Below are 55,226 nucleotides of genomic sequence, written 5' to 3'. Positions count from 1 at the left end.
CGGTGGCCGATGTGCGCCGCTACTTGAATCAATTTCTGATGGATCCGTACGTCATCGACTTGCCATGGCCGGTGCGGCGCCTGCTGGTGTCGCTGATCCTGATCAAGCGGCCTGCGCAATCGGCCCATGCCTATGCCTCGATCTGGTGGGACGAGGGCTCGCCGCTGGTGGTGCTCAGCCGTCGGCTGCAACAGGCCATGACCGCGCAATGGACCCAGGGCCCGGTGGAGCTGGCCATGCGTTATGGCGAGCCGTCCATTGAATCGACATTGGTGCGCCTGGCGAGCCAGGGTCACAAGAACATCACGCTGGCGCCGCTGTATCCGCAGTTTGCCGACAGCACCGTGACCACCGTGATCGAGGAAGCCAGGCGGGTGGTGCGTGCCAGGAAACTCAATGTGCAGCTCTCGATTCTCCAGCCGTTCTACGATCAGCCGGAATACCTCGACGCCCTGGTCGCCAGCGCCAAGCCTTATCTGATGCAGGATTACGATCATCTGCTGCTGAGTTTCCACGGCTTGCCGGAACGGCACCTGACCAAGCTCGACCCGACCGGTTTTCATTGCTTCAAGGATGCCGATTGCTGCAAGAACGCGCCGCCAGAAGTCATGGCCACGTGTTACCGCGCGCAATGCATTCGCACCGCTGAACTGTTCGCCCAGCGCATGGGCCTCAAGGATGGCCAGTGGTCGGTGTCGTTCCAATCGCGACTGGGTCGGGCCAAGTGGATCGAACCCTACACCGAGGCGCGCCTGGATGAATTGGCCAAAAGTGGTGTGAAGAAAGTGCTGGTGATGTGCCCGGCCTTCGTCGCCGACTGCATCGAAACCCTGGAGGAAATCGGTGATCGCGGGCGCGAACAGTTCCGCGAGGCAGGTGGGGAGGAGTTGGTGCTGGTGCCGTGTCTCAATGACCAGCCGCAGTGGGCCAAGGCGTTGAGCACGCTGTGTGGGCGGGCGCCGATCGCGTTGTAGCTGATCGTTCCCACGCTCCGCGTGGGAACGATCAAGTTCCAATCAAATCAGCGGCTCATCCGCCTTCTTGTGCTTCCAACTGTCATTACCCGGCAGCAGCAGATTCAGCGCGATCGCCACCACCGCGCACAGCGCGATGCCCTTGAGGCCGAAGTCGTCCGGGCCCGTGCCGGTACCCACCAGCACGCCGCCGATGCCGAACACCAGCGTCACCGAGACGATCACCAGGTTGCGTGCTTCGCCCAGGTCGATCTTGTGGCGGATCAGGGTGTTCATGCCCACCGCGGCAATCGAACCGAACAACAGGCACAGAATGCCGCCCATCACCGGTACCGGGATGCTTTGCAACAGCGCACCGAACTTGCCGATGAACGCCAGGCTGATGGCGAAGATCGCCGCCCAGGTCATGATTTTCGGGTTGTAGTTCTTGGTCAGCATCACCGCGCCAGTCACCTCGGCGTAGGTGGTGTTGGGCGGGCCGCCAAACAGGCCGGCGGCGGTGGTGGCGATGCCGTCACCGAACAGGGTGCGGTGCAGGCCGGGTTTCTTCAGGTAATCGCGACCGGTCACGCTGCCCACGGCAATCACGCCGCCGATGTGCTCGATGGCCGGCGCCAACGCCACCGGCACGATGAACAGGATCGCCTGCCAGTTGAATTCCGGTGCGGTGAAGTTAGGCAGGGCGAACCACGGTGCGGCGGCGATTTTCGCGGTGTCCACGACCCCGAAGAAAAACGCCATGGCAAAGCCCACCAGCACGCCGGAAATGATCGGCACCAGGCGGAAGATGCCTTTGCCGAACACCGCGACGATCAAGGTGGTGAGCAACGCCGGCATCGAAATCAGCATCGCGGTTTGATAAGGGATCAGCTCGGTACCGTCGCCAGCCTTGCCCATGGCCATGTTCGCGGCAATCGGCGCCATCGCCAGGCCGATGGAAATGATCACCGGGCCGATGACCACCGGCGGCAGCAACCGATCAATAAACCCGGTGCCCTTGATCTTCACCGCCAGGCCCAGGAAGGTGTAGACGAAACCGGCCGCCATCACGCCGCCCATGGTCGCCGCCAGGCCGAACTGGCCCTTGGCGAGGATGATCGGGGTGATGAAGGCAAAGCTCGAGGCCAGGAATACCGGCACCTGGCGCCCGGTGACGATCTGGAACAGGATCGTTCCCAGGCCGGCGGTGAATAGCGCTACGTTCGGGTCCAACCCAGTGATCAGCGGCATCAATACCAATGCGCCGAAGGCGACGAACAACATCTGTGCGCCGGACAGCACCTGGCGCCAGAGCGGATCGTTGAACTCGTCCGGCATGCTCACGCGTCCTTCTGCTTGGTGCCGAAGATCTTGTCGCCGGCGTCGCCCAGGCCCGGGATGATGTAGCCGTGCTCGTTGAGTTTCTGGTCGATGGACGCGGTATAGATGGTCACATCAGGGTGAGCGTCGTGCACCGCCTTGATGCCTTCGGGAGCGGCGACCAGCACCATGGCGCGGATGTCCCGGCAGCCGGCCTTTTTCAACAGGTCGATGGTCGCGACCATGGAGCCGCCGGTGGCGAGCATCGGGTCGATGATCATGGCCAGGCGCTCGTCGATTTCCGGCACCAGTTTTTCCAGGTAAGTGTGAGCCTGCAGGGTCTGCTCGTTGCGGGCCACGCCCACGGCGCTGACCTTGGCGCCCGGGATCAGGCTCAGCACGCCTTCGAGCATGCCGATGCCGGCGCGCAGGATCGGCACCACGGTGATCTTCTTGCCGGCGATTTTTTCCACCTGGACCGTACCGGCCCAACCGTCGATCTCGTAGGACTCCAGCGGCAGGTCCTTGGTGGCTTCGTAGGTGAGCAGTGCACCGACTTCCTGGGCGAGTTCGCGGAAGTTCTTCGTGCTAATGTCGGCGCGGCGCATCAGGCCGAGTTTGTGTCTGATCAGCGGATGGCGGATCTCGAGGATGGGCATGGGAAAGGCTCCGGCGGCGGGCAAAAAAACCGGCCTAGATTAATCTATCCGAGGGTGTTGTCCTATAGACAATACAGAACGTTAGTCCACAAACGCTTGATCTGGCCGGGCGGGATGCGTACCTTTGCCCGTTTTTCCGAACCCGTCCCTCCCCTCAACCTCCCCTGGAGAGCGCCATGTCCGCTGATCTCGAGCATATCCGTCAAATCATGCGAGAGGCTGACTGCCTGTACACCGAAGCCGAAGTCGAAGCGGCGATCGCCCGTGTCGGTGCCCAAATCAACGAGCAACTGGCCGATTCCAACCCGGTGGTGTTCTGCGTCATGAACGGCGGGCTGATCTTCTCTGGCAAGCTGCTGACCTATCTGGACTTCCCACTGGAGGCGTCCTACCTGCACGCCACCCGTTATCGCAACGAAACCAGCGGCGGTGACCTGTTCTGGAAAGCCAAGCCGGAAGTCTCGTTCATCGACCGCGACGTGCTGATCATCGACGACATCCTTGACGAAGGGCACACCCTGGGCGCCATCATCGATTTCTGCAAACACGCCGGTGCCCGCGCCGTGCACACCGCCGTGCTGATCGACAAGGACCACGACCGCAAGGCTCGTCCTGACCTCAAGGCCGACTTCGTTGGCCTGCCGTGCATCGACCGCTACATCTTTGGCTACGGCATGGACTACAAAGGTTACTGGCGCAACGCCAATGGGATTTTCGCCGTCAAGGGAATGTAATGGATGACGCGGCCGGGCTTTCTGGATCAAGCGCTGTTCGATGAGTTGGCCGACAAAGCCGCGGCCAACCCTCGCGGGCGGCAGCACCACAATTTTCATCAGATGGACGAACCTTGCCACCGCATGGCGGTGGGCTTGCAACCTTCGACCTACATCCCGCCTCATCGCCATCTGAGTGCTGACAAGGCTGAAACCTTGCTGGTGCTCAGGGGCCGGCTCGGTGTGTTGCTCTTCGCATTTCAATTGGTCGATGTGCGCGACGTCGACGAGCATCAGCAAGGTTCGCTGGGCGGCAGTCTGATTCCGCTCAAAGACATCATCAAGCGCCAGGAAGAACTCGATACCACCCGCCGTATCGTTTTCTATTGCAAATCCGGCCTCAGGAGCAAGGCGGCCCTGCTGGCAGTTCGCAGCTTCAGCCAGGAAGCGGAACTCTATAGCCTTGAGGGTGGAATCGAGCGATATCTGGCGATTTATCCTGATGAGCGCCGCCCCGTAGTTTCTTGAACGCCCCTGATTGCACGGTCACCCTATTCGGATCAAAGGTAAGTCAATGAGTGCAAGTTCTTCAGGCATAACGTGGGGCTTTCCCGGCATCGACCGGCGTCTGCTGAAAGTGCAATTCAGCTTTTTACTGATGGTTCTGGGTGGACGGTGCAATCAACTAGCGGTGGCTTGGTGGGCCTTGCAAGAAACAGGCTCTGCGTTCTATTTCGCCAACATGATTGCCTGTTCCATCGCGGCGGAAGTGTTAGCCAAACCTCTGCTGGGATGGCTGGGGGACAAGTACAACAAAATTCTGATCATCAAGCTGGCGTCATGGATCAGCCTGCTGACAGCGCTGTTAATGGTGGTGCTGTCTGCCACGGGGGCGTTCAACCCCTGGACGGTGGGCGCGCTGATGATGATCAGCAGTGCGATCGTCGGCGTACGCGATCCTCTCCAGGCCTCGATCATTCCTTTGTTTGCAGACGACGATAAAGTCTCCTTGGCCTTTCGGACCAAAAGCGTGATGTCGTCCTTCTCCATTCTGCTAGGGCCGGTACTGGCCAGCGGGTTGATTTACGGGTTCGGTATCACGTTCGCCTTTGCCGCCGATTTTTTTGCGATTCTCATCGCTGGGGCGTTGATCGCCACCATCCCGTGCCAAATCGGCGCCACTGGCCAAGGCGAAAAAACCCAGTGTGCCAGCGGCGTCAGCATGATCTATTCCGGCTTCAAAGTGGTTTACGGAGTGAAAGTCGAGTTTTACCTAGCCATCATTTCAATGCTGATCAACTTTGCCTTGTTTCCGTTCTTCACCATCCTGATCCCACTGTACGTAAAGGACGTCATCCAGTATCCGGTCACCTACATAGGTCTTCTGGATTCGTGCTTCGGGCTGGGCATTCTGGCGGGCAGTTACAAGATCATCGGCTGGCTATCCGACCGGGTTCCCCGTGACATATGTGTGTCCGCAGGTTTTGCACTACTGGGGGGCAACCTAGTGGTGGTCGGGATCGTTTCATCGTCGCTCATCGTGCCCGCGGCCTTTTTCTGCGGCGGCGTCGGCCTGATGTTGATTAACATCCCCACCTCCGCTGTGAGGTTGCTGGCAACGCCAAAGCTCCATCGCAACCGGATTTTTGCCACGGTTTCATTTCTGTCTGCGGCGGCCAGCCCCTTGGGCAGTTTCGCGATGAACACCCTGATCGCCTATCTGGGGGTCGCACTGACAATTACGCTGCTGGGCGTCATGGTGCTGTTGTTGTCTCTGCTGGTCTTCCTGGTACCCGACTTCAAAACTTTCATGCGTTCCCAGGATACGCAGCTCACTGATGCCTATCTGGACAAATATCCTAAAGCGTTTGCGCATTGACGTGCCACGCCGTACCCACCTCTTATAACCGGAGTTGCCTTTCATCATGCCGGACATCAAGGATCGACCTGAATCTGCTCGACATGAACAGATCTTCTGCGGCCAATATTATGACGACATGGGCTGTACCGGTTTTCTGGGGCATCCGTCCAAGGATCAAATCTCGGTTCTGATGCTGGGGCTTTCGGATGGTGTGGCGCTGGCGCCGATCGCAGCCAGCACCAGAGTGGCCAGTTTGTTGGCCGTTGATCTGGACGAGACCTCACTCGTGCGCAGCCTCGACAACCGGAACCGACTTGCAGCGCATATCGATTTTGACACCGTGGTAGCCGATGCCACGCATTTCCTGGACGTCACTCCCGACCGGTACGACGTGATTATTGTCGACCTCTACACCCAGACCGCTTATGCCCCGATCATGTTTGATCACGGATTCCACCAACTATTGAAGAGCCGCCTCAATCCCCTCGGTCACGTGGTGTTCAACGGTTTTGGCGTTCCCATGAACCTGGACCCGTTCAACGGCCCTACACCCCAGGCTTGGCTCGCCCACTGCCTGAACGACAGCTGGGGCGACATTCACCACCTGCCCCATCGACGCAATGCGACGTTCATTATCGGCCCACCGCCATCAGCCATAAAGGGCACCGCGCCTAGCGTGGAGTTTTTATACGCCAGTGACCGGCTCTTTATGGACATCATGAGCCTTCGCCTGCGCTACCTGACACCCACGGTTACCCGTCACGCTCCGATTGTGCCCCCTGCGCTGGACTTCGTCGGGATTGATCTGGAGGCGCAAAAACGCTGGATGGACTCGTTACCGGCCTTGTCTGCGCTGCTTCCGACCTCGCTGAAGCTGAGCAAGCCCAACGATCTTCGTGTGTTACTGGATGACCCGGACGCTTGCCAAGCGCTGCAAGAGCGACTATTGAAGGACAAGTCGTCGCTGCGCACCACCCTGGCGTTGCTGATCTCAGGCGAAGTCAATTTCTCGGACCGCGATATGTCATGGCTCCCCGACTGGGTCGTAGCTACACTGGAGAACAGCGTCGAGATCCACCCACAAGACTGGCTGGAGGGTTTATTCCCTTACGCCTATGACGTCATTACCCACAGAACCCGGGGAGATATGTCCAAAGTGGAAGGTTTTCGACGAGCGCTAGCCCGATTGTCACCGAGTGTTTCCCTTGGACGTAGAAATTCAGACTTGATCTGACAATTACCTAGGGGGCTCTCTGAATTAACTTTCTCACCTAAGCTATGTTTCTGTGGTCAGGCGATGCTTGGAGTGATCACCTGAACTTTCAGGTAAAGGGCTTCGCGCTTACCAGGTTATTGCAGGGATACGCGATCGGCGGGCTGACGCAGCCTGATCTTTTGGCGGTTTCGGATATGCCGAAGAGCAAGATCAAAAGACCACAGCCTGCGGCAGCTCAGCAGGAGATCTGTGTACATCCGCAAGAGACAGGTCGACTGTCAGGGCGCCATCGCGAGCAAGCTCGGCTCCCAAATGGATGGGGTACGCACCCAAGCGGGAGCAAGCTCCCTCGCCACAGTTCAAGCCAGTCTTGGATGAGCCGTGCTGCCGCTGGCCAGCCATTGCTCACTCTTGACCCGCGCCTGCTCCAGGGTTTGTACATACGCCAATTGCCGCTGCTCGCGATGAATCCCGGCGCGGCGCAATTTCAGGCGCACCCGTGGCGCGGTTGCCACCAGAATCAAGCCGATGCCCTGCTTGCGGTAGTCCTTCAGGATGTTCTCAAAAGCCGCCAGCGCGGTCATGTCCAGCATCGGCACGGCGCTCATTTCCACCACCACCACCCGAACGCCCGGATCGAATTTGCGCAGCACATCCAGGGCCTTTTCTGCCGCGCCGAAAAACAGCGGCCCGCGAATCCCGTAGCAACGGACATGTTCAGGCATGTCCAGCAAGGCTTGATGGAAGTGGCGCGGCAGTTCGGCGCTGTCTGTCAGCTCACTCATGCGCTTGATGAACAGTCCGGCGGCCAGTAACAGGCCGACGGCGACGGCCATGACCATGTCGAACAAGACCGTCAGGCTGAGACAGGTCAGCAGCACCAGCACGTCGCTGCGCGGGGCGATGCGCAAGGTGTGCAGCACGTGCCCGGCTTCGCTCATGTTCCAGGCCACCATCACCAGCAGCGCTGCCAGCGCGGCCATGGGCAGGTAGCTGAACAATGGCGCCAACAGCAACATGGCCAGCAGCACCACGAGGCTGTGGATGATGGCCGCCATCGGCGAAAACGCCCCGCTGCGTACATTGGTGGCGCTACGGGCAATCGCCGCAGTGGCGGTGATGCCGCCGAACAGCGGCGCGACCAGATTGCCCAGGCCCTGGCCAATCAGCTCGGCGTTGGGATCATGCTTACTGCCGGTCATGCCATCGGCCACGACGGCGCACAACAGCGATTCGATCGCCCCAAGCATGGCAATGGCGAAGGCGGGTGCCAGCAGTTGGCGGATCAGGTCGTAGGAAAGATTCAGTCGTTGGCCATTGCCGTCCGCCAGATTCCACGGCCAGTCGAAGGTGGGGAGAAATGGCGGGATACCGGGATGGCTGATGCCGTCGACTACATAGCTGAAGCGTTCGCCTAGCGTCGCAATGGGCCAGCCACTGAGCTCCAGCACCAGTCCCAAGAGCGCGCCGATGAGCAGGGCGACCAAATGGCCCGGAACGCGCGGGACCCAGCGCGGCCAGATCACCAGCACTGCCAGGCAGGTGATGCCGACGATGCCGTCGCCCAGTCGAGCGCTGGGCAGCGCTACGATCAGCGCGCCCAACTGTTCGATGTAGTGCTGGGCCTGGCCGACAGTGGTCAAGCCCAGTAGATCCTTCAATTGCAACGTGGCGATGACCACGCCGATACCGGCGGTAAAGCCAAGGATGACTGGATAGGGAATGTATTGGATCAGTCGCCCGGCCCGCATCAGTCCCAGGGCGATCAGGATCAGGCCGGCGAGCATCGTGCACAGCAGCAGGCCGCCCAGGCCGTATTGTTGGGTGATGGGCAGCAGGATCACGACGAAGGCCGCTGTCGGCCCGCTGACGTTGAAGCGCGAGCCGCCGGTGAGGGCAATCAGCGGCGCGGCCACCAGCACCGTGTACAAGCCATGTTGCGGAGGAACCCCAACGGCAATGGCCAGGGCCATCGCAAGGGGGATAGCAATAATGCCAACGGTCAGCCCGGCCACGAGATCGCCACGCAGGCGCTCAAGGGTATAACCGGCGCGCCAGGCTTGGCGCCAGGCGGCGAATAGCGGTGGGGCGGAGAAAGACATGGGCACTCCACTAAATGAATGGGACGATACCGAATGACCGGCAAACACCCAACCTGTGGCGAGGGGATTTATCCCCGTTGGGCTGCGAAGCGGCCCCCATCGGGTTGGGGTGTTCTGTCTGATTCATCGAGTATCCGGTTTAGGTCTGCTTCGCAGCTCAGCGGGGATAAATCCCCTCGCCACAAGGAGGGGCATCATCTGATGCCAGGGCTGATGGCTCTTTGAGTATGCCGCGCCCGGCCTCCGGAAGTATTGACCTGGATCGTTTATTTCCAACGTTCTTGCTCATGCTAGAGTGCCGGTCCAAGACCCTGGAGCCTGTCATGAGTGTATTGATCCGCCGTTGCGCCGCTCTGTTGCTGATGTCCAGCCTGCCCCTGGCCGCCGTGGCCGCGCCGATGCACAGCCAGTTCCTGCCGCCCGATGACCTGATGGTGCGGCAGGAGCAGCCGCAACAACAGCAATTGCTGCAAGTTACCGAGTACTCGGTGGTGCTGGGTAATCAGCGCCAGTCCAACCAACAACCGATTCCCGTGACTTCGCCGCTGCTGGTGCGCCTCAAGGGCAAGCCCATGAATAAAGGCGCCACCCTCAACCAGGTGATCCTTAACTTTGATGGCGAGAGCAAGAGCCTGAAAAAACCGGTGTTTGACGAAGCGAGCAAGACCCTGACCCTGTCTTATCCACAGGCTCAGTACCGGGTCGTCATCGATCTGCTGCGCAACGACACGGTGTATGTGCAATTTCTCAGCTACGCCAACGGCCATATCTGGGCCGACCTGCACACCGGCGCCGAACGCCCGCGTTGAGCCTCGGGGCCTGCCGGGGGTAAACTGCCCGCCCCGTGAACTTTGCGAGCTGGAGCCGGCAATGCGTAAAGACAAGAAACAAGTGATTGGTGACGAGATTGGCGATGAACAGATCAAGCTGTTCCTCAATTTCGAGCCGGTCGATGCCACTTCGCCGTCGTTGCACAAACTGATCAAGGCCTACCGTGGCTTGCGGGTCGACGACTTCGAGCGCTTCCTGACGTTTTTTGTCGAGGCCGGTTACGACCTTAATGGCAAGGATGAGCAGGGCCACGATTTCGTGACGCTGATCCAGGACCAGCGTAACGCCGAGGATTACATTGAGTTGATCAATAAGGCGCGCGGCTGAGCGCGTTAAAGCTATATCAACGCCCTTCGGGGCGTTTGAATGCTCTTATCCATATTCCAGTTAATTATTTAAAAGTGCCTGAAAGGTTATGTCACTATTCGGGCTATTTTGTTTTGTCTCGGTTTCCATTACTTTTGCGTTGAAGCCAAGTGGTTTCAGTCCAATCGTTTAAATGGAGTTGTATTTATCATGGAAGATAAAAACAAATGTATCGCCGGGGTTTTATTGGCCCTGATCGGCTGTCTGGCAAGTTCGGTTTCCAATGCGTTCGATGAGATCGTCAATGTGGAAATATTCAACGCAACGTCAGCGGTCATCGTTCCGGGCAGCGATTTCACCTGGTCTCTGGCCCCGGAAAATGCAGGCCACAGCTTTTCGGTAAACCCCGGTGAAAGCCAGGAATTAACCTACTATCTGCCCCAGTCGCGCGCCGAGCGGGAGTCATTTACCTACACGCAAGGAGCTCGCACCTGTCATTTCAGTTTCGGGCATATCGCTAAAGCGTCGGTGAGTGATGAACAGGCAATGCCTTATCGTCGCTGGGTTGAAGCGAAACCAGCAGGTGCCTGTGTCGCGGAGTTGCTGGAAGTTGAAGATGACGATGATTACGTTCGTCATGGCGGAACACGCATCAAGTTCAGCATGAACTAATAACGCGGACAATAAAAAAACCTCCCGTGTGTGCGGGAGGTTTTTTTATAAGCGCAGTGTCAGGCGTAACTTTGAGCCTTGTTGTCTTCAACCAGTTCCAGGGCGATGTTGTTCTGTGCATTTATCTTGCGATACAGCGCCGCGTCGGTCTCCAACACTTTTTCCCGGGCCGGGAAGATTTGCGCGAGCTTGGCCGCCCACTCTCCCTTGGCCTTATCCGGGAAGCAGCGTTCGATCAGTTCAAGCATGATCGATACAGTCACCGAAGCACCCGGCGATGCGCCGAGCAGGGCGGCGAGGCTGCCGTCCTTGGCCGCCACCAGTTCGGTGCCGAACTGCAGGACGCCACCTTTCTTCGGGTCTTTCTTGATGATCTGCACCCGTTGGCCAGCCACTTCCAGGCGCCAGTCCTCGGCTTTCGCTTCGGGATAGAAGCGGCGCAGGGATTCCAGGCGCTGCTCCATGGACTGCATCACTTCGCTGATCAGGTACTTGGTCAGGTCCATGTTGTCCCGGGCCACGGCCAGCATCGGGCCGATGTTGCCGGCGCGTACCGACAGCGGCAGGTCCATGATCGAACCGTGCTTGAGGAACTTGGTGGTGAAACCGGCGTAAGGTCCGAATAGCAGGGATTTCTTGCCATCGACCACGCGGGTGTCCAGGTGCGGCACCGACATTGGCGGCGAGCCCACGGCGGCCTGGCTGTAGACCTTGGCCTGGTGGTGCTTGACCACTTCCGGATTGTCGCACCGCAGCCACTGGCCACTGACCGGGAAACCGCCGAAGCCCTTGCTCTCTTCGATGCCCGAGGCTTGCAGCAGCGGCAAGGCCGCGCCGCCGGCACCGAGGAACACAAACTTGGCGTCGACTTCGCGAGTGCTGCCGGAATTGACGTCCTTGATGCTCACGGTCCAGCCACTGCCATTGCGCTTGAGGCCTGTGACGCGCTTGCAGTATTTGACCTGGGTGTCCGGGGCGCTGGTCAGGTGCTTGAGCAACTGATTGGTCAGGGCCCCGAAGTTGACGTCGGTACCGTTCATGACTCGGGTGGCGGCAATGACTTCATCAGCCGGGCGGCCTGGCATCATCAACGGCATCCACTCGGCCATCTTGGCCTTGTCCTCGGTGTATTCCATGTCGGCGAAGGCGTGGTGCTGGCGCATCAGTTCGAAGCGCTTCTTCAGGAATTCCACGCCTTTCTCGCCCTGCACGAAACTCAGGTGTGGCACTGGAGCAATGAACGATTTGGAGGAGCCGAACGTGCCTTTTTGAGTCAGGTACGTCCAGAACTGCTTCGACACCTCGAACTGGGTGTTGATGTGCACGGCTTTCTTGATGTCGACACTGCCATCGGCTGCCTGGGGCGTGTAATTGAGCTCACACAGCCCGGCGTGGCCGGTACCGGCGTTGTTCCACGGATTGGAACTCTCCGCGGCACCGGAATCCATCAGCTCGACGACTTCCAGCGAGATCGCGGGGTCGAGCTCCTTGAGCAGCACGGCCAAGGTGGCACTCATGATGCCGGCCCCTACCAGTACTACATCGACTGCTTCGTTATGCGCCATTTAACGCGTCTCCAAAATCTGCAGCACCAAATTGTCGGCATAGCGGCCAGGATTGGCGGGGCAGGTCAGTTGCGCCCCAGGTATCCATGGCCAGGATCGCCATGTCCGAATCTTCGCAATTTTTCGCACCTACTGCGGATGCATGCAGCCTGGCCTCAGGAGTCACATGAACTCATTTAAGCGCCGGGCAGGCAATTCGACTTATGGCCGAGACATCCGTTCGTGCAACCAAATCCGTAGCGGACAGGCTTCAGGCGCCGGTTCTTGAGCGATATCCGGTCCTGTGTCGTTGGGCTGTTTCAGACGCTAATGGTGCTTGTTCAGACGCAAAACTCTTCATTTGCTCGCCACACTCTCGTGAAGTTGTGAAAACCCGTTTTTTCACGCTCTTTTGAAGACGTGAACCTCAAAAAAGGGCTGTCCCAGCCTGGCACCGCGCCCGGATTGGTTGCCTCCATGTAATACATGACAGGCAAAACGGGCAGACAGCTCAGTGACCGAGCGTAATGACAGCTCTGCAGATTCGCGAAAAGTGGGGGATTTGCCTGAAGAACAGCAAGCGCGCCAGCTTCACTCGATCTGTGTGGGCGGCTCTCTGTGGGCGTTGCGGGGTGCCAATACCAGCGCATCAGCGGTGTTGCGAGGCCCGATCAGGAGACGTCCTTATAATCGGGGGGAGATTGTATCGAAGAAACGCAGGGAAATGGTCGTGTTTAATGACTTTTATTAGCCGTCCGGTCAGATGACCAACAGTTGCCGGTTACGTGCCTGGGCACGAAGCGGTTGCACACGGGCACTGGCGGGCAATGGCTGGTGCAGCCAGTTGAGCCGGATCTCTTCGATTTCCACCCAGCCTTCGCCCATGGGCTGCAGGCTGCACTGCTTGAAGGCCTGGCAGCAGCCGTTGCGATCCAGCAGGGCGAAACTGCGGTGATGCGGGCGCGGGGTGAACAGGGAAATAAGAAAGCGCATGGTCGGATACCGGTTCGGGGAGCTTGTGAGAAGCCTGACAGCGAGCCATGACAGGCCAGTGTAAGGACCGTGACAATGGGGTGACAGGAACCGGCAATCACGCCCCGTGTCAGACATTTCAGTATTCATCGTAAGGCGCTAGTTCACTGCGATGGCGCACCGCTATACTGCCGGCCTGTTTGTGCCCGATTCTGGAGAGAAGAGCATGTTGCAACGCCTGTTGTTCGGTTTGATCGCCGTGACCAGTCTGACCCTCGTCGGCTGCGCCCACAGCCCGCAACAACTTAACCCGGAGCCCACGCTCAATGCCCAGCTGGCGCCTGTAGGTCGCGGCCAGCCGGTGGTGGTGCGGGTTGTGGATGGTCGCCCGTCGCCGACGCTCGGCACCCGTGGCGGGCTGTATCCGGAAACCAGCGTGATCACGGTGCAGGGCGCGCAGATCCTGCCCAAGTTGCAGGCCCAGGCTGAAGCCGCGGTGCGTTTGCTGGGCTTCACTCCCACCGCCAACGCCATGAATGCCCCGCAACTGACGGTGACCCTGGCCGAGCTCAAGTACCAGTCGCCCAAGGAAGGCATGTATGTGACTGAAGCTACCATTGGCGCGACTTTCCGCTCCGATGTGCAGAATGCCAACCGTCGCTACAGTGGTCGTTACGGTGCTTCGCTGGATCAGCGCTTTGGTATGGCGCCCAATCAGGACACCAATACCAAGTTGGTTAGCGATGTGTTGAGCGATGCGTTGACCCGGTTGTTCAAGGACCCGACCATTGGGCAGGTTCTGGCTGAGTAACGTTTCGGTTTGTATGTAGAGATTGTGATTCAAGGAAAACGGTGCTTCTTCTGGGATGAGGAAGCGCCGTTTTTTTTTGCTCGGCTTTTTGGGATTTTAGTTCGTGTGTATATCCGTTGCTGCGGTAACGGCTACTTATGGTTCCGCTCTTACAGCGGGTCACTTTCGAAAAGCGCGAAAGTAACCAAAGCGCTTTTGCCCCACCACTCGGTGCCTCGCCTAGGCTCGGCATGCCCGAACGCAGGCATTGTTCCGTGGGCCCGCCGCGAAGGGCCATCCATGGCCCAGCGCGGCTATCCCGGCATCCATGCCGGGATGCCCACTCCACAATGCCTGCGTTCGGCCAGCGTGGTTAATGGGGCGCCCCAGATCAAAATCAAAAGCTAAAGCGAGGCGGCCTTATAGCCGACCTGGTTTGGGATGAACGCGTTCCTCCTGTGGGAGCGGGCTTGCTCGCGAAGGCGATGTCATTGTCGATGAGGATGTTGCGTTTGCTGGCCTCATCGCGAGCAAGCTCGCTCCCACAGTTTTTTTGTGTTTGTTTGCAGATGCCATGAACGCCCACAACCCCATGTGGGAGCGAGCTTGCTCGCGATAGCGGTGGTCCAGTCACATAGATGCTGGATATACCCCCCGCTCTTGCTCTGCTTTAGATCTTGATCTTGATCTTGATCTGGACGCCCCATTAACCACGCTGGCCGAACGTAGGCATTGCGCAGTGGGCACCTCGGCATGGATGCCGAGGTAGCCGCGCTGGGCCATGGATGGCCCTTCGCGGCGGCCCACGGAGCGATGCCTGCGTTCGGGCATGCCGAGCCTAGGCGAGGCACCGAGTGGTGGGGCTGTACGGAACAACCACATGGGTTACAAAAAAGTGCATTCACATAGGTGACACTTTGATTGAAACGTAGCCGTTCTTGGCATTTCTCGCATTAACATGACCCAGGATCACCGGCCCGAAGATCACATTCCATATCCCATCACCAATCATCTCCATGCCGATGGTCTGATAACAGAGCAAATTACCTACATAAACCCTCATACCGCCTCGATTGATGATCCCATTACTATCGGCCAGGTAACTTTCGATATGGCTCGCATAAGTCATTTCAGGCAGCGTTTCGGGATACATTCGAGTTGAAGGCGTATAACAGGCAGCAGGCGTTTTCTGTCCCAGCGACTCGTGCCCACGCTCGTAATTGTAGTGCTGTCTGAAACGATCAAAATGACGTTGCTGGGCCTCCCAAGCAATAGCCGCAGGTTGAGGCAACGTACTTTTCAGCGTCCGATGCATGCGCTCGTGACGCCCATTTTGATCCGGGCGGCCCGGCTCGATCCGCTCAGGGATGATCCCGAGTCTCATCCACCAGATCGACAGCTGTGACAGCCCCGCACGACTCGTACTGGCAAACGGTACGCCATTGTCGGTACGAATCCGTTCCGGCAGCCCATACTCACGAAAAACCCGCTCGAAGGTTTCCTGGGTTTCCTTGAAGTTGGTGCTGCCCATGCTCTGGCAAGCCAGTAGAAAGCGACTGGCATGATCCATGATTGTCAGTGGATAGCACCAAACACCTGCCCCGGTCAGATACTGACCTTTGTAATCAGCGCTGAAGAGCTGGTTGGGATTCTCTGCCTTGTGCAAAGGCTTGGGATAAACAGCCACACGCCTGCGCAAAGGCCGAGGCGTGATCAAATCAGCTGCCTTGAGTACATTATAAATGGTCGTTTTCGACGGCGGATCCTGATCAGGAAAACGCTGCACGAGGCAGTTTTGAATTTTCTTCGGGCCGGGAATCGTCTCGCCAATGGAGCGAAGCTCAATGATCGCCTGTTTCACGACCAGGGGCACAACATAGGTTTGGTTGTGCCGGCGGCGGCTACGCTCATCAAGCCCACCGGGGCCCTCTGTTTCGTATCGTTTAACCCATTTGTACGCAGTCTTTCGGCTGATCTCATAGTCCCGGCACAGCTGACTTAAGCTGTGCTCTTTGGACAGATAATCCGCGATGAACATCACTTTCAGGTCCATAGGTTTCAGCTCTCTCCAGGGCATGGTCAGATCCTCGCGAAATCGACCCTGCCAGTTAAAAACTGTTACCTATGTGCGTGAACTGATTTGTAACCCATGTGGGTGAGTCATACCGGGCAAAGCGCTTTGGTTACTTTCGCGCTTTTCGAAAGTGACCCGCCGTAAGGGCGGAACCATAAGTAGCCGTTACCGCAGCAACGGATATACACACAAACCAAGAAACCCCAACCGCAAAGAGATATCCAGTCCAGGAGCGGGAAGATCAACTCCCCGCTGGCATCCGTAAGCGCGGACTTCATGCCGCCTGGGAATACAGCTCCAAAACACTAATCCCAGTCAGCAGATCAGTCTCCGGCAAGTCAGCATGTTGATGACCACCGAGGGCGCAATACACCAGCCAATGTCGATCCTGCACATTAAAGGACAGACTGCCAACAAGGTTCTGTTGTTCTTCGCTCGGGCTGATGAGATAGAGACGATCCTGGTTCTCGGCGTGAAGCATGACGGATTCCGTGCAGGTTTGAAGGGCGACAGAGTGGCCTAATCAGATGACGAAACCGTGACGGACGAAATTAACCCAAGGCGCAATCCCCTCGTCACAAAAGAACCAAACGCTGCGGCGGGATCGTTACTGGTCGGAAAAAACGGCGCAGGATGGAAGGCTTTCGGTAGAATCCGCGCCCTGCTCGTAGGTCCCGGGCGCGTCCTGTTCGTTTTTCGCTTGAGGTTTGTGATGTCGCTGCATGTGCTTTCGTTGTTCGCTGCCCACCCCGCCAAACTGATCAACCTGCTGGCGTTGCTGCTTGCCTGCCCGGGCGGCTGGGTACTGCACGCTACGCGCCGCCGCGAACAACGGGCGCGGGCTTGCCTGGAAGCACGTAATCGCGCAGGCAACGAGCGATTCGAAGCGCTGCTGGACCTGGCCACTCAGCGCATGAACCGGTTTTTCTATCGTTTCGGTTTTGCCTGCCTGGCGCTGGCGCTGCTGATGTCTTGGATCAGCACGCAGTTCTGATGAAAGCCCGTGGCGAGGGAGCTTGTTCCCGCTGGGCTGCGAAGCAGCCCCTCTTGAAAAGGCCAATCCAACCCCAGATTTAAGCGCAAACCTGTTTTTTGCGATTGCTGCGCAATCGAGCGGGGATAAATCCCCTCGCCACAGCCTTACAGCGCCAGCCCCGCCTTGACCCGATACTGATTACGCACTGGCGTCGCATACTGCTGCACCAGGAACGGCCGGTGTTCTTCCGGACAAGCCTCCAGTCGGCGTTGCCATTCTTCCTCGGCCTTGGCCAGTTCTTCGGCACCAAACACCTCGGCCGCCTCAGGCACCTGCAACTGCGGGTCGGCGTCGGCCCATTGGGCGTAGGCCAGGTAATGCACCGGGAACAGCCGATAGCCACCGAGAATCTGCCGGTCCATCTCCAAGGCCAATTGCTTGGTGTCCTCGAACAGTTCGGTGATCGGCGCGGCGAAGTTCACGTGGACCCGGCCCTTGTAGCCGGTGATGCCCTTGGCGATGCTCACGTCGTCCTCGCCCGGGACCTTGGTGTAGGTGCCTGTGGTGGCGCGGATGTACAGCTCGCGGGCCTTGGCCTGGTCGCACGGGTCGTATTCGTAGCTGATGGACACTGGCGTGAGGTTCAGTGACTGGATCACTTCGCCGAACGGCTCGTCCTTGCGGCTCATGTGGAACATCTTGAGGATTGCCGATTCGGTACGGTCGTCGCCGTCCTTGGCCCGACCCTCGGCCTGGGCGATCCAGATGGAAGCACAATCGTTGCGAATCGAGTGGTTGATGTACGCCGACAGCAATTGGTACGCCGCCATTTTCTCCCGCCGTCCGGTGATGGAGCGGTGCACGATGAAACTCTTGTTCAAGCGCATCAGGTCGCTGACGAATGGCTTTTGCAGCAGGTTATCGCCAATGGCGATGCGCGGGGTCGGCAGACCGGCGTGGTACACGGCATAGTTGACGAAGGCCGGGTCCATGACGATGTCGCGGTGGTTGGCGATGAACAGGTACGCACTGCCGGACTTGAATTGCTCCACCCCGGTGTAGGTCACGCCATCGGTGGCCCGCTCGATGGTGTGGTCGACATAGAACTCCACTTTATCCTGCAAAGTGGCGACCGATGTCACGCCAGCGAACTCACGACGCAATCTTTGCGCTATAAGAGGTTTGAGCATCCAGCCGAAGGCGCCGGCCAGGCGTGGGAAGCGGAAGTGGGTGAGGATATCTAGAAACGCCTTGTCGCCGAGCAGCCGTGCCAGCACCGCTGGGACTTCGCTGTCGTCGTAAGGTCGGATGGCATCGAATTCGCCCATCATGCTCTCTTGTTGGAAACGGCTAGGGTAAGTAAAAGTGTGTTCGAAAAACCGACAGGGCAGGGGCTGAAACATCAGCCGGACACTAATAGCCCTGCAAATAGACCGGCGATTATACGCACAAGTCACCTGGGAGACCGCGATGCTGGAAACCGCGCATTATGAATGTCCGTATTGTGGCGAAGGGGTTGAGACTCTCGCGGATCTGTCCGGCGGCGACCAGACCTATATTGAGGACTGTCAGGTTTGTTGCAAGCCAATCACCTTTGTCCTGCAGGTGCATGGTGAAGAGTGGCATCTCGAGGTCTTGAGCGAAAACGAGTGATGGGGGCGTCCATGCAGCGAATCTACGAACTGGAGAACCTGATGGAAGGCGAATTGCTCCAAGGCATGCTCGCCAGCGAAGGCATCACGGCGCACCTGGTGGGCCGCGATCTGATGGGCGGTGCGGGGGAATTGCCGATGCAGGGCTTGTTGGGGCTGGCGGTGGAGGACGACAGGGCGCAATCCGCCCGGGAGTTGATCGCAGCCTACAATGCCGCGCTGCCACTGCTCGGCGATGAACCGGACAGTTACCCCGGCACGCTGGTCTGCTAGGCTGGCGGCCGGTTGATCAAGAGTCGTGTTGCCCCATGTGTGGACGTTATGCCCTGTTTCGCTGGAACCCCACCTTCGCGGCCTTGCCCGGCTTTCCTGCCGATCAGAAGGCCCAGTGGAATATCTCGCCCAATGATTCGGTGCTGATGCTGCGTGTCGGCGCCGAAGGGCAGCGCGAACTGGCCCGGGCGCGCTGGGGCCTGACGCCGCCGTGGCTGACCGACCTGTCCCGCACGCCCGCCCACGCCCGGGCCGAAACCGTGGCCGAGCAACCGATGTTCCGTGAAGCCTTGCGCCAGCGTCGCTGTCTTTTGCCGGCCAACGGCTTCTACGAATGGCGCGGCGGTACGCGCAAGCGTCCTTACTGGCTGACGCCGGGAGAGGGTTCGTCGTTGTTCTTTGCTGCGATCTGGGAGGCGTATCCGGTGCAGGAGCAGGTATGGCTGAGTACGGCGGTCATTACCCAGCCGGCGGCGGGCCAGCGTCGGCCGTTGATCCTGGACGAAGAGGGCCAGCGCCTGTGGCTCGACCCCGAGACGCCGCTGCACGCGCTGCAGGGGTTGCTGGCCAGCGAGCCGGCGCAATTGCGCGAGCGGGTGTTGGCCAACATGGTCAATGATCCGAAGCTCAATGGGCCGGAGTGCCTGACTCCGGCTTGAGTTGGGTGAAGCCTGTGCTGGCCTCATCGCGAGCAAGCTCGCTCCCACAGTGGGCTGCGGGTGTTTACAGCAACTGTGTTCACCGCCAATCCCTGTGGGAGCGAGCTTGCTCGCGAAAGCGGTACACCCGACACCGGTGCATCGCCTGACACACCACCTTCGCGAGCAAGCCCCTCTCACAGGATTTGTGGATAACCGCAATCCCTTGTGGGAGCGAGCTTGTTCGCGATGAGGCCTCTGGATCAAACCCTGAATTGGTTGATCAAGCGCCGCTGCTGCTCCGCCAGTTTGGTCAACCCGGCACTGGCGGCGCTGGACTCGTCGGCGCCGCTGGCCACTTCGTTCGCCACTTGCCCGATGTTGATCACGTTGCGGTTGATGTCATCGGCCACGGCGCTCTGTTCCTCGGCGGCGCTGGCGATCTGGGTGTTCATGTCGTTGATCACCGACACGGCCTGAGTGATCGTTTCCAGGGCCAGGGCCGCTTTTGCCGCGTGCTGCACACTTTCATCGGTGCGCTGCTGGCTGTCCTCCATCACCCGCACCACGTCCCGGGTGCCTTGTTGCAGCTGCTGGATCATCGTCTGGATTTCTCCCGTGGCATGCTGGGTCTTCTGCGCCAGGTTGCGCACTTCATCGGCCACCACCGCGAAACCACGACCTTGCTCACCGGCCCGGGCGGCCTCGATGGCGGCGTTGAGGGCCAGCAGGTTGGTCTGTTCGGCGATCCCGCGAATCGCGGTCAGGATCGCGTTGATGTTCTCGCTGTCCTTGGCCAGGGTTTGCACCACGCCAACAGCCCTGCCGATCTCAACGGCGAGGGCGCCGATGGAAGTGGAGGTGTCCCGCACGATCTGCATGCCCTGGCTGGCGGCCTGGTCGGCGTGACTGGCGGCTTGGGCGGCCTGGGTCGCGTTGCGCGCCACGTCCTGGGCGGTGGCGGTCATTTCGTGCACGGCGGTGGCGACCTGATCGATCTCCGACATTTGCTTGTGCACGCCCTGGTTGGTGCGGATCGCGATGTCGGCGGTATGCTCCGACGAATCGCTGACACTCTGCACCGAGGTCACCACCTGGGTGATCATCCCTTGCAACTTGCTCAGGAAGGTATTGAAGCCCCTGGCAATCGCCCCGAGTTCATCGGCGCGATCGCTGACCAGGCGACGGGTCAAGTCACCTTCGCCCTGGGCGATGTCATCGAGCATTGCCACCATTTGCTTGAGCGGTCGGGCAATGCCGTGGCCCACCAGCCAGATCACCAGCAGGCCAATACCGGCAATCACCAGGCCCACCATCGCCATGCCGAAAATGTCGGCCTGGCGCTGGTGGTCGAGATCTTTCTGCAAGGCTTGCAGGTCAGCCATGACCGCATTCAGCGGCAATTGCAGCATCAGGGTCCAACGGGCGTTGGTTTCGCCGATGCCGAACGGCATGTACACCTCGATATGCCCGTGTTCTTCGTCGATGTCGTAGCGCACCTCGCCGACGCCCAGCTTGGCCAGGTTGTCCAATTCGCTGGCATCCAGCAGGTCGCTGGCTTTTTCCCCGAGTTTGCTCGGGTCCTTGGTGAAGGCCACCAGCCGGTTGTTACTCGAGAGCAAGGCCATTTCCCCGGCGCCGTCGTACAGCTTGCCGTCGGCGGCCACGAGCATGTCCTGGATGAAGTTCACCGACAGGTCGGCGCCGACAATGCCCTGGAACTTGCCGTCGATCAGGATCGGTTCGATGAACGAGGCGAGCATGGTCATCGTGCTGCCGACGCGATAGGGCGCCGGGTCGATCACGCAGGCTTTCTTGCTGTCCTGGGAGCACAGGTAATACTCACTGGCGCGAATGCCGGTGGAAAGCAGTTTCTGGTCGGTCACGTCGGCGAGTTTTTCCAGCCCGAGGGTACCGTCCTGATTGCGGAACCACCACGGCAGGAAACGTCCATTGGCTTCCATGCCCACCACCGGGCTGTTCACATAATTGGCGTCGTCGTGGTCGATGGCGTTCGGCTCCCAGGCGATGTAGGCGCCGAGAATTTTCGGGTTGCGCACCACGGTTTCCCGCAGCAGGCTGATCAGTTGCTCGCGCGGTACCTTCAGTTGCGGGTTGCCGTCCGCGCCGTTCATGCCCATCAAGGCGTTGCTGGTGGCCAGGCCACGGGCGAGCAACAGCGGCGCTTCCAGTTCCCGCTGGATCAGGCTGGCCTGGGTGCGGGCCAGGGCGCTGAGGCGTTGTTCGATGAGTTGCTCGAACTGTGCCTTGGTCCGCTGTTGCACCATCTCCTGGGTGCGAGCGCCGGCAAACAACGCGTACAGCACCAGGGCGCCGACCACGCTGAGCACGATGGCACCGGCCAGGGCGGCCACGGAAAACTGGATCGATTTGAACTTCATAAAGGCTCCGGACGCGAAGATGACGCTGGAGCCTGTATCGGCATTTCTGTGCAACGGCATGAGGCGCTGTTCGTCGAGTGACTGTTTTGGCTTCGTGGTTGTCGCAAATGGACAGGATGGGACTTGTCTGAAAAAACGCCAAACCTGCGCGGTGTATCTGGCGCCGATACAAATCAACGCCTACGATACGCCCACGTTTCCAGGGAGCTTCTTAAGTATGAACAAGACATTGATGGTGAGTGCTCTGAGCGCGGCTTTGCTGCTCGCCGGTTGTCAGTCGGTCAACACCACCAGCGGCGGTGCTGTGGGCGTGGAGCGCAAGCAGTACATGTTCAGCATGCTGTCGACCGATGAGGTCAACCAGATGTACGCCCAGTCCTATCAAAAGACCATGGGCGAGGCGAGCGCCCAGGGGGTACTGGACAAGACCAGCAGCGATGCCAAGCGCGTCCAGGCCATTTCCAGCCGGCTGATCAACCAGGCTCCGGTGTTCCGTCCGGATTCGGCGCAATGGAACTGGGAAGTGAACCTGATCAAGAGCGATGAACTCAACGCCAGCTGCGGTCCCGGCGGGAAAATCATTTTCTACACGGGTTTGATCAACAAGCTGAAGCTCACCGACGATGAAATCGCCGCGATCATCGGCCACGAAATCGCCCACGCTCTGCGCGAGCACGGGCGTGAAGCGATGTCCAAGGCCTATGGCATCGAGATGGCTAAGCAGGGCGCCGGTGCCATATTCGGCCTGGGCCAGGACAGCCTGGCATTGGCCGATACCGTGGCCAACTATGGCATGACCCTGCCCAACAGCCGCGGCAACGAAAACGAAGCCGACCTGATCGGCCTCGAACTGGCCGCCCGCGCCGGCTACAACCCGAATGCGGCGATTACCTTGTGGAACAAAATGGCCAAGGCATCGGAAGGGGCACCGCCGGAGTTCATGAGCACCCACCCGTCATCGGACAGCCGGATCGCTTCCCTGCAGGCGGCGATTCCGAAGGTGATGCCGCTGTATCAGCAGGCCAAGAAGTAACCGCACTGATCATTCCCACGCTCTGCGTGGGAATGCCGCCCGGGACGCTCCGCGTCCCCCATCAGTCGAGAAGTATCAAACCCACCCACTGCTCTGCATCGCCTTGTACACCGCCACGATCGCCAGGACGAAAAATGCCGAGGCGGCCAGGCGGCGGATCAGCGTCAGGGGCAGTTTCTCGGCGGCGAAATTGCCCGCCACTACCACTGGCACGTTGGCAATCAGCATGCCCACGGTGGTGCCGATGATCACCAGCCACAGTTCCGGGTACTGCGCGGCGAGCATCACCGTGGCGATCTGCGTCTTGTCACCGATTTCCGCCAGGAAAAACGCAATCAGTGTGGTCAGGAACGGTCCGAATTTGCGGGCCGTGTTGGCTTCTTCGTCGTCCAACTTGTCCGGGACCAGGGTCCACAGCGCCGTGGCCGCGAAGCTCGCAGCCAGGATCCAGTGCAAGACCGCATCCGAGAATATGCTCCCGACCCAGGCCCCCACCGCACCGGCCGCCGCATGGTTGGCGAGCGTCGCCGCAACGATGCCGGCGATGATCGGCCAGGGTTTGCGAAAGCGAGCCGCAAGAATGAGTGCGAGCAATTGCGTCTTGTCGCCGATTTCGGCCAGCGCAACGATAGCGGTAGGTACGAGGAGAGAGTCCAGCATCAGGTGATTCCTAGAGGGGCGGGTCGACACGGCTATGACACGTACAGCCTTCCCGCCCCGGGTAAGGTGTGCGTGTCATAGGTCTTGTCAAACCCAGCGACCATCTGCGTGGACGCTTGGGCCGCATACGCCATGGTCTGCTGACCAAGTATGTTGACGTATGCCGGGCGAGCATGGCGCTCGCGGGAGACTACTCCCCTAGGACGGAGCGGATTCTGCCTAGGCAAATCCGATTGGGCAAGTGCTGTTTTTTAAAAAGGCTTCAGCCGCGCTTGGCCCGGTAGATGCGAAAACCCTGGCCCTCGGCCTTGATCGCACACACGCCCAAATGCTCTTCGATCAGCGGCTGGTACTTGAGGAAACTGTTCGCGACCAAGCGCAGTTCGCCGCCGTTTTTCAGATGTTTGGCCGCTTTTCGCAGCAGGTTTTCCGTGGCGTGGTAATCGGTGTGCACGCCGACATGGAACGGCGGGTTGCTCAGGATCGCGCTCAAACCCATCGGCGCGGCGTCGATCCCGTCACCGGTCAGCACCTCGGCTTCCAGGCCGTTGGCGGCCAGGGTCAGGCGACTGCTGGCGGCGGCGAACGCATCCACGTCCAGCAGCGTGACCGTGTTGTGCGGATAGCGCCGCTTGACCGCCGCCCCCAGTACACCGGCCCCGCAGCCGAAGTCCAGCAAATGGCCGCTGGGCAGTTTGTCCAGGTGTTCCAACAGCAGCGCACTGCCGCGATCCAGGCGACCATGGCTGAACACCCCCGGCAGGCTGATGACCTTCAGCGGGCCTTCGTCCAGGGGCAACTCGTAGGTCTGGGCCAGGCTTTCCAGGGGCTTGGCCTCGGGCGCGTTGGCGACGGTGACCTGCCACAGTTGGCAATGCCGTGCGCTATCGAGCTTGCGCGGCTTGCCGAACGGGTTGAGCTGCTTGGACGCGCCTTCGATGCCGCTGCGCTTTTCCCCCACCAGGTACACCTCGCGACCGGCCAGGCGTGCCGCCACGGCATTGAGGATGTAATCGGTCAGGTCCTTGGCCTTGGGCAGGAACACCACGGCGGTGTCGAACGCACGCTCGGGCACGTTTACACCAAAGTGGCTGCGCTCGGGGAAACGGGCATCCAGCGCGGCCTGATCGCCGGCATGCCAGCACCAGCCATGGGCTTCGGGCAAACGGCCGAGCAGATCGTCGGCGGGCAGCCCGGCGAGCAGGACCGAGCCCTGGAATAACTCGGGCTGACGAAGCAGTACTTCACTGCGCGGATCCATGGTCTGCTCCTTGATAAAGCGGGTAAAAAAAAGTGCGGCAGTTTATCAACTGACGACCCGCTGTGCTGCACCGCTGAAAAAGCCTTGGGCGTTTTCGGTCATTTGACCGACGATCCGTTGCCGCGCCTCGCGGCTGCCCCAGGCGTTGTGGGGCGTGACGATCAGCCGGGGAATGTCGCCGGCCAGCAGTGGGTTGCCTTGGGTCGGCGGCTCGACGCTGAGCACGTCGGTGGCGGCCCCGCCCAGGTGGCCGTTGCGCAGTGCCTCGGCCAGGGCCTGTTCGTCGATCAGGCCACCGCGGGCGGTGTTGATCACGAAGGCTCCCGGCTTGAGCAGCGCCAGTTCCCGGGCGCCGATGAAGTGTCGGGTGTGCTCGTTGAGCGGGCAGTGCAAGGTCAGGGCATCGACTTGCGGCAGCAGTTGATCCAGCGGCAAGCGGTCGGGGCGGGCAGGGCGCCCGGGAATCTGCCCCAGCAACACGCGCATGCCAAAGGCTTCGGCCAGCCGCCCGACGGCGCTGCCCAGTTCACCGTGGCCCAATAACCCGAGGGTCTTGCCTTGCAGTTCGACGATTGGATAGTCCAGCAGGCAGAACTGCGTGGCCTGTTGCCAACGACCGTCCCCCACCGCTTTTTGATAATCGCTCAGGCGTGTCGCCAGGTTCAGTAACAGCATGATCGTGTGCTGGGCCACCGATGGCGTGCCGTAGCCCTGGCAATTGCACACCGTAATGCCCTGTTGGCGTGCGGCGGCCAGGTCGACATTGTTCGTGCCGGTAGCACTGATCAGAATCAGTTTCAGCTCGGGGCTGGCGGCCATGGCCGCCGCATCGATCACGACTTTGTTGGTGATCGCCACCGTGGCACCCATGAGCCGTTCGGTCACCTGCTCCGGTGTGGTCCGATCGAACAATTGCAGTTCGCCAAAGCACCTGCGCAGCGGCTCCAGGTCCAGATCGCCAAGGTCCAGGGAAGGGTGGTCTAGAAAAACTGCGCGGGCGTTGTTTGTCATCAGCTGTACCTTTTCTGTCATGAACCGAAGGCGTAATGTGGCGAGCCTATCAGATGAATTGCGGCCCAGGCGCCGCTGCATTCACTTAACAAGGCCTGCCCTTCAGGAGCCCCCATGTACCTCACCGAATTCCTCACCGTCGCCCTGATCCACCTGCTGGCCGTCGCCAGTCCCGGGCCGGACTTTGCCGTGGTGGTGCGTGAAAGCGTGACCCATGGCCGCCGTGCCGGGACCTGGACGGCGCTGGGCGTTGGCACGGCGATTTTCCTGCATGTCGGCTATTCGCTGTTGGGTATCGGCCTGATCGTGTCCCAGTCGATCGTGCTGTTCAACGCGCTGAAATGGGCCGCCGCCGCGTATCTGCTGTACATCGGCTTCAAGGCGTTGCGCGCAAGACCAGCCAAGCCGACGGCGGAAAACCTGCACAAAGAGGTCGGCGAGCGTACCGCCCGCGGCGCGTTCACCTCGGGCTTCGTCACCAATGGCCTGAACCCCAAGGCGACGCTGTTTTTCCTTTCGCTGTTCACCGTGGTGATCAACCCGCATACACCTTTGGCGATCCAGGCCGGTTACGGTGTGTACCTGGCGGTCGCGACGGCGATCTGGTTCTGCCTGGTGGCCATGCTGTTCAGCCAGCAGCGGGTACGCGCCGGTTTTGCGCGCATGGGCCACTGGTTCGACCGGACCATGGGCGCGGTACTGGTCGCTATTGGCGTGAAACTGGCCTTTACCGAGATGCATTGACCGGACCCTGTCGCTGCACGGGGATGGCTCAAGGCTAGTATTTACGCGGGGATCAAATCATTCCTTTGGCTGATTTGATCCGTGTATAAGCGCTCTAGAGTGCTTACCTCCAGCCAAGACCGTGCAGTCAGAAAAGGGACACTTTATGTTGCAGACTCGCGTTATTCCTCCAGCCGAAGGCGTTTATCAATACCCGCTGCTGATCAAGCGGCTGCTGATGTCCGGGGCGCGTTACGAGAAAACCCGCGAGATCATTTACCGCGACCAGTTGCGCTACAGCTATCCAACGCTGATCGAACGGGTCGCGCGGCTGGCCAATGTGCTGACCGAGGCAGGGGTCAAGGCCGGTGACACCGTGGCGGTGATGGACTGGGACAGCCATCGTTACCTGGAATGCATGTTCGCGATCCCGATGATCGGCGCGGTGATCCACACCATCAACGTGCGCCTGTCACCGGAACAGATCCTCTACACCATGAACCACGCCGAGGACCGCTTCGTGCTGGTCAACAGCGAGTTCGTCGGCTTGTACCAGGCGATCGCGGGGCACCTGACCACCGTGCAGAAGACGCTGCTGCTGACCGACCTGCCGGAAAAAACCGCCGACCTGCCGAACCTCGTGGGTGAATACGAACAACTGCTCGCCGCTGCCGGCCCGACCTACGACTTCCAGGACTTCGACGAAAATTCCGTCGCCACCACGTTCTACACCACCGGCACCACGGGCAATCCCAAGGGCGTGTACTTCACCCATCGGCAACTGGTGCTGCACACCATGGGCGTGGCGACCATCATGGGCTCCATCGACAGTGTGCGGCTACTGGGCACCAACGACGTGTACATGCCGATTACGCCGATGTTCCATGTGCACGCCTGGGGTTTGCCCTACGTGGCGACCATGCTCGGGCTCAAGCAGGTCTACCCCGGCCGTTACGATCCCGAGTTCCTGGTCCAGCTGTGGCGCAAGGAAAAGGTCACTTTTTCCCATTGTGTGCCGACCATCCTGCAGATGCTGCTCAACGCCAAGGGCGCCCAGGGCACCGATTTCGGCGGCTGGAAAATCGTCATTGGCGGCAGTGCCCTGAACCGCAGCCTCTACGAAGCGGCCAAGGCCCGGGGCATCCAGCTCACCGCCGCCTACGGCATGTCGGAAACCGGCCCGCTGGTGTCCTGCGCCCACCTCAATGACGAGCTGATGGCCGGCAGCGAAGACGAGCGCACCACCTACCGGATCAAGGCCGGCGTGCCGGGGCCACTGGTGGAGGCGGCGATCATCGATGCCGAGGGCCGTTTCCTGCCCGCCGATGGCGAGACCCAAGGCGAACTGGTGCTGCGCGCGCCTTGGCTCACCGAAGGCTATTTCAACGAGCCACAGAAGGGCGCCGAACTGTGGAACGGCGGCTGGTTGCACACCGGCGATGTCGCCACGCTCGACAGCATGGGCTTTATCGACATCCGTGACCGGATCAAGGACGTGATCAAGACCGGTGGCGAATGGATTTCGTCCCTGGACCTGGAAGACCTCATCAGCCGTCACGTGGCGGTACGCGAAGTAGCAGTGGTCGGCATTCCCGATCCGCAGTGGGGCGAGCGGCCGTTTGCCTTGCTGGTGATCCATGAAGGGCATCAGATTGGGGCTCGGGAGCTCAAGGAACATCTCAAGCCGTTCGTCGAGCTGGGGCACCTGAGCAAGTGGGCGATCCCGAGCCAGATCGCCCTTGTTACGGAAATTCCCAAGACCAGCGTTGGCAAGCTCGACAAGAAACGTATCCGCGTCGACATCACCGAATGGCAGAGCAACAACAGCACCTTCCTCTCGACGCTTTAAATGCTTTTGCCGTGCCCGAAAGGGCACGGCAGCCCCGCCAAGCAAGCGCTTGTCTTGTCAAAACGGAAATTTCAGCCATCCTTGCCGTGTCGACACCTGTCGGCCTGGCATAAGGACTGTTCCAGAGTGGTCGAGGCTACAAATCACACTTTAGAGGGATCAAGCGGTACTCCCTGCTGGCTATAGTCCGCGTAAGAATTTTCAAAAACGGAACGCACGTACTAAACGGGCGCTGCGACTTTGAACGGAGGGCGGGACATGCCGCTTCCAGCCGTTGAAAGGGTTCTTGAAAATCTGTCTGCCATAACAATAAGCACATGGAGTAGCGTCGATGACCACAGCACACACGTTCTGGCGCCGGGCGAAACTGCCTTTGGCGGTCAGTCTTGCCTCTTCGCTGGCCGGCCCAGCATTCGGCGTCAGTTTCAACATCGGTGAAATCGAAGGCCAATTCGACTCTTCCCTGTCGGTGGGAGCGAGCTGGTCGACGGCCAAGGCCAACAGGGACCTGATCGGCGTCAACAACGGCGGCCGGGGGCTGTCGCAAACCTCCGATGACGGTCACTTGAACTTCAAGCGCGGGGAAACCTTCTCGAAGATCTTCAAGGGTATTCACGACCTGGAACTGAAGTACGGCGATACCGGCGTGTTTGTGCGCGGCAAATATTGGTACGACTTTGAACTCAAGGACGAAAACCGTCTGTACAAGGACATCAGCGACAGCAACCGCAAGGAAGGCGCCAAGTCGTCCGGCGGGCAGATTCTCGATGCGTTCGTTTATCACAACTATTCCATTGCCGATCAGCCGGGCTCGGTGCGTTTGGGCAAGCAGGTGGTCAGTTGGGGGGAAAGTACCTTCATTCAGGGCGGCATCAACTCCATCAACCCGGTCGATGTGTCTGCGTTCCGTCGCCCCGGTGCCGAGGTCAAGGAAGGCTTGATCCCGGTGAACATGTTCTACGTGTCCCAGAGCCTGACCGACAATTTGTCGGCTGAAGCCTTTTACCAATTGGAGTGGGACCAGACCGTTACGGATAACTGCGGGACGTTCTTTTCCCAACCGGATGTGATTGCCGATGGCTGCGACGATAACCTGAGGGTGTTGAATAAGCGCTCCAGGATTCCAGGCGCAGCCTTGCCGGCCTTGGGTGCATTTGGTGTGGATGTGAACGAGGAGGGGGTCCTGGTTCGCCGTGGTCCTGATCGAGACGCCCGAGACAGCGGCCAGTGGGGCGCGTCCTTGAAATACATGTTCGAGCCACTGGACACCGAATTCGGTGCCTACTTCATGAACTACCACAGCCGTGCGCCGATTTTCAGTGCCACGGGAGCCGCACAGCGATTCTACTCCACACCATTGGGGGCATTGGCGGCATTGCGTCCCTTGGTCGTGGCGGGTAACTCCAATTACTTCGTTGAGTACCCGGAAGACATCCGGCTCTATGGCCTGAGCTTCTCCACCACCTTACCCACCGGGACGGCCTGGAGCGGTGAGCTGAGTTACCGACCGAACGCGCCAGTACAATTGAGCACCACCGATATTCTCTTTGCGGGTGTCACTCCCATTCCGGGTTTTGGTAACGCCTCGGTGCTCGATGGTGTCCCAGGCCAGGACCTGCACGGCTATCGTCGCAAGGAAATCACCCAGTTCCAGACCACCTTTACTCACTTCCTCGATCAAGTCATGGGCGCCAGTCGTCTGACCCTGGTGGGTGAAATTGGTGTGACACACGTGGGCGGTTTGGAGAGCAGATCTGACGCTCGCTATGGTCGCGACCCGGTGTTCGGTCCGGGCGAGCTGCCCAGTGGTTTCTGTAACACGCTCAACGCCTCGACTGCCGCAGGTGGCGGCAAGGCCAGCAGCGGGGTGAACAGCAATTGCAACAACGACGGTTTCACCACCTCCACGTCCTGGGGCTACCGCGCTCGCGCCATCTGGGAATACCCGGACGTCTTCGCTGGCGTGAACCTCAAGCCCAACGTGGCCTGGTCCCATGACGTCAAAGGCTACTCGCCAGGCCCTGGCGGCAACTTCGAGGAAGGTCGCAAGGCCGTCAGCCTCGGGCTGGATGCCGACTACCAGAACACCTACAACGCGAGCCTGGCCTACACCAACTTCTTTGGTGGTGACTTCAGCACCGTGGACGATCGCGACTTCCTGGCGCTCAGCGTCGGCGTGACCTTCTAAGCACAGTATTTCAGGACGACACATTATGAAAATAACAAAGAGTCTGATGCAGGCCGGTGTTTTGGGGCTATCCCTGCTGGCCGCCAGCGTCATGGCGGCGGTGCCTGCCGCCGAAGCCGACAAACTGGGCAAGAGTCTGACGCCGATGGGCGCCGAGATGGCGGGTAATGCCGATGGTTCGATTTCGGCCTGGAAACCCATGGCCAAGAACGCCGGCTCCGTGGACAGCAAGGGCTTCCTGGCCGACCCGTATGCCAGCGAGAAACCGTTGTTCACCATCACCGCGCAGAACGTCGAGCAGTACAAGGCCAAGCTCGCGCCGGGCCAGTACGCGATGTTCAAGCGCTACCCGGAAACCTTCAAGATGCCGGTCTACCCGACCCATCGCGGCGCCACCGTGCCGGATGACGTGTTCGCCGCCATCAAGAATAACGCGGTCAATACCAAGCTGGTGTCGGGGGGCAACGGCCTGGAGAACTTCCAGACAGCCGTGCCGTTCCCGATTCCCCAGAGCGGCGTCGAAGTCATCTGGAACCACATCACCCGCTATCGCGGCGGCAGCGTGACGCGCCTGGTGACCCAGGCCACGCCGCAACCCAACGGTTCCTATAGCCTGGTGTACTTCCGCGACCAGTTCGTGTTCCGCGACAAGATGAAGGATTTCGATCCGGCCAACCCTGGCAACATCCTGTTTTACTTCAAGCAGCAAGTGACCGCGCCGGCGCGTCTGGCCGGGGGCGTACTGCTGGTGCACGAAACCCTCGACCAGGTAAAGGAGCCTCGTTCGGCTTGGGTCTACAACGCCGGCCAGCGTCGCGTGCGCCGGGCACCGCAGGTGTCCTATGACGGCCCGGGTACTGCCGCCGACGGCCTGCGTACCTCCGACAACCTGGACATGTACAACGGTGCGCCGGATCGCTACGACTGGAAGCTGGAGGGCAAGAAGGAGCTGTACATCGCCTCCAACAGCTACAAGATCGATTCGCCGCAGCTCAAGTACGATGACATCATCAAGGCTGGCCACATCAACCAGGACCTGGCTCGCTACGAGTTGCGTCGCGTCTGGCATGTGACTGCGACCCTGAAGGAAGGCCAGCGCCACATCTATGCCAAGCGTGACTTCTACATCGACGAAGACACCTGGCAAGCGGCGGTGATCGATCATTACGACGGCCGTGGCCAGCTGTGGCGCGTGGCTGAGGCCCATGCCGAGAACTACTACGACAAGCAAGTGCCTTGGTATGCCCTGGAGACCCTCTACGACCTGCAGTCCGGCCGCTATTTGGCCCTGGGCATGAAGAACGAGGAGAAGTCGGCCTACGACTTCGGCTTCACCGCCACCACCGCCGACTTCACGCCGAACGCACTGCGTCAGGACGGTATCCGCTAGAGCGCTTTACCCGAGGCCGCATCCTCGAAGAAACGCCCCGACCTGGTTCGGGGCGTTTTTTATCCGCCGAAAACCGATCCTGTGGCGAGGGGATTTATCCCCGCTGGGCTGCGAAGCGGCCCCTTAGCCATCCACCTCGCAGTGTCTGGGAGATTATCTTCAAGCTTTTGGGGCTGCTTCGTGGCCCAACGGGGATAAATCCCCTCACCACAAAAAGCGGCATTCAGCTTGTAGCCTTTTTGTAGCCATTTGTAGTACTCCCTTCAATACCTCCTCGTTTACAGCTAGTCTGCGGACATCCGCAACGCCGCCACCCGCATTCCAACAAGAGCCGGCCATGACTGATCTGTCTTCACTTCCGGATTCTGCCCGCGCAGCCATAGCGGTCCAGGACGGGCGCTTCTATCGCCCGCCCTTGCCCGACGGTCACGTTGTGCGTCCGCGGTTGTGTGAGCGTTTGGGCGCGGGGCTTGGCGGCCGGCTGTTGTTGGTGAGTGCGCCGGCGGGGTTCGGCAAAAGCTCCCTGGCGGTGGAGTTCTGCCAGGGTCTGCCGGCCCACTGGCAAAGCCTCTGGTTGGGACTCAGTGCCAGAGACAACGATCCGGGACGTTTTCTGGAGCGGCTGCTCGACGGGCTCCAGGCCTTTTTCCCACAATTGGGAGGCCGGGCGTTGGGGTTGCTGAAAATGCGCCAGCGCCACCAACCCTTTGCTTTCGAAGAATGGCTCGACGGTCTGCTGGATGAACTGTCTACCCATCTGTCACCCCATAAACCCTTGCTGCTGGTGCTCGACGATTACCACCTGGCCCAAAGTCCGGTGCTGGATCGCTGCCTGCAGTTTTTCCTCAATCACCTGCCCGAAGGTCTGTTGGTGTTGGTCACCAGCCGCCAGCGTCCGGATTGGCATCTGGCGCGCCTGCGCCTGTCACGGCAATTGCTCGAGCTGAACGAGCAAGACCTGCGCCTGACCCATGACGAGGCTTTGACCCTGCTCCAGCATCACAGCAGCTCGTTGCGTGGGGAAGCCGTGGAAAACCTGATCCGACGCAGCGAAGGCTGGGTGGCCGGGTTGCGCTTCTGGTTGCTGGCCGCCGCCGAAGCCGGTACCGAAGGTTTGCTACCCCAGGCCCTGCACGGTGGGGAAGGGTTGATTCGCGATTACCTGCTTGAAGAAGTCATCGATTGCCTGCCCGCCGAGGTGCAGGCGTTTCTTTACGATACCGCCTCTCAGGAACGCTTTTGCAGCGAACTGTGCGACGCCGTGCGTGAAGCCCATGACAGCGCCGAGATCTTGGGTTTTCTGGCAGCTCATCAAGTGTTCCTGGTGCCACTGGACGAGCATGGCCACTGGTACCGGTACCACCACCTGTTTTCCGATCTGCTGCGCAGCCGGCCCAGTGCGCCGGCCATGGTACCGGCCGCGACCCTGCACCTGCGGGCTTGTCGCTGGTTCAACGCCCAGGGCCTGATCGACGAAGCCGTGGAACAGGCGCTGCGGGCCGGGCACCTGGACGTGGCGGCGAACCTGGTGCAGAACCTCTCGGAGGAGCAACTGCTGGCCGAGCAGAACGTCGGCATGCTGCTGCGCTGGAAAATGGACCTGCCCGACAGCCTGCTCATCAGCACTCCGCGCTTGATCGTGCTCTACAGCTGGGCACTGGGGCTGGCTTGTCAGCTGGATGCCGCTGAAGAACTGGCCGCCCACTTGAGTCGCTTCCTGCCGGCACCCTCGGCCACCGCGCAAAAATCCATGCTTGCCCAATGGCTGGCCCTCAGCGGCATCGTCGCCCGTGGTCGCGGCGACCGTGAAGCCACCGTGCGTTACTGCACCGAAGCCCTGGAGAGCTTGCCGCACAAACGCTACGGCCAGCGCTTGATGTGCCTGTCCACGCTGTCGAACCTGGCGATAGCCGACGGCGACTTGTGGCGCGCCCGCAGCTTGAACCGTGATTCCCTGGAGTTGGCCCAGCGGGTCGGCAATCCGCTGTTCGAGGCCTTGGCCCATTACGATCGTGCCCGGGTCTTGCAGGCCCGGGGAGAGATCCTGCGGGCGCTGGATGAAGTCCATCAGGGGTTGCAACGCTTGCACAAGCTGTCGCCCCAACGGCTTTACGCGGTACGGGCGCGGTTGATCCTGTACGAGGGTTTCCTGCTGACCTTGCGCATGCAACCCCAGGCCGGGTTGGCGCGGCTGCAGGCCGGTCTTACCGAGGCCCGGGCCTGCCGCGATATCAGTGTGTTGATTGGCCATTGCGTGATCGCCCGTATCGAAGGTTATAACGGCGAATTCGCCCGGGCCTTTGCCGAACTGGCCGAAGCCGAGCGCCTGATGCACATCTGGGATGTTCCGCCGATCTACTACCTGGCGATGATCACGCTGGTCAAATGCGAACTTTGGCTGACCCAAGGCCGTACTGACCTGGCCGAAGCCTGGTTGTTGCGCCTGGGGCAGACCTACACCGGCGAACAGGCTGCCGCGCCACCGGAATTTCACCCGCACCTGCCGCTGCATGTCGAATTGCAGCAGGCGCTGCTGGAGTCTATCCGGGGCCAACCGATGTTGGCTGAGGGGCGGCTCAATGCCTTGCTTGAACACAGCCAGCAGACCAACCGGCAGTTGCTCTACGTAATGGCGCTCAACCAGAAAGTCGCCTTGCTGCTGAGCCTCGGGCGCGAACCCGAAGCCCGCAGAACACTGACCCAGGCATTCGAAGCCGCCACCGGCGGTGTGCTGCAGCCCTTCGAGTGGTTGCTGGGCGAAGAACATCGTGAATGGCTGCGCGAGCAACTGCTGCATGCACCGTCCAGCCCCCTGCGCGAGCATCTGCTTGAGCGTCTGCCGTTGGTGGCGATTCAACCTGGCGACCCATTGGCACCTGTCGAAACCCTCAGCAGCCGCGAGCGAGCGGTGCTGCAGCTGATTGCCCAAGGCTGTTCGAATCAGGAAATCAGCGAGCAATTGTTCATCTCGCTGCACACCGTCAAGACCCACGCCAGTCACATCAACAGCAAACTCGGCGTGGAGCGCCGCACCCAGGCCGTGGCACGGGCGAAGGTGTTGGGATTGTTGGGCTGAGTGAGGTTTACTTGAACCAAGCCAGTCAGAGCCAGTGAAGGAAACGCTCGATGCTACCCCGATACAAAACCATCCAATCCCCCGTGGGCCAGCTGATCCTCGTCGCTCGGGAGACAAAACTGGCGGCCATCCTGTGGGAGAACGAACGCCTAAACCGGGTACGCCTGGGGCCGTTGGAAGAAGATATCCACCATCCGGTCCTCAAGGAAACCGAGCACCAGTTGATGGAATATTTTGCCGGTCAGCGCAGCCGTTTCGAGTTGGAACTGGACTTTGCCGGCACCGACTTCCAGGTCCGGGTGTGGCAGGCGCTGTTGGCCATTCCCTTCGGCGAAACCCGCAGCTACCGCGACATCGCCATCCAGATCGGCCAACCCACAGCGGTGCGCGCAGTGGGCGCGGCCAACGGCCGAAACCCCATCTCGATCATTGCCCCCTGTCACCGCGTCATCGGCACCTCTGGCAGCCTCACCGGTTTTGCCGGCGGCCTGGCGGCCAAACAGTTCCTGCTCAGCCTTGAAGGCCAGCAGACCCTGCAACTGGCGTTCTGAGCCTGCCGGTGAACCCCATACAATAAAAAACCCGTCCGATCATGGGATCGGACGGGCTTTTCGTGTCGCTTGGAATTACTTCTTCAGACCGTAATGCTCATCGAGCATGCCGGGCGAATTGGGGGCCTTGGGGGCGTAGTCCCGGGGCGGTTCCTGATCCTTTGGCGGGGTCAGGCGTTCCCGTGGCGCCTGCGCCGCGTCGGCGTGCAAGGCGGCCAGCAGGCGTTGGCGAGTCTGCTCGTCGAGGGCCAGGCGATTGGCACCCTCGGACAAATGATCCTGGACGTCCTGGTAGCTCTGGGTGAGTTTCTTCACCAGAGAAGCGGTGCTGTTGAAGTGAGTGACCACTTCATTCTGATAACTGTCGAAACGTTCCTGAATGTCGTCCAGCTGACGTTGCGTGCTGTTGGGCACCGCGTTGGGCAGCAGTCGGGCAAGCAGGAATCCAATGGCGACACCGGCAACCAGGGCAAGAGTCGGCAACAACCAAACTAAGAGCGAGTGTTCCACGAGTCCTTCCTCTATAAACGGCTTTGCTTTACGTTAACGGCTCGGACCTGCGCTGTATACCGCGAAGAACATCGCAATCATGCCAGGCACAGACTTTTAGCTAGACGAGTCGACCCTATTCGGGGTCACGGAGTTCTTTCCCTTGCTTATGCGCGAAACCCCTGTATTCATCGATGGCCCCGTGGGCCAACTGGAAGCCTTGTACCTGGACAGCGAAGCGCCCCGTGGCCTGGCGCTGATCTGCCACCCGAACCCGGTGCAGGGTGGGACCATGCTCAACAAAGTGGTCTCGACCCTGCAACGCACTGCCCGGGATGCTGGCCTGGTTACGTTACGTTTCAATTATCGCGGCGTCGGCGCCAGTGCCGGCAGCCATGACATGGGCACCGGCGAAGTGGATGATGCTCAGGCTGCGGCCGATTGGCTGCGGGAAAAATACCCGCAACTGCCGCTTAGCCTGTTCGGCTTCTCGTTCGGTGGATTCGTCGCCGCCAGCCTTGGTGGACGCCTGGAAGCCCAGGGCCAGGCGCTCAAGCACCTGTTCATGGTCGCCCCGGCGGTGATGCGCCTGGACGCACAATCACCCTTGCCGATGAGCGGCGAGTTGACCGTGATCCAGCCGGAAACCGACGAAGTCGTCGATCCCCAGCTCGTTTACCAATGGTCCGACACGCTCCAGCGCCCCCATGAGCTGCTGAAAGTGGCAGAATGCGGACACTTTTTCCATGGCAAGCTGACCGATCTCAAGGATCTGCTCCTGCCGCGCCTCTCGAATTGACAGCAGTCTGACAAGCGATAACCCATGACGACTCGTACCCGTATCCTGACCGGCATCACCACCACCGGCACTCCGCACCTGGGCAACTACGCCGGCGCCATCCGTCCGGCGATCCTCGCCAGCCGCGACAGCAATGCCGATTCGTTCTACTTCCTGGCTGACTACCACGCCCTGATCAAGTGCGATGATCCGCTGCGAATCCAGCGCTCGCGCCTGGAAATCGCCGCGACCTGGCTGGCCGGTGGCCTGGATGTGGACCGCGTGACGTTCTATCGCCAGTCCGACATTCCCGAGATTCCCGAGCTGACCTGGCTGCTGACCTGCGTCGCCGCCAAGGGCCTGCTCAATCGCGCCCATGCCTACAAGGCCTCGGTGGACAAGAATGTCGAGACCGGTGAAGACCCGGACGCCGGCATCACCATGGGCCTGTACAGCTATCCGATCCTGATGGCCGCGGACATCCTGATGTTCAACGCCCACAAGGTGCCGGTCGGTCGCGACCAGATCCAGCACGTGGAAATGGCCCGTGACATTGGCCAGCGCTTCAATCATCTGTTCGGCCAGGGCAAGGAGTTCTTCGTCATGCCCGAGGCGCTGATCGAAGAAAGCGTCGCCACGCTGCCGGGCCTCGATGGCCGCAAGATGTCCAAGAGCTACGACAACACCATCCCGTTGTTCAGCAGCGCCAAGGACATGAAGGACGCGATCTCGCGGATCGTCACCGACTCCCGTGCCCCGGGCGAAGCCAAGGATCCGGACAATTCGCACCTGTTCACCCTGTTCCAGGCCTTCGCCACTGCCGAACAGTCCGCCGAGTTCCGCAGCGAACTGCTGCAAGGCCTGGGTTGGGGCGAAGCCAAGAATCGTCTGTTCCAGTTGCTCGACAGCGAGCTGGGTGAAGCCCGCGAGCGTTATCACCAGTTCATCGAGCGGCCGTCGGATCTTGAAGACATCCTGCAACTGGGCGCGAAGAAAGCCCGGGCCGTCGCGACGCCGTTCCTCAACGAACTGCGCGAAGCCGTTGGTCTGCGTTCGTTTGTCAGCCAGGTCCAAGTGGCGACCAGCACCAAGAAGAAAGCCGCCAAGGCCGCACGCTTCGTCAGCTTTCGCGAAGACGACGGCAGTTTCCGCTTCCGCCTGCTGGCCGCTGACGGCGAGCAGCTGTTGCTGTCTCGTCATTTTGCCGATGGCAAGACCGCCGGCCAGGTCACCAAGCAATTGCAAGCCGGCCAGCCACTGGACGTGCGCAACGACGACCTGAGTTTCAGCGTTTGGCTCGACGGCGAATGCGTGGCGGACAGCCCGGCCTTCGCGGATAGCGCCGCCCGGGATGCCGCCATCGATGCGTTGCGCATCGCCCTGACGCCTGCCCAGGACTGATCCAACGCGTCACCCGACCATCGGCTCGAATAAGGGCCGATTGCCATTCCTCTGGGCCGTCGCTACAGTGACGGCCCGTTTTTGTTGCCTTGCTAACGAATATGACGCCCCTAGAACGATATCAAGCTGATCTGAAACGCCCGGAGTTCTTCCACGACGCAGCCCAGGAAACGGCGGTGCGGCATTTGCAGCGCCTGTACGACGACCTGGTCGCCGCGTCGAACAACAAGCCAGGGTTTTTGGGCAAACTGTTCGGCAAGAAAGACCAGACACCCGTCAAGGGCCTGTATTTCTGGGGCGGCGTGGGCCGTGGCAAGACTTACCTGGTGGACACCTTCTTCGAGGCGCTGCCGTTCAAGGAAAAAACGCGGACGCACTTCCACCGCTTCATGAAGCGCGTGCACGAGGAAATGAAAACCCTGGGTGGCGAGAAAAACCCACTGACCCTCATCGCCAAGCGTTTCTCCGACGAGACCCGGGTAATCTGCTTCGATGAGTTTTTCGTCTCCGACATCACCGACGCCATGATCCTCGGCACCTTGATGGAGGAACTGTTCAAGAACGGCGTGACCCTGGTCGCCACCTCGAACATCGTGCCGGACGGTCTCTACAAGGATGGCCTGCAACGGGCACGCTTCCTGCCGGCCATCGCGCTGATCAAGGAACACACCGAAATCGTCAACGTCGACAGCGGCGTGGATTATCGCCTGCGTCACCTCGAGCAAGCGGAGCTGTTCCACTTCCCCCTGGATGCCGCCGCCGAAGAGAGCCTGCGCAAGAGCTTCCGCGCCCTGACGCCGGAGTGCACCCAGGCGGTCGAGAACGACGTCCTGATCATCGAGAATCGCGAGATTCGCGCCATTCGCACTTGCGACGACGTGGCCTGGTTCGACTTCCGCGAACTGTGCGACGGCCCTCGCAGCCAGAACGACTACATCGAGCTGGGCAAGATTTTCCACGCCGTGCTGCTCAGTGGCGTCGAACAGATGAGCGTCACCACCGACGACATCGCCCGCCGCTTCATCAACATGGTCGACGAGTTCTACGACCGTAACGTGAAGCTGATCATCTCGGCGGAAGTCGAGCTCAAGGACCTCTACACCGGCGGTCGCCTGACTTTCGAATTCCAGCGGACCCTGAGTCGCCTGCTGGAAATGCAATCCCACGAGTTCCTGGCGCGGGCGCATAAGCCGTAGGGTGATTCGGAAAACAAAAAAAGGCCTGCGATTGCAGGCCTTTTTTGCGTGCGAGATTTAGCAGTTCACTGCATAACCCTGTGGGAGCGGGCTTGCTCGCGAAGGGGGCGGTATGTTCAGCATAGATGCAAGCTGACCCACCGCTTTCGCGAGCAAGCCCGCTCCCACATTGGATTGCATTCAGCTCTGATTCACGCCGCTTGCTGAAACTGCTGCCGATACTGGTTCGGCGACAGGTCGGTATGTTGCCGGAACAGCCGTGCGAAGAAGCTCGCGTCGTCGTAGCCAACTTCATAGCTGATGGTCTTGATGCTCTTGCGGCTGCCGGACAGTAGGCCCTTGGCGGTTTCTATCCGCAGCCGTTGCAGGTAATGCAGCGGTTTGTCACCCGTGGCGGTCTGGAAGCGGCGCATGAAATTGCGGATGCTCATGCCATGCTCCCGGGCAACATCCTCGAAGCGGAATTTATCGGCGAAGTGCTCTTCGAGCCATTGCTGGATCTGCAGGATGATCACATCCTGGTGCAGCTTCTGCCCGCCGAAGCCAATTCTTCCTGGCGAATAATTGCGTTGCACTTCGTACAGAATATCCCTCGCCACGGCCTGGGCCACGTTGGCGCCGCAGAAACGTTCAATGAGATAAATGTAAAGGTCGCAGGCCGAGGTCGTGCCGCCGGCGCAGAACAGATTGTCGGCGTCGGTCAGGTGTTTGTCCTGGTTCAGGTGCACGTGGGGAAAGCGCTCCTTGAAGGCATTGAAGAAACGCCAGTAAGTGGTGGCTTCCTTGCCATCGAGCAGCCCGGCTTCGGCCAGCCAGAACACCCCGGTGGCTTCACCGCAGAGCACCGCACCGCGAGCATGTTGCTCGCGCAACCAGGGCAGGACCTGGGGATAACGTTGGCAAAGGTTGGCGAAATCATCCCAGAACGCGGGCAGGATGATCACATCGGTATTTTCCAGGCCGCCATCCACCGGCATGATCACGTCGCTGAAGCTGTTCACCGGCTTGCCGTCGGGGCTGACCAGCCGGGTTTCGAACGCCGGTGTCAGGCCGTGGCCCAGTTGTTTGCCATAGCGCAGGCTGGCCAGATGGAAAAAATCCTTGGCTTGCATGAGGGTAGAAGCGAAAACCCGGTCAATTGCCAGGATGCTGACGCGCCGCAAAGGCGTGGAGACGTGCATAGACATATTCATCTTGTTTTTATAGGGGAAAGTGGTCACCAAACGGCTGGATCGTCTTATTTTTTGTCGGATGTGTCCAGTGTCCTGTCGTTCATCCCAGGCTTAGGCTCTGTTGGATAACCCCATCCAACCATAACGAAAGGTGCGCCATGATCCCCAGAACCCTGTTCGCCCCCGAGCATGAGTTGTTTCGCGACAGCGTACGAACCTTCCTCGAAAAAGAAGCGGTGCCGTACCACGGCCAGTGGGAAAAGCAGGGTCATGTCGATCGCCAGCTCTGGAATAAAGCGGGGGAGGCGGGCATGTTGTGCTCGCACCTTCCAGAGGCCTATGGCGGGCTGGACGCAGACTTTCTCTACAGCACGGTGGTGATCGAGGAGATCGGCCGCCTGGGGTTGACGGGGATCGGTTTCTCGCTGCATTCCGACATCGTCGCCCCGTACATCCTGCATTACGGCAGCGAAGCGCTGAAGCACAAATACCTGCCCAAACTGGTGTCCGGCGAAATGGTCACGGCCATCGCGATGACCGAGCCGGGTGCCGGTTCCGACTTGCAAGGCGTGAAGACGACGGCGGTGTTGGACGGTGATGAATACGTCATCAATGGCTCGAAAACCTTTATCACCAATGGCTTCCTGGCCGACCTGGTGATCGTGGTTGCCAAGACCGATCCGAAGGCCGGCGCCAAGGGCACCAGCCTGTTCCTGGTGGAGGCGGGCACGCCTGGATTTGAAAAGGGCAAGCGCCTGGAAAAAGTCGGAATGAAGGCCCAGGACACGTCGGAGTTGTTTTTCCAGGATGTCCGCGTGCCCAAGGAAAACCTGCTTGGGCAGGCCGGGGCGGGTTTCGCCTACCTGATGCAGGAGCTACCCCAGGAACGCCTGACCGTCGCCATTGGCGGCCTGGCCTCGGCCGACGCGGCGCTGCAATGGACCCTGGACTACACCCGCGACCGCAAGGCGTTCGGCAAATCCATCGCGGACTTTCAGAACACCCGCTTCAAGCTGGCGGAGATGGCCACCGAGATCCAGATCGGCCGGGTTTTCGTCGACCGCTGCCTGGAACTCCACCTGCAAGGCAAGCTCGACGTGCCGACGGCGGCCATGGCCAAGTACTGGGGCACCGACCTGCAATGCAAGGTGCTCGACGAATGCGTGCAATTGCATGGCGGGTACGGCTTCATGTGGGAATACCCGATTGCCCGGGCGTGGGCGGATGCGCGGGTGCAGCGGATCTATGCCGGGACTAACGAGATCATGAAGGAGATCATTGCGCGATCGCTTTGATGCGGTGGTGAACTTGGGTCCACTATCGCGAGCAAGCTCGCTCCCACATGGGTTGTGTGTCGATCACAATTGAGTGGTCAGACATGAATCCAGTGTGGGAGCGAGCTTGCTCGCGATGGGGTCTATGAATCAATCAAGGAGCAGGGTTTGGGTGATCCTTGTGAATCGCCTCGATCCCCGCCAGCACTTCGTCCGATAGCTTCAGGTCGAAGCTGGCGATGTTGCTGTCCAGTTGCTCCAGCGTGGTGGCGCCAATGATGTTGCTGGTCACGAACGGCTGTTGGGTGACGAACGCCAGGGCCATCTGCGCCGGGTCCAGGCCATGCTCGCGGGCCAATGCGACATAACGGCTGCACGCCGCTTCCGATTGCGGGTTGAAGTAGCGGCTGAAGCGGCTATAGAGGCTCAAGCGGCCTTTAGGTGGACGCGCGCCACCTTCGTATTTGCCCGACAGGAAACCGAACGCCAGCGGCGAATAGGCGAGCAGGCCGCACTGTTCGCGGATGGCGATTTCCGCCAGGCCGACTTCGAAGCTGCGGTTGAGCAGGTTGTACGGGTTCTGGATCGACACGGCGCGCGGCCAGCCACGGGCTTCGGCCAGGGCGAGGAATTTCATGGTGCCCCACGGTGTTTCGTTGGACAGGCCGATGTGGCGGATCTTGCCGGCCTTGACCTGCTCGCCCAGCGCTTCGAGGGTGTCCTCCAGCGGCGTGAGGTTGGCTTCGATCTTGTGCTTGTAACCGAGCTGGCCGAAGAAGTTGGTACTGCGCTCCGGCCAATGCAGCTGGTAGAGGTCAATGTAGTCGGTTTGCAAACGCTTGAGGCTGGCATCCACCGCTTCGACGATGTGCTGGCGGTTGTGCTTGAGGTTTTTGTCGCGGATGTAGTCGATGGTGTTGCCGGGGCCGGCGATCTTGCTGGCCAGGATCCAGTCGGCACGGTCACCGCGGCTCTTGAAATAATTGCCGATGTAGCGCTCGGTGGTGGCGTAGGTCTCGGCCTTCGGCGGCACCGGGTACATCTCGGCGGTGTCCATGAAATTGATGCCGGCGCCCTTGGCGCGTTCTATCTGGGCGAAGGCCTCGGCCTCGCTGTTTTGCTCGCCCCAGGTCATGGTTCCGAGGCACAGGGCGCTCACGTTCAGATCGGTACGGCCTAGCTGGCGATAGTCCATCGGGGACTCCTTGGGCAAAACAATCATAAAAGCAGGTTGAATTATTTTTCGCAATCTGCATAATTGCGCACCTCTTTCTGCAGTGGAAGTGATGCGCCGCCGCCGAAGAATCTTGCCGTTGAACGGACGCGCCGACCCGAGCCCCCGAAAGCGTCTGTATCCGGCTGCCTTTGACTTGTCAAAGTACGCACTATTCAGTAAGATCCGCCGTCTAATTTACAGGGCGGCCCCTGAGGCTATAAAGAATGAAAACTTTTACTGCTAAACCGGAAACAGTAAAGCGCGACTGGTTTGTCGTCGACGCTGCTGGTCAGACCCTGGGTCGTCTGGCCACCGAAATCGCGAGCCGTCTGCGTGGCAAGCACAAGCCTGAGTACACCCCTCATGTTGACACCGGTGACTACATCGTCGTGATCAACGCTGAGCAAGTACGTGTTACTGGCGCTAAAACCACTGACAAAATGTACTACTCCCACTCCGGTTTTCCTGGCGGCATCAAGTCGATCAACTTCGAAAAGCTGATCGCCAAAGCCCCTGAGCGCGTGCTCGAGACCGCGGTTAAAGGCATGCTGCCTAAGAACCCACTGGGTCGCGACATGTATCGTAAGCTGAAAGTCTATGCGGGCGCTGCTCACCCTCATACTGCTCAGCAGCCCCAAGAACTGAAGTTTTAACGGAATAGTTCATTATGTCGGCGACTCAAAATTACGGCACTGGCCGTCGCAAGACTGCAACCGCACGCGTTTTCCTGCGTCCGGGCACTGGTAACATCTCCATCAACAACCGCACCCTGGATAACTTCTTCGGTCGCGAAACTGCCCGCATGGTAGTTCGTCAGCCGCTGGAACTGACCGAGACCGTCGAAAAATTCGACATCTATGTCACTGTTATCGGCGGTGGTGTAAGTGGTCAAGCTGGCGCAATCCGCCACGGTATCACTCGCGCCCTGATGGATTACGACGAAACTCTGCGTGGTGCTCTGCGCAAAGCCGGCTTCGTAACTCGCGATGCTCGTGAAGTTGAACGTAAGAAAGTCGGTCTGCGTAAAGCGCGTAAGCGTCCGCAGTACTCGAAGCGTTAATTCGCTTTCGCGTTCAAAAAGCGCCCAGTTCCTTACGGAGCTGGGCGTTTTTTTATGGGCGAAATATTTATGCTGTGACAACTTGCCACATCCGTAGAAGCCCTATACTACAAGGCTTGGCGGTTTGGCCGCTTGGTAATTACCTTGTCAATATTGGGGCTTTTCATTACCATTCGGCAAAATTTTTATAAGTTCAGATTTTTACTTAGTAGACGCCTGATTTAACAGGCCACAAAGCTGATGGGAGAGGACTGAATGAGCAATGACGGCGTGAATGCAGGCCGGCGTCGCTTCTTGGTAGCAGCCACATCCGTGGTGGGTGCTGCAGGAGCGGTGGGGGCTGCGGTCCCGTTCGTGGGGTCATGGTTTCCCAGTGCCAAGGCGAAAGCCGCAGGTGCACCGGTGAAAGTGAATGTCAGCAAGATCGAGCCAGGCCAGCAGATGATTGCTGAGTGGCGCGGCCAGCCGGTGTTCATCGTCCGCCGTACAGAGGAAATCCTGGGGAATCTGAAAAAGATCGAGGGTCAGTTGTCCGACCCGTCCTCCAAGAACTCTACGCAACCGACCTATGTCGACCCGCAGACGCGTTCGATCAAGCCAGAGGTCCTGCTGTTGATCGGGATCTGTACGCACCTGGGTTGCTCGCCAACGTTCCGCCCTGAAGTGGCACCTGCCGACCTGGGCAAGGACTGGGTCGGTGGTTATTTCTGCCCTTGCCACGGCTCCCACTACGACCTGGCCGGTCGCGTCTACAAGTCGCAGCCTGCACCTTTGAACCTGCCAGTTCCCCCGCATTCCTATGAGACCGACGACATCATTGTCATCGGCGTCGATACGGAGAAAGCGTGATGAGCAAATTCATGGATTGGGTTGATGCGCGCTTTCCCGCGACCAAAATGTGGGAAGACCATCTCAGCAAGTACTACGCTCCGAAAAACTTCAACTTCTTCTACTTCTTTGGCTCCCTGGCGCTGCTCGTTCTGGTCAACCAGATCGTCACCGGTGTCTGGCTGACCATGAGCTACACCCCGTCGGCGGAAGAAGCGTTTGCCTCCGTCGAATACATCATGCGCGACGTCGAGTACGGCTCGATCCTGCGCCTGCTGCACTCCACGGGAGCCTCGGCGTTCTTCATCGTGGTCTACCTGCACATGTTCCGTGGCCTGCTCTACGGTTCGTACCAGAAGCCTCGTGAGCTGGTGTGGGTCTTCGGCATGCTGATCTACCTGGCGCTGATGGCCGAAGCCTTCATGGGCTACCTGCTGCCGTGGGGCCAGATGTCCTACTGGGGTGCCCAGGTGATCATCTCGCTGTTCGGCGCGATTCCAGTCATCGGTGACGACCTGACCCAGTGGATCCGTGGTGACTACCTGATTTCGGGCATTACCCTGAACCGCTTCTTCGCCCTGCACGTGGTCGCCCTGCCGATCGTGATCCTCGGCCTGGTGGTGCTGCACATCCTGGCACTGCACGAAGTCGGCTCGAACAACCCCGATGGCGTGGACATCAAGAAACACAAGGACGAGAACGGCGTACCGCTGGATGGCATCGCTTTCCATCCGTACTACACCGTGAAAGATATCGTCGGCGTGGTGGTCTTCCTGTTCATCTTCTGCTCCATCGTGTTCTTCTTCCCGGAAATGGGGGGCTACTTCCTCGAGAAGCCGAACTTCGAACAGGCGAACGCCTTCAAGACCCCTGAGCACATTGCCCCGGTCTGGTACTTCACGCCGTTCTACGCGATTCTGCGGGCGATTCCGGACAAGCTGATGGGCGTTATCGCCATGGGCGCGGCCATCGCCGTGTTGTTCGTCCTGCCGTGGCTGGACCGCAGCCCCGTCAAGTCGATGCGCTACAAGGGCTGGCTGAGCAAGATCTGGCTGGTGGTGTTCTGCATCTCGTTCGTGATCCTGGGTGTGCTGGGTGTGCTGGCACCGACACCGGGCCGGACGCTGCTGTCGCAGGTCTGCACCTTCCTGTACTTCGCCTACTTCATTCTGATGCCGTTCTATACCAGGCTCGAGAAGACCAAACCGGTTCCGGAAAGGGTGACTGGCTGATGAAAAAGCTATTTGCTGTACTGATTCTTGCTGCTATGCCTGTACTGTCCTTCGCGGCTGAACACGGTGGTCCGGAGCTGGAAAAAGTCGACATCGACGTTTCCGACAAAGCGGCCATGCAGGACGGCGCACGTACGTTCGCCAACTACTGCATGGGTTGCCACAGTGCCAAGTTCCAGCGTTACGAGCGTGTAGCTGATGACCTGGGCATTCCTCATGAGCTGATGCTCGAGAAACTGGTGTTCACCGGTGCCAAGCTGGGCGACCACATGAGCATTGGCATGCAGCCGGCAGACGCCAAGACCTGGTTCGGCGCAGCGCCGCCCGACCTGACCCTGGTAGCGCGTGTGCGGGGTACCGACTGGCTCTATGGTTACCTGCGTTCGTTCTATGAAGACCCTGCGCGTCCTTGGGGCGTGAACAACAAGGTCTTCCCGAACGTCGGCATGCCCAACGTTCTGGTCGGCCTCCAGGGTCGTCAGGTGGTAGGCTGCAAGCAGGTTCAAATCGTCGAGGACGGCAAGAAGCAATACGACCCGTTGACTGGCACCGCTTTGACGCATGAAGCGTGCGATCAACTGACCGTATTGCCGAACACCGGCAGCCTGACCGAGGAGCAGTTTGACGAGAAGGTCAAGAATCTGGTGACCTTCCTGGCCTATTCGGCCAACCCGGTGAAGCTGCAGCATCAGCGCATCGGTACCTATGTGTTGCTGTACCTGGCGTTCTTCTTCGTATTCGCTTACCTGCTCAAGCGTGAATACTGGAAAGACGTGCATTGATAAAGCTGTAATCCGTTGCTGTTAATCGTGCGCGCCCAAGGGCGTCTCTGAAAGTGTAACGAGCCTGGTCAGCCAGGCGTTACGGGAGACGCCCTCTGGGCGCGCTCGCTTTTCCGTTTTTTGATAATTTCTACAAGCGAGGAGGATCGCCATGGGCGTGACCAATCGGTTGGCCTGTTACTCCGACCCCGCCGACCACTATTCCCACCGGGTACGCATCGTACTGGCAGAGAAGGGTGTCAGCGCCGAGATCATTTACGTCGAAGCGGGCCGTCAGCCGCCGAAGCTGATCGAGGTGAACCCTTACGGCAGCCTGCCCACGCTGGTCGATCGTGACCTGGCATTGTGGGAGTCGACCGTGGTGATGGAATACCTGGATGAGCGTTATCCGCATCCGCCTTTGCTGCCGGTGTACCCTGTCGCGCGCGCCAACAGTCGTTTGCTGATCCATCGCATCCAGCGTGACTGGTGTGGGTTGGTGGATCTGATCCTGGATTCCCGGACCAAGGAGCCAGCACGGGTCGTGGCGCGTAAAGAGCTGCGTGAAAGCCTGACTGGTGTATCGCCGTTGTTCGTCGACAAGCCGTTCTTCCTCAGTGAGGAACAAAGTCTGGTGGATTGCTGCCTATTGCCCATACTCTGGCGTTTGCCGATTCTGGGTATCGAACTGCCGCGGCCTGCCAAGCCGCTGCTTGATTATATGGAGCGCCAATTTGCGCGTGAGGCTTTCCAGGCGAGTCTGTCTGGTGTCGAACGCGACATGCGCTAAGGCTTAAGGAGCCGCTATGAACTCCAGTCGACCTTATCTGGTCCGCGCGCTCTACGAGTGGATTGTGGACAACGATTGCACCCCGCACATGCTGGTCAATGCTGAGTATCCGTCGGTGCAGGTCCCGCAGGGTTTTGCCAATGACGGGCAGATTGTCCTGAATGTGTCGCCGGCTGCCGTGCGTCATCTGCACATGGATAACGATGCCGTCAGCTTTGAAGGGCGCTTTGGTGGTGTGCCGCATACTCTGTTTGTGCCCATAGCCTCGATCCTGGGGATTTATGCCCGGGAGAATGGCCAGGGTATGGTGTTTGAGTTGGAAGCGCCGCTGGATGGTGAAGACGAGCTTGAGCCGGATGATGATCTGCCGCCACCGGATGACGAGCCACCGCGTCCTAGCGGTCGGCCGAGTTTGAAGGTGGTGAAGTAATAGAAGGTGATTCGCGGGCAGGTTGTTTGAGGGCCTGGTGATTTGCTGGTTGGTTAAGGAAATGCCTGTATCGGAAGATATGGGCATTTTTTTTATGGGTTATGGCTGCTCTCAAGGTTGTGCTGGTTGCGGGGTGTATTGTGTGGGTTGGTGTGTATATCCGTTTCTGCGGTAACGGCTACTGGCGGTTCCGCCCTTACGGCGGGTCACTTTTGAAAGGGCCCTAAAAGTAACCAAAAGCGCCTTGCCCCACCACTCGGCACCTCGCCTAGGCTCGGTGTGCCCTCACTCCGGCATTGCTCCGTGGGCCGCCGCGAAGGGCCATCCATGGCCCAGCGCGGCTACCTCGGCATCCATGCCGAGGTGCCCACTGCGCAATACCTGCGTTCGGCCAGCGTGGTTAATGGGGCGTCCAGATCAAGATCAAGATCAAGATCAAGATCTAAAGCAGAGCAAGAGCGGGGTATATATCCAGCATTTATGTGGCTGGGCCACCACTATCGAGCAAGCTCGCTCCCACATGGATTCGCAGGTGTTCACAGCATCTGCATACAACACAAAAAACCTGTGGGAGCGAGCTTGCTCGCGATGGGGCCAGTCCATTCAGCATCTTCATCGACAGTGACATCGCCTTCGCGAGCAAGCTCGCTCCCACAGGGGAAACGCGTTCCCCATCAAGAACCAGGTCGGCTATCAGGCCGCCTCGCGGTGGACGTTGATCTCGGCGCCCCGTTAACCACACTGGCCGAACGCAGGTATTGTGGAGTGGGCATCCCGGCATGGATGCCGGGATAGCCGCGCTGGGCCATGGATGGCCCTTCGCGGCGGCCCACGGAGCAATGCCTGCGTTCGGGCATGCCGAGCCTAGGCGAGGCACCGAGTGGTGGGGCAAGAGCGCTTTGGTTACTTTCGCCTGGGCCGGCTTCCGGATTTTCGAAAGTGACCCGCTGTAAGAGCGGAACCGCCAGTAGCCGTTACCGCAGCAACGGATATACACACGAAATCTCGCCCATAAAAGAAGACGATCCCCATAAAAAAAACGGCGCCTTCCCACCCTGGAAGAAGCGCCGTTTTTAAGTGATCAACATGACCAACAAGCTGCGTCTCACAAAGCCCGCAACCGACCCCCACCCTTAATCGATGTATTCGAACAGCTTAACGATTTTCTGCACACCGGAAACGCTTTGCACCAGGTTGGTCGCCTGAGCGGCCTCTTTCTTGGTCAGCAAGCCCAGCAGATAAACGATGCCGTTCTCGGTCACAACCTTGATGCGCGAGCCGGGAATGCTGGCGTCGGTGAGCATCTGGGTCTTGATCTTGGTGGTCAGCCACGCATCGTTCTGGCGTGCCAGCAGCGAGGAAGGTTGCAAGACCTGTAACTCGTTGTGCACAGTCTTGACCCGCTGCACAGCGCTTGCTTCCTGCTCGGCCTTGGCCTTGAGGTCTGCGCGTGGGGTCTGGCCCGCCAGCAGCACGACACCGTTGAAGCTGGTGACGACGATGTGCGAGTTGTTGTCCAGGTCTGGGTCGGCCTTGGCAATGTTCACGCCGACCTTGGTTTCGATCAGGGAGTCGTCGATCTTGCTGCCGAAGGTGCGGGTGCCGCGGTCATCTTCAATCGGCTTTTCCCGGCTGGCGTTAACCACCGATGTGCAGCCGCTGATGCCGAGGCACAGGGTCAGGGCCAGAAGGCCTAGGCGATTAGGGGTCATTCTTCACTCCCGAACAGTTGGCTGTCGATCAAGTCGCAAAGACAGTGGATCGCCAGCAGGTGGACTTCCTGAATACGTGCAGTGACATTGGCCGGTACGCGAATCTCGACGTCTTCAGGCAACAACAGTGATGCCATGCCACCGCCGTCGCGACCGGTCAATGCTACGACAATCATTTCGCGATCATGTGCGGCCTGGATCGCTTGAATAATATTGGCCGAGTTGCCGCTGGTGGAAATCGCCAGCAGCACATCGCCGGGTTGGCCCAGGGCGCGGATCTGTTTGGAGAATATTTCGTTGTAGCTGTAGTCGTTGGCGATCGAGGTGATCGTCGAGCTGTCGGTGGTCAGTGCAATGGCCGGCAGGCTCGGGCGCTCGCGTTCGAAGCGGTTGAGCAGCTCCGACGAGAAGTGCTGGGCGTCTCCGGCGGAACCGCCATTGCCACACGAGAGCATTTTGCCTTCGTTGAGCAGGGCGTTGACCATCACTTGGCTGGCTTGCTCGATGTGCGGTGCAAGTACGTCCATCGCCTGTTGCTTGGTGTCGATACTGGCCTGAAAAAGCTGGCGAATTCGCGATTGCATGTCCATCTGTGTGACCTTAAGTAGCGCGGCTTATCGGCACAAATATGTGCGGCCCGCAAAGCAAAGAGCAAAAAAGTTAAGTGAAAGTGTCCGGCTCGGCATAGGGGTTCAGCTATCGAAGGCGTTTTGCAGCCAGTTCAACTGGTCGGCGTTGCTGTCGATGGCAACCACGTCGAAACGGCAGGGGTGATCGGCCCAGCGAGACTCCCTTTGCAAAAAATACTGCGCGGCGAGAATCAGCTTCTGGCGCTTGCGCCCGTCGATGCTGTCGAGCGCACCGCCCCATTGGGTATTTTTTCTGTAGCGGACTTCGACGAATACTACTGTATCGCCATCAAGCATGACCAGATCAAGCTCGCCGCGTTTACATAACCAGTTCTGCGCCAGCAGTCGTAGACCGTGTTGCTGGAGATGCGCGAGGGCCTGGCCCTCGGCATCCCGTCCGCTTTGCTGGCGTGACTGGTCTGGCATCAGCGCTGGGTGTCCGGCAGGCGCTGGACCTGGCCATTGACGAACTCGGCCCAAGGCAATTGACGCTGCACGCGTTGAGAGGGTGAGACTGCCAGGCTGCCTGTCAGGCCTTCGATGCGGCTGTCCGGCAACGTCTTGAGCTGACCCAGGCGCGGCGCCAGGCGATAGGCGTCTGCGCCCATCGCATACAGTCGACCCATGCTGCCACCTGCCTGGGGCCACTGCGCGGTGACCTGCTTGCGCAGCGGATCATTGGCATCGAGCAGCCAAGGGGTTTCGCAGAAGCGAACGCCATTCATATCGTTGTACTGGTTCTGATCGCCGCTGGCGCTGAACACCAGCGAAGTCGCGTAGACCGGCACGTCGCCGGCGTACTGGAAGTTCAAGGTCGGCTTGATCTGCTGGGCTTGCTGCGGAGTCGAGGCCAGGAAAATGAACTCAATGTCCTGGCGCCGGGACGGCTGGGCCGCGACCGTGCTGCCCACGGTGTTTTGCAGGCTCTTGGCGCGACCTTCGCTCTGGCGCAGCTGGAACATATCGGCGATCTGCTGGGCCAGTTGCACCGGCTGGTCGACCCGCTCCACAGCGACGATGCTGCCGCCGTTGGCCTGCCAGTCTTGGCTGAAGGCTTTCAATACGCGATCACCCCATTCACTTTTCGGCACCATGACGGCTGCGCGATGCAGGCCATCGGCGCGGGCGCGGCGGGAGACTTCGCGTGCTTCGTCCTCGGCAGCCAGGCCGAACTGGAACAGTTGGGCCGGGCCTTGTTCGCCTTCGCTGTAGTTGAGTGCCAGGGTGGTGATCGGCAGTTGCGGACGAGTGCTGAGCTGTTTGACCAGGGGTTTTTCCAGCGGGCCGACGACCAGTTGCACGCCGTCAGCCTGGGCCTTGCGGTAGAACTCGTCCATGGAGGTCAGGCTGGCGCTGTCGTAGAACTGGATGCTGGGTGGCTTCTGCCCGGCCTGTTGGGCCTGGTAGTGCGCAGCCATGAAACCTTCACGCAAGGCTTTGGCGACGGCGGCCAGCGGGCCGGTCTGGGGCAGCAGCACGGCGATCTTGCTCAATGGCTGGCTCGCCAGCTCCTTGAGCTTGACCAGCGGTGTCGGCAGCTGGAGGGCGGCCGGGTGCTTCGGGTTCTGTTCGCGCCAGCTGTCGATAGCCGCTTGTTGCTGTTCCAGGGTGCCGGCGGTTTTCACGGCCTGGGCCAGGCTCAGCCAGCCGCCGAGGTCGTCGGTGGTGGTCGGTTGCAGTTGATCGGTGGGCAGCGAGGCGATCAGGGACCAGATCGCCTCGTGGTTTTTCGCCGCGGCTTCATTCTCAAGCAGAGGCGCGATGAAGATGCGCTCCTTGGCGGCCGCCAGGGTCTGGCCGTCGGCTTCGAGGGCGCGGGCGCGAACGGTGCCGGTGCGGACCTGCTGTTCCACCGGCAGCTCGCTCAGGTGTTGCAGGCTTGGGTGGCCCAGGGCGGTCAACGCGGCCTTGGGCTGGTTGCGCGTCATCGCCAGTTCGGCCGCCAGGGTGCTGGCGAAAATCTGCTGGCCAGGCTTGAGTTGCTCCATGGGCACTTGTTGCAGGATCTGCGCGGATTGGCCCGCGTTGCCCTGGCGGTAGGCCAGGTCGGCTGCGCTCAGGCGCAACAGGGCGGCTTTTTCCGGTGTTTTACTTTGGGCGGCCTGTTCGAGCAACTGCTCGATACTGGCATCCGGGGTCCGTGGAAGCTCGCCAAGGCTGGACGAGGGCGAGCTGGCGCAGGCCGCCAGGAGGGCAGCGAGGCAGAGGGCGGAGAGCAGCCGCAGGCAAGCGATCATGTAAGTGTTCCTGATACGAGATCAAATAAGCGTCGAATTGTACCCAAGCACTGGCCGGGGCGCGATGTTAGTGGCGTGAATCGATCAATTTAGGTATTTCCAAGAGTGCGGCGCGCAACAAAGACAGGGTATTGCCTCTGTGGTGAACAGCTGAGACGGCCGGCACACGCTACAATGGCGGTTTTTACCGATCATGAGGTGTGCGCTTTGACTGCTCCAGGTGCTTTGAATTCCGCTGCCGGCTCGCTTTATGTGGTGGCGACGCCCATCGGCAACCTGGACGATATCAGTGCCCGCGCGCTGAAAATCCTGCAAGAGGTTGCCCTCATCGCAGCCGAAGACACGCGCCATTCCCTGCGCCTGCTGCAGCATTTCGGCATCTCCACCCCGTTGGCCGCCTGTCATGAGCACAATGAGCGCGACGAAGGCAGTCGTTTCATTACCCGGCTACTGGCAGGCGATAACGTCGCGCTGATTTCCGATGCGGGTACGCCGCTGATTTCCGACCCTGGCTATCATCTGGTACGTCAGGCTCGAGCGGCTGGCATCAGTGTGGTGCCGGTGCCAGGGGCCTGTGCATTGATCGCGGCGCTGTCGGCGGCAGGCTTGCCGTCGGACCGTTTTATCTTCGAAGGCTTTCTGCCGGCCAAGGCGGTGGGGCGACGGGCGCGTCTGGAAGCTATAAAGGAAGAGCCGCGCACGCTGATCTTTTATGAGGCGCCGCACCGCATTCTCGAATGCCTGCAAGACATGGAGCTGGTGTTCGGTGCCGAGCGTCCGGCGCTGCTGGCCCGTGAGCTGACCAAAACCTTCGAAACCCTCAAGGGGCTGCCATTGGCCGAGTTGCGGGCGTTTGTCGAAAACGATAGCAATCAGCAGCGCGGCGAATGCGTGGTACTGGTGGCGGGTTGGACGGCGCCGGAGAGCGAAGAGGCCGTCAGCAGCGAAGCGATGCGCATCCTGAACCTGCTACTTGAGGAAATGCCCCTCAAGCGCGCCGCCGCCCTCGCGGCGCAAATCACTGGCGAGCGCAAGAACGTGCTGTATCAAGTCGCGCTGGAAAAACAGAAGGACCAGTGAAACCGGGACACGGGGCTGGCCAAAGGCTTTTAGCGCTTGTTCTTCGAGCGCTCTACCGTTAACCTTCGCGGCGGAGAGTCGATCGGACAGTCGCTGCCCTCTATGAGAATTAGGGGGGGGAGGAAAGTCCGGGCTCCATAGGGCGAAGTGCCAGGTAATGCCTGGGAGGCGTGAGCCTACGGAAAGTGCCACAGAAAATAACCGCCTAAGCGCTTCGGCGCCGGTAAGGGTGAAAAGGTGCGGTAAGAGCGCACCGCACGTCTGGCAACAGTTCGTGGCTAGGTAAACCCCACTTGGAGCAAGACCAAATAGGGTCCCAAGGCGTGGCCCGCGCTGGGACCGGGTAGGTTGCTAAAGATGTCCAGTGATGGCCATCGTAGACGAATGACTGTTCAAGACAGAACCCGGCTTACAGATCGACTCTCCACCTTTTTCCCCCCCTGCCGGAATCACTGGCAGACGCAGTTCCTAATACCAAAAAAATCTTACTCTTAACAAATCACTTTAACTTGTGCGCGCAGCCTCCTGTGCTCATTCGGGTTGAGGTGAAATTTCCTACGTCAGATTCTTGTTACTCCTCCTGAAACGCTCCTAAATCTCCGATCTATAAGGCTTTTCCTTCAATCCGCGCCTTGACGGTGCGGTGGGCGCATTCCTATAGTGTGCGCAAGTGGCGGAAAGTGGCATGAAGTGGGTTTTTTTGAACGTAAAACGCCAAAAAGTGGAGAAACGCTGACGTGTTTCGCGGAGCTAACGCTATCAGTCTCGATGCAAAAGGCCGTCTCGCCATGCCGAGCCGGTATCGTGACGAGCTCGTTTCGCGAAGTTCCGGGCAGTTAATCGTCACGATCGACGCCGTTGACCCATGTTTGTGCGTTTACCCCCTTGATGAGTGGGAAATCATCGAAACCAAACTGCGCACGCTGCCTTCGCTACGAGAAGAAAACCGCCGCTTGCAACGCTTGCTGATCGGTAATGCCGTCGACCTCGAACTCGATGGCAGCGGTCGTTTCCTGGTTCCACCGCGCCTGCGCGAGTACGCCAAGCTGGACAAGCGCGCGATGCTGGTGGGCCAACTGAACAAGTTCCAATTGTGGGACGAAGATGCCTGGAATGCGGTTTCTGCCGCCGACCTCGCTGCTATTCAACAACCGGGCGCCATGCCTGATGAACTGCGTGATTTGATCCTGTGACTATTGATAGCGGCTTTAACCACATCACCGTACTGCTGGACGAGGCCGTCGA

Annotated in this window: 53 protein-coding genes, 1 other RNA gene, 1 pseudogene and 1 riboswitch (2 of these 56 running past the window's edge); of the genes and pseudogenes, 35 read left to right on the top strand and 20 right to left on the bottom strand. The window is 59.8% G+C overall.

What is annotated here, in order from left to right; all coding sequences use genetic code 11:
- A protein-coding gene (gene hemH / locus LOY70_RS24770) for a ferrochelatase (RefSeq protein WP_265029804.1) crosses the window boundary here: on the top strand, nucleotides 1-974 show its 3' portion. The gene continues 52 nt to the left of window position 1, outside the view; 974 of the gene's 1,026 nt are visible here — the last part of the coding sequence; its start codon lies beyond the left edge, outside the window; the stop codon is at nucleotides 972-974.
- 42 nt (nucleotides 975-1,016) lie between these two features.
- Here the strand turns inward: hemH and LOY70_RS24765 are convergent, their stop codons facing one another.
- Nucleotides 1,017-2,291 carry a uracil-xanthine permease family protein gene (locus tag LOY70_RS24765; RefSeq protein WP_265029802.1) on the bottom strand — a complete coding sequence of 425 codons (1,275 nt, stop codon included), beginning with the start codon at nucleotides 2,289-2,291 and terminating at the stop codon, nucleotides 1,017-1,019.
- Between the two features lie 2 nt (nucleotides 2,292-2,293).
- Nucleotides 2,294-2,932: a uracil phosphoribosyltransferase gene (gene upp / locus LOY70_RS24760; protein WP_265029801.1), complete on the bottom strand. Its 639-nt coding sequence runs from the start codon at nucleotides 2,930-2,932 to the stop codon at nucleotides 2,294-2,296.
- A gap of 176 nt (nucleotides 2,933-3,108) precedes the next feature.
- On the opposite strand from upp, the gene LOY70_RS24755 reads away from it, so the two are divergent.
- The 4 genes from LOY70_RS24755 to LOY70_RS24740 are packed head-to-tail and all read left to right on the top strand — an operon-like array spanning nucleotide 3,109 to nucleotide 6,740.
- Entirely contained in the window at nucleotides 3,109-3,666 is a 558-nt protein-coding gene (locus tag LOY70_RS24755; RefSeq protein WP_265029800.1) for a hypoxanthine-guanine phosphoribosyltransferase, read from the top strand.
- A gap of 3 nt (nucleotides 3,667-3,669) precedes the next feature.
- On the top strand, nucleotides 3,670-4,173 hold the full coding sequence (locus LOY70_RS24750) for a WbuC family cupin fold metalloprotein (RefSeq protein ID WP_265029798.1): 504 nt from the start codon (nucleotides 3,670-3,672) through the stop codon (nucleotides 4,171-4,173).
- Nucleotides 4,174-4,219: 46 nt separating this feature from the next.
- Nucleotides 4,220-5,524, top strand: coding sequence for an MFS transporter (locus tag LOY70_RS24745; RefSeq protein WP_265029797.1), 1,305 nt, complete (start codon nucleotides 4,220-4,222; stop codon nucleotides 5,522-5,524).
- Between the two features lie 46 nt (nucleotides 5,525-5,570).
- A complete protein-coding gene (locus LOY70_RS24740; RefSeq protein WP_265029796.1) occupies nucleotides 5,571-6,740 on the top strand; it encodes a spermidine synthase in 1,170 nt (389 codons plus the stop codon).
- Between the two features lie 341 nt (nucleotides 6,741-7,081).
- On the opposite strand, the gene dauA is transcribed toward LOY70_RS24740, so the two are convergent.
- Nucleotides 7,082-8,824, bottom strand: a complete 1,743-nt coding sequence (gene dauA / locus LOY70_RS24735) for a C4-dicarboxylic acid transporter DauA (RefSeq protein WP_265029795.1) — start codon at nucleotides 8,822-8,824, stop codon at nucleotides 7,082-7,084.
- Nucleotides 8,825-9,147: 323 nt separating this feature from the next.
- Between dauA and LOY70_RS24730 the strand changes: the two genes are divergently transcribed.
- From LOY70_RS24730 to LOY70_RS24720, 3 genes are all read left to right on the top strand, one after another.
- On the top strand, nucleotides 9,148-9,633 hold the full coding sequence (locus LOY70_RS24730) for a hypothetical protein (protein WP_265029794.1): 486 nt from the start codon (nucleotides 9,148-9,150) through the stop codon (nucleotides 9,631-9,633).
- Between the two features lie 61 nt (nucleotides 9,634-9,694).
- On the top strand, nucleotides 9,695-9,982 hold the full coding sequence (locus tag LOY70_RS24725) for a PA4642 family protein (RefSeq protein WP_265029793.1): 288 nt from the start codon (nucleotides 9,695-9,697) through the stop codon (nucleotides 9,980-9,982).
- 189 nt (nucleotides 9,983-10,171) lie between these two features.
- Nucleotides 10,172-10,633 carry a hypothetical protein gene (locus tag LOY70_RS24720; RefSeq protein ID WP_265029792.1) on the top strand — a complete coding sequence of 154 codons (462 nt, stop codon included), beginning with the start codon at nucleotides 10,172-10,174 and terminating at the stop codon, nucleotides 10,631-10,633.
- Nucleotides 10,634-10,692: 59 nt separating this feature from the next.
- Here LOY70_RS24720 and mqo read toward each other — a convergent pair whose 3' ends face one another.
- Complete coding sequence (gene mqo / locus LOY70_RS24715) at nucleotides 10,693-12,198, bottom strand: malate dehydrogenase (quinone) (RefSeq protein WP_265029791.1); 1,506 nt, start codon at nucleotides 12,196-12,198, stop codon at nucleotides 10,693-10,695.
- 738 nt (nucleotides 12,199-12,936) lie between these two features.
- Entirely contained in the window at nucleotides 12,937-13,170 is a 234-nt protein-coding gene (locus tag LOY70_RS24710; protein ID WP_123344771.1) for a hypothetical protein, read from the bottom strand.
- Nucleotides 13,171-13,375: 205 nt separating this feature from the next.
- On the opposite strand from LOY70_RS24710, the gene LOY70_RS24705 reads away from it, so the two are divergent.
- Entirely contained in the window at nucleotides 13,376-13,960 is a 585-nt protein-coding gene (locus LOY70_RS24705) for a YajG family lipoprotein (RefSeq protein WP_265029790.1), read from the top strand.
- 880 nt (nucleotides 13,961-14,840) lie between these two features.
- Here the strand turns inward: LOY70_RS24705 and LOY70_RS24700 are convergent.
- Both LOY70_RS24700 and LOY70_RS24695 read right to left on the bottom strand, forming a co-directional pair.
- Nucleotides 14,841-16,016 (bottom strand): integrase core domain-containing protein, encoded by a 1,176-nt coding sequence (locus LOY70_RS24700; protein WP_265028313.1) that lies wholly within the window; start codon nucleotides 16,014-16,016, stop codon nucleotides 14,841-14,843.
- Nucleotides 16,017-16,287: 271 nt separating this feature from the next.
- A complete protein-coding gene (locus LOY70_RS24695) occupies nucleotides 16,288-16,494 on the bottom strand; it encodes a hypothetical protein (protein WP_025215433.1) in 207 nt (68 codons plus the stop codon).
- Nucleotides 16,495-16,725: 231 nt separating this feature from the next.
- On the opposite strand from LOY70_RS24695, the gene LOY70_RS24690 reads away from it, so the two are divergent.
- Nucleotides 16,726-17,007: a hypothetical protein gene (locus LOY70_RS24690; RefSeq protein ID WP_265029787.1), complete on the top strand. Its 282-nt coding sequence runs from the start codon at nucleotides 16,726-16,728 to the stop codon at nucleotides 17,005-17,007.
- Between the two features lie 146 nt (nucleotides 17,008-17,153).
- Here LOY70_RS24690 and LOY70_RS24685 read toward each other — a convergent pair whose 3' ends face one another.
- Nucleotides 17,154-18,320, bottom strand: a complete 1,167-nt coding sequence (locus tag LOY70_RS24685; RefSeq protein WP_265029785.1) for a 1-acyl-sn-glycerol-3-phosphate acyltransferase — start codon at nucleotides 18,318-18,320, stop codon at nucleotides 17,154-17,156.
- Nucleotides 18,321-18,459: 139 nt separating this feature from the next.
- Here LOY70_RS24685 and LOY70_RS24680 point away from each other — a divergent pair, with 139 nt between their 5' ends.
- The 3 genes from LOY70_RS24680 to LOY70_RS24670 are packed head-to-tail and all read left to right on the top strand — an operon-like array spanning nucleotide 18,460 to nucleotide 19,573.
- Nucleotides 18,460-18,642: a CPXCG motif-containing cysteine-rich protein gene (locus LOY70_RS24680; RefSeq protein WP_265029784.1), complete on the top strand. Its 183-nt coding sequence runs from the start codon at nucleotides 18,460-18,462 to the stop codon at nucleotides 18,640-18,642.
- Between the two features lie 11 nt (nucleotides 18,643-18,653).
- Nucleotides 18,654-18,914 carry a DUF2007 domain-containing protein gene (locus LOY70_RS24675; protein ID WP_265029783.1) on the top strand — a complete coding sequence of 87 codons (261 nt, stop codon included), beginning with the start codon at nucleotides 18,654-18,656 and terminating at the stop codon, nucleotides 18,912-18,914.
- 35 nt (nucleotides 18,915-18,949) lie between these two features.
- The gene (locus LOY70_RS24670) at nucleotides 18,950-19,573 is read left to right on the top strand and encodes an SOS response-associated peptidase (protein WP_025215428.1); all 624 of its coding nucleotides are present in this window, start codon (nucleotides 18,950-18,952) and stop codon (nucleotides 19,571-19,573) included.
- Nucleotides 19,574-19,815: 242 nt separating this feature from the next.
- Here the strand turns inward: LOY70_RS24670 and LOY70_RS30270 are convergent, their stop codons facing one another.
- Nucleotides 19,816-20,559 (bottom strand): methyl-accepting chemotaxis protein, encoded by a 744-nt coding sequence (locus tag LOY70_RS30270; protein ID WP_413776657.1) that lies wholly within the window; start codon nucleotides 20,557-20,559, stop codon nucleotides 19,816-19,818.
- A gap of 114 nt (nucleotides 20,560-20,673) precedes the next feature.
- Nucleotides 20,674-20,868 (bottom strand): annotated as a pseudogene (locus LOY70_RS30265) (HAMP domain-containing protein); the annotation flags it as partial.
- Between the two features lie 1,303 nt (nucleotides 20,869-22,171).
- On the opposite strand from LOY70_RS30265, the gene LOY70_RS24660 reads away from it, so the two are divergent.
- Nucleotides 22,172-22,987 carry a M48 family metallopeptidase gene (locus LOY70_RS24660; protein ID WP_265029779.1) on the top strand — a complete coding sequence of 272 codons (816 nt, stop codon included), beginning with the start codon at nucleotides 22,172-22,174 and terminating at the stop codon, nucleotides 22,985-22,987.
- Nucleotides 22,988-23,062: 75 nt separating this feature from the next.
- On the opposite strand, the gene LOY70_RS24655 is transcribed toward LOY70_RS24660, so the two are convergent.
- The 3 genes from LOY70_RS24655 to LOY70_RS24645 all read right to left on the bottom strand — a co-directional run bounded on the left by LOY70_RS24655 (nucleotide 23,063) and on the right by LOY70_RS24645 (nucleotide 25,919).
- On the bottom strand, nucleotides 23,063-23,647 hold the full coding sequence (locus LOY70_RS24655; RefSeq protein ID WP_265029778.1) for a TMEM165/GDT1 family protein: 585 nt from the start codon (nucleotides 23,645-23,647) through the stop codon (nucleotides 23,063-23,065).
- Nucleotides 23,648-23,737: 90 nt separating this feature from the next.
- Nucleotides 23,738-23,858, bottom strand: a riboswitch (yybP-ykoY riboswitch).
- A gap of 51 nt (nucleotides 23,859-23,909) precedes the next feature.
- Nucleotides 23,910-24,908 (bottom strand): class I SAM-dependent methyltransferase, encoded by a 999-nt coding sequence (locus LOY70_RS24650; protein ID WP_123344763.1) that lies wholly within the window; start codon nucleotides 24,906-24,908, stop codon nucleotides 23,910-23,912.
- 45 nt (nucleotides 24,909-24,953) lie between these two features.
- Entirely contained in the window at nucleotides 24,954-25,919 is a 966-nt protein-coding gene (locus tag LOY70_RS24645) for a 2-hydroxyacid dehydrogenase (RefSeq protein ID WP_265029775.1), read from the bottom strand.
- Between the two features lie 114 nt (nucleotides 25,920-26,033).
- On the opposite strand from LOY70_RS24645, the gene LOY70_RS24640 reads away from it, so the two are divergent.
- The 6 genes from LOY70_RS24640 (at nucleotide 26,034) to LOY70_RS24615 (ending at nucleotide 35,696) form a co-directional block, all read left to right on the top strand.
- The gene (locus LOY70_RS24640) at nucleotides 26,034-26,663 is read left to right on the top strand and encodes a LysE family translocator (protein WP_265029774.1); all 630 of its coding nucleotides are present in this window, start codon (nucleotides 26,034-26,036) and stop codon (nucleotides 26,661-26,663) included.
- Between the two features lie 145 nt (nucleotides 26,664-26,808).
- Complete coding sequence (locus tag LOY70_RS24635; protein ID WP_265029773.1) at nucleotides 26,809-28,491, top strand: fatty acid--CoA ligase; 1,683 nt, start codon at nucleotides 26,809-26,811, stop codon at nucleotides 28,489-28,491.
- A gap of 331 nt (nucleotides 28,492-28,822) precedes the next feature.
- A complete protein-coding gene (locus tag LOY70_RS24630; protein ID WP_265029772.1) occupies nucleotides 28,823-30,679 on the top strand; it encodes a DUF1302 domain-containing protein in 1,857 nt (618 codons plus the stop codon).
- Nucleotides 30,680-30,704: 25 nt separating this feature from the next.
- Nucleotides 30,705-32,069, top strand: coding sequence for a DUF1329 domain-containing protein (locus LOY70_RS24625; protein ID WP_123344758.1), 1,365 nt, complete (start codon nucleotides 30,705-30,707; stop codon nucleotides 32,067-32,069).
- A 337-nt stretch (nucleotides 32,070-32,406) separates the two neighbouring features.
- Nucleotides 32,407-35,145, top strand: a complete 2,739-nt coding sequence (locus LOY70_RS24620; protein WP_265029771.1) for a LuxR C-terminal-related transcriptional regulator — start codon at nucleotides 32,407-32,409, stop codon at nucleotides 35,143-35,145.
- Between the two features lie 50 nt (nucleotides 35,146-35,195).
- On the top strand, nucleotides 35,196-35,696 hold the full coding sequence (locus LOY70_RS24615; protein WP_265029769.1) for a methylated-DNA--[protein]-cysteine S-methyltransferase: 501 nt from the start codon (nucleotides 35,196-35,198) through the stop codon (nucleotides 35,694-35,696).
- A gap of 75 nt (nucleotides 35,697-35,771) precedes the next feature.
- Here the strand turns inward: LOY70_RS24615 and LOY70_RS24610 are convergent, their stop codons facing one another.
- Nucleotides 35,772-36,206: a YhcB family protein gene (locus tag LOY70_RS24610; protein WP_025215418.1), complete on the bottom strand. Its 435-nt coding sequence runs from the start codon at nucleotides 36,204-36,206 to the stop codon at nucleotides 35,772-35,774.
- 148 nt (nucleotides 36,207-36,354) lie between these two features.
- Here LOY70_RS24610 and LOY70_RS24605 point away from each other — a divergent pair, with 148 nt between their 5' ends.
- From LOY70_RS24605 to zapE, 3 genes are all read left to right on the top strand, one after another.
- Nucleotides 36,355-36,984, top strand: a complete 630-nt coding sequence (locus tag LOY70_RS24605; protein WP_123344754.1) for an alpha/beta hydrolase — start codon at nucleotides 36,355-36,357, stop codon at nucleotides 36,982-36,984.
- 24 nt (nucleotides 36,985-37,008) lie between these two features.
- The gene (locus LOY70_RS24600; RefSeq protein ID WP_265029765.1) at nucleotides 37,009-38,364 is read left to right on the top strand and encodes a tryptophan--tRNA ligase; all 1,356 of its coding nucleotides are present in this window, start codon (nucleotides 37,009-37,011) and stop codon (nucleotides 38,362-38,364) included.
- 101 nt (nucleotides 38,365-38,465) lie between these two features.
- Entirely contained in the window at nucleotides 38,466-39,560 is a 1,095-nt protein-coding gene (gene zapE / locus LOY70_RS24595; RefSeq protein WP_123413841.1) for a cell division protein ZapE, read from the top strand.
- Between the two features lie 191 nt (nucleotides 39,561-39,751).
- On the opposite strand, the gene LOY70_RS24590 is transcribed toward zapE, so the two are convergent.
- A complete protein-coding gene (locus LOY70_RS24590; protein ID WP_265038184.1) occupies nucleotides 39,752-40,648 on the bottom strand; it encodes a GlxA family transcriptional regulator in 897 nt (298 codons plus the stop codon).
- A 242-nt stretch (nucleotides 40,649-40,890) separates the two neighbouring features.
- Here LOY70_RS24590 and LOY70_RS24585 point away from each other — a divergent pair, with 242 nt between their 5' ends.
- Nucleotides 40,891-42,027 carry an acyl-CoA dehydrogenase family protein gene (locus LOY70_RS24585; RefSeq protein ID WP_265029761.1) on the top strand — a complete coding sequence of 379 codons (1,137 nt, stop codon included), beginning with the start codon at nucleotides 40,891-40,893 and terminating at the stop codon, nucleotides 42,025-42,027.
- Nucleotides 42,028-42,160: 133 nt separating this feature from the next.
- On the opposite strand, the gene LOY70_RS24580 is transcribed toward LOY70_RS24585, so the two are convergent.
- Nucleotides 42,161-43,201 carry an NADP(H)-dependent aldo-keto reductase gene (locus LOY70_RS24580; RefSeq protein WP_265029759.1) on the bottom strand — a complete coding sequence of 347 codons (1,041 nt, stop codon included), beginning with the start codon at nucleotides 43,199-43,201 and terminating at the stop codon, nucleotides 42,161-42,163.
- A 245-nt stretch (nucleotides 43,202-43,446) separates the two neighbouring features.
- On the opposite strand from LOY70_RS24580, the gene rplM reads away from it, so the two are divergent.
- From rplM to LOY70_RS24545, 7 genes are all read left to right on the top strand, one after another.
- Nucleotides 43,447-43,875, top strand: coding sequence for a 50S ribosomal protein L13 (gene rplM, locus LOY70_RS24575; RefSeq protein WP_003178186.1), 429 nt, complete (start codon nucleotides 43,447-43,449; stop codon nucleotides 43,873-43,875).
- A 14-nt stretch (nucleotides 43,876-43,889) separates the two neighbouring features.
- Complete coding sequence (gene rpsI / locus LOY70_RS24570) at nucleotides 43,890-44,282, top strand: 30S ribosomal protein S9 (RefSeq protein ID WP_003178188.1); 393 nt, start codon at nucleotides 43,890-43,892, stop codon at nucleotides 44,280-44,282.
- A 255-nt stretch (nucleotides 44,283-44,537) separates the two neighbouring features.
- Complete coding sequence (petA, locus tag LOY70_RS24565; RefSeq protein WP_025215411.1) at nucleotides 44,538-45,131, top strand: ubiquinol-cytochrome c reductase iron-sulfur subunit; 594 nt, start codon at nucleotides 44,538-44,540, stop codon at nucleotides 45,129-45,131.
- Nucleotides 45,131-46,342 (top strand): cytochrome b, encoded by a 1,212-nt coding sequence (locus tag LOY70_RS24560; protein ID WP_063324476.1) that lies wholly within the window; start codon nucleotides 45,131-45,133, stop codon nucleotides 46,340-46,342. The genes petA and LOY70_RS24560 overlap by 1 nt, the downstream gene beginning before the upstream one ends.
- Nucleotides 46,342-47,124: a cytochrome c1 gene (locus LOY70_RS24555; protein WP_123344748.1), complete on the top strand. Its 783-nt coding sequence runs from the start codon at nucleotides 46,342-46,344 to the stop codon at nucleotides 47,122-47,124. The genes LOY70_RS24560 and LOY70_RS24555 overlap by 1 nt, the downstream gene beginning before the upstream one ends.
- A gap of 151 nt (nucleotides 47,125-47,275) precedes the next feature.
- A complete protein-coding gene (locus LOY70_RS24550) occupies nucleotides 47,276-47,893 on the top strand; it encodes a glutathione S-transferase N-terminal domain-containing protein (RefSeq protein ID WP_003178195.1) in 618 nt (205 codons plus the stop codon).
- 16 nt (nucleotides 47,894-47,909) lie between these two features.
- Nucleotides 47,910-48,323, top strand: a complete 414-nt coding sequence (locus LOY70_RS24545) for a ClpXP protease specificity-enhancing factor (protein WP_025215408.1) — start codon at nucleotides 47,910-47,912, stop codon at nucleotides 48,321-48,323.
- 1,133 nt (nucleotides 48,324-49,456) lie between these two features.
- Here the strand turns inward: LOY70_RS24545 and LOY70_RS24540 are convergent.
- The 4 genes from LOY70_RS24540 to LOY70_RS24525 form a co-directional block, all read right to left on the bottom strand.
- The gene (locus LOY70_RS24540) at nucleotides 49,457-50,035 is read right to left on the bottom strand and encodes a BON domain-containing protein (RefSeq protein ID WP_265029734.1); all 579 of its coding nucleotides are present in this window, start codon (nucleotides 50,033-50,035) and stop codon (nucleotides 49,457-49,459) included.
- Nucleotides 50,032-50,625, bottom strand: coding sequence for a phosphoheptose isomerase (locus LOY70_RS24535; protein WP_007904374.1), 594 nt, complete (start codon nucleotides 50,623-50,625; stop codon nucleotides 50,032-50,034). The genes LOY70_RS24540 and LOY70_RS24535 overlap by 4 nt, the downstream gene beginning before the upstream one ends.
- Nucleotides 50,626-50,727: 102 nt before the next feature.
- Nucleotides 50,728-51,090, bottom strand: coding sequence for a YraN family protein (locus LOY70_RS24530; protein ID WP_123344353.1), 363 nt, complete (start codon nucleotides 51,088-51,090; stop codon nucleotides 50,728-50,730).
- Nucleotides 51,090-52,901 (bottom strand): penicillin-binding protein activator, encoded by a 1,812-nt coding sequence (locus tag LOY70_RS24525; protein ID WP_265029620.1) that lies wholly within the window; start codon nucleotides 52,899-52,901, stop codon nucleotides 51,090-51,092. The genes LOY70_RS24530 and LOY70_RS24525 overlap by 1 nt, the downstream gene beginning before the upstream one ends.
- A gap of 174 nt (nucleotides 52,902-53,075) precedes the next feature.
- Here LOY70_RS24525 and rsmI point away from each other — a divergent pair, with 174 nt between their 5' ends.
- From rsmI to rsmH, 4 genes are all read left to right on the top strand, one after another.
- A complete protein-coding gene (gene rsmI, locus LOY70_RS24520; RefSeq protein ID WP_265029619.1) occupies nucleotides 53,076-53,981 on the top strand; it encodes a 16S rRNA (cytidine(1402)-2'-O)-methyltransferase in 906 nt (301 codons plus the stop codon).
- Between the two features lie 74 nt (nucleotides 53,982-54,055).
- An RNA gene (gene rnpB, locus LOY70_RS24515) (RNase P RNA component class A) lies at nucleotides 54,056-54,409 on the top strand.
- A 309-nt stretch (nucleotides 54,410-54,718) separates the two neighbouring features.
- On the top strand, nucleotides 54,719-55,174 hold the full coding sequence (gene mraZ, locus LOY70_RS24510; protein ID WP_265029618.1) for a division/cell wall cluster transcriptional repressor MraZ: 456 nt from the start codon (nucleotides 54,719-54,721) through the stop codon (nucleotides 55,172-55,174).
- On the top strand, nucleotides 55,171-55,226 hold the beginning of the coding sequence (rsmH, locus tag LOY70_RS24505) for a 16S rRNA (cytosine(1402)-N(4))-methyltransferase RsmH (RefSeq protein ID WP_404942605.1). The gene runs 892 nt beyond the window's last position; 56 of the gene's 948 nt are visible here — the first part of the coding sequence; it begins with the start codon at nucleotides 55,171-55,173; its stop codon lies beyond the right edge, outside the window. Before mraZ ends, rsmH begins: the two co-directional genes overlap by 4 nt.

Origin of the sequence: Pseudomonas sp. B21-054, from assembly GCF_026016345.1 — a bacterium.
Taxonomy (GTDB): domain Bacteria; phylum Pseudomonadota; class Gammaproteobacteria; order Pseudomonadales; family Pseudomonadaceae; genus Aquipseudomonas.
Note: the sequence above shows the minus strand (reverse complement) of the source record. Positions and strands in the feature narration are given on the sequence as shown.

What these genes read in the sequence shown, in the direction of transcription:
- LOY70_RS24695 (WP_025215433.1), bottom strand. Translation starts at nt 16,494, where the DNA reads ATGCTTCACGCCGAGAACCAGGATCGTCTCTATCTCATCAGCCCGAGC.
- LOY70_RS24525 (WP_265029620.1), bottom strand. Translation starts at nt 52,901, where the DNA reads ATGATCGCTTGCCTGCGGCTGCTCTCCGCCCTCTGCCTCGCTGCCCTC.
- LOY70_RS24765 (WP_265029802.1), bottom strand. Translation starts at nt 2,291, where the DNA reads ATGCCGGACGAGTTCAACGATCCGCTCTGGCGCCAGGTGCTGTCCGGC.
- LOY70_RS24620 (WP_265029771.1), top strand. Translation starts at nt 32,407, where the DNA reads ATGACTGATCTGTCTTCACTTCCGGATTCTGCCCGCGCAGCCATAGCG.
- LOY70_RS24630 (WP_265029772.1), top strand. Translation starts at nt 28,823, where the DNA reads ATGACCACAGCACACACGTTCTGGCGCCGGGCGAAACTGCCTTTGGCG.
- mqo (WP_265029791.1), bottom strand. Translation starts at nt 12,198, where the DNA reads ATGGCGCATAACGAAGCAGTCGATGTAGTACTGGTAGGGGCCGGCATC.
- LOY70_RS24700 (WP_265028313.1), bottom strand. Translation starts at nt 16,016, where the DNA reads ATGCCCTGGAGAGAGCTGAAACCTATGGACCTGAAAGTGATGTTCATC.
- LOY70_RS24720 (WP_265029792.1), top strand. Translation starts at nt 10,172, where the DNA reads ATGGAAGATAAAAACAAATGTATCGCCGGGGTTTTATTGGCCCTGATC.
- LOY70_RS24640 (WP_265029774.1), top strand. Translation starts at nt 26,034, where the DNA reads ATGTACCTCACCGAATTCCTCACCGTCGCCCTGATCCACCTGCTGGCC.
- LOY70_RS24685 (WP_265029785.1), bottom strand. Translation starts at nt 18,320, where the DNA reads ATGATGGGCGAATTCGATGCCATCCGACCTTACGACGACAGCGAAGTC.
- LOY70_RS24580 (WP_265029759.1), bottom strand. Translation starts at nt 43,201, where the DNA reads ATGGACTATCGCCAGCTAGGCCGTACCGATCTGAACGTGAGCGCCCTG.
- dauA (WP_265029795.1), bottom strand. Translation starts at nt 8,824, where the DNA reads ATGTCTTTCTCCGCCCCACCGCTATTCGCCGCCTGGCGCCAAGCCTGG.
- LOY70_RS24650 (WP_123344763.1), bottom strand. Translation starts at nt 24,908, where the DNA reads ATGGATCCGCGCAGTGAAGTACTGCTTCGTCAGCCCGAGTTATTCCAG.
- LOY70_RS24530 (WP_123344353.1), bottom strand. Translation starts at nt 51,090, where the DNA reads ATGCCAGACCAGTCACGCCAGCAAAGCGGACGGGATGCCGAGGGCCAG.
- LOY70_RS24545 (WP_025215408.1), top strand. Translation starts at nt 47,910, where the DNA reads ATGAACTCCAGTCGACCTTATCTGGTCCGCGCGCTCTACGAGTGGATT.
- LOY70_RS24655 (WP_265029778.1), bottom strand. Translation starts at nt 23,647, where the DNA reads ATGCTGGACTCTCTCCTCGTACCTACCGCTATCGTTGCGCTGGCCGAA.
- LOY70_RS24705 (WP_265029790.1), top strand. Translation starts at nt 13,376, where the DNA reads ATGTTGCAACGCCTGTTGTTCGGTTTGATCGCCGTGACCAGTCTGACC.
- LOY70_RS24540 (WP_265029734.1), bottom strand. Translation starts at nt 50,035, where the DNA reads ATGACCCCTAATCGCCTAGGCCTTCTGGCCCTGACCCTGTGCCTCGGC.
- LOY70_RS24660 (WP_265029779.1), top strand. Translation starts at nt 22,172, where the DNA reads ATGAACAAGACATTGATGGTGAGTGCTCTGAGCGCGGCTTTGCTGCTC.
- LOY70_RS30270 (WP_413776657.1), bottom strand. Translation starts at nt 20,559, where the DNA reads ATGTCGGAGATCGATCAGGTCGCCACCGCCGTGCACGAAATGACCGCC.
- LOY70_RS24730 (WP_265029794.1), top strand. Translation starts at nt 9,148, where the DNA reads ATGAGTGTATTGATCCGCCGTTGCGCCGCTCTGTTGCTGATGTCCAGC.
- LOY70_RS24680 (WP_265029784.1), top strand. Translation starts at nt 18,460, where the DNA reads ATGCTGGAAACCGCGCATTATGAATGTCCGTATTGTGGCGAAGGGGTT.
- LOY70_RS24690 (WP_265029787.1), top strand. Translation starts at nt 16,726, where the DNA reads ATGTCGCTGCATGTGCTTTCGTTGTTCGCTGCCCACCCCGCCAAACTG.
- LOY70_RS24585 (WP_265029761.1), top strand. Translation starts at nt 40,891, where the DNA reads ATGATCCCCAGAACCCTGTTCGCCCCCGAGCATGAGTTGTTTCGCGAC.
- LOY70_RS24710 (WP_123344771.1), bottom strand. Translation starts at nt 13,170, where the DNA reads ATGCGCTTTCTTATTTCCCTGTTCACCCCGCGCCCGCATCACCGCAGT.
- LOY70_RS24740 (WP_265029796.1), top strand. Translation starts at nt 5,571, where the DNA reads ATGCCGGACATCAAGGATCGACCTGAATCTGCTCGACATGAACAGATC.
- LOY70_RS24750 (WP_265029798.1), top strand. Translation starts at nt 3,670, where the DNA reads ATGACGCGGCCGGGCTTTCTGGATCAAGCGCTGTTCGATGAGTTGGCC.
- zapE (WP_123413841.1), top strand. Translation starts at nt 38,466, where the DNA reads ATGACGCCCCTAGAACGATATCAAGCTGATCTGAAACGCCCGGAGTTC.
- petA (WP_025215411.1), top strand. Translation starts at nt 44,538, where the DNA reads ATGAGCAATGACGGCGTGAATGCAGGCCGGCGTCGCTTCTTGGTAGCA.
- LOY70_RS24605 (WP_123344754.1), top strand. Translation starts at nt 36,355, where the DNA reads ATGCGCGAAACCCCTGTATTCATCGATGGCCCCGTGGGCCAACTGGAA.
- LOY70_RS24645 (WP_265029775.1), bottom strand. Translation starts at nt 25,919, where the DNA reads ATGACAAACAACGCCCGCGCAGTTTTTCTAGACCACCCTTCCCTGGAC.
- rpsI (WP_003178188.1), top strand. Translation starts at nt 43,890, where the DNA reads ATGTCGGCGACTCAAAATTACGGCACTGGCCGTCGCAAGACTGCAACC.
- LOY70_RS24675 (WP_265029783.1), top strand. Translation starts at nt 18,654, where the DNA reads ATGCAGCGAATCTACGAACTGGAGAACCTGATGGAAGGCGAATTGCTC.
- LOY70_RS24560 (WP_063324476.1), top strand. Translation starts at nt 45,131, where the DNA reads ATGAGCAAATTCATGGATTGGGTTGATGCGCGCTTTCCCGCGACCAAA.
- LOY70_RS24555 (WP_123344748.1), top strand. Translation starts at nt 46,342, where the DNA reads ATGAAAAAGCTATTTGCTGTACTGATTCTTGCTGCTATGCCTGTACTG.
- upp (WP_265029801.1), bottom strand. Translation starts at nt 2,932, where the DNA reads ATGCCCATCCTCGAGATCCGCCATCCGCTGATCAGACACAAACTCGGC.
- LOY70_RS24600 (WP_265029765.1), top strand. Translation starts at nt 37,009, where the DNA reads ATGACGACTCGTACCCGTATCCTGACCGGCATCACCACCACCGGCACT.
- LOY70_RS24725 (WP_265029793.1), top strand. Translation starts at nt 9,695, where the DNA reads ATGCGTAAAGACAAGAAACAAGTGATTGGTGACGAGATTGGCGATGAA.
- LOY70_RS24615 (WP_265029769.1), top strand. Translation starts at nt 35,196, where the DNA reads ATGCTACCCCGATACAAAACCATCCAATCCCCCGTGGGCCAGCTGATC.
- LOY70_RS24755 (WP_265029800.1), top strand. Translation starts at nt 3,109, where the DNA reads ATGTCCGCTGATCTCGAGCATATCCGTCAAATCATGCGAGAGGCTGAC.
- LOY70_RS24550 (WP_003178195.1), top strand. Translation starts at nt 47,276, where the DNA reads ATGGGCGTGACCAATCGGTTGGCCTGTTACTCCGACCCCGCCGACCAC.
- LOY70_RS24635 (WP_265029773.1), top strand. Translation starts at nt 26,809, where the DNA reads ATGTTGCAGACTCGCGTTATTCCTCCAGCCGAAGGCGTTTATCAATAC.
- rsmI (WP_265029619.1), top strand. Translation starts at nt 53,076, where the DNA reads ATGGCGGTTTTTACCGATCATGAGGTGTGCGCTTTGACTGCTCCAGGT.
- rplM (WP_003178186.1), top strand. Translation starts at nt 43,447, where the DNA reads ATGAAAACTTTTACTGCTAAACCGGAAACAGTAAAGCGCGACTGGTTT.
- LOY70_RS24535 (WP_007904374.1), bottom strand. Translation starts at nt 50,625, where the DNA reads ATGGACATGCAATCGCGAATTCGCCAGCTTTTTCAGGCCAGTATCGAC.
- LOY70_RS24745 (WP_265029797.1), top strand. Translation starts at nt 4,220, where the DNA reads ATGAGTGCAAGTTCTTCAGGCATAACGTGGGGCTTTCCCGGCATCGAC.
- LOY70_RS24625 (WP_123344758.1), top strand. Translation starts at nt 30,705, where the DNA reads ATGAAAATAACAAAGAGTCTGATGCAGGCCGGTGTTTTGGGGCTATCC.
- LOY70_RS24670 (WP_025215428.1), top strand. Translation starts at nt 18,950, where the DNA reads ATGTGTGGACGTTATGCCCTGTTTCGCTGGAACCCCACCTTCGCGGCC.